The 56,968-nt window shown below is 56.9% G+C and carries 55 protein-coding genes (1 of these 55 cut by a window edge); 26 read left to right on the top strand and 29 right to left on the bottom strand.

Annotated elements, in window-relative coordinates; all coding sequences use genetic code 11:
* From nadB to AC13D2_RS16495, 5 genes are all read left to right on the top strand, one after another.
* Nucleotides 1–1,094: the 3' portion of an L-aspartate oxidase gene (nadB, locus tag AC13D2_RS16515; RefSeq protein WP_300493246.1), read on the top strand. 511 nt of this gene lie to the left of the window's left edge; the window shows 1,094 of its 1,605 coding nt (coding positions 512–1,605); its start codon lies off the left edge, out of view; it ends in the stop codon at nt 1,092–1,094.
* A 50-nt stretch (nt 1,095–1,144) separates the two neighbouring features.
* Nucleotides 1,145–1,399, top strand: a complete 255-nt coding sequence (locus AC13D2_RS16510; RefSeq protein WP_300493248.1) for an FAD assembly factor SdhE — start codon at nt 1,145–1,147, stop codon at nt 1,397–1,399.
* Nucleotides 1,383–1,871, top strand: coding sequence for a hypothetical protein (locus AC13D2_RS16505; RefSeq protein ID WP_292047998.1), 489 nt, complete (start codon nt 1,383–1,385; stop codon nt 1,869–1,871). Before AC13D2_RS16510 ends, AC13D2_RS16505 begins: the two co-directional genes overlap by 17 nt.
* Nucleotides 1,872–1,885: 14 nt before the next feature.
* Entirely contained in the window at nt 1,886–2,884 is a 999-nt protein-coding gene (gene ygfZ, locus AC13D2_RS16500; RefSeq protein ID WP_292047997.1) for a CAF17-like 4Fe-4S cluster assembly/insertion protein YgfZ, read from the top strand.
* Between the two features lie 115 nt (nt 2,885–2,999).
* Nucleotides 3,000–3,833, top strand: a complete 834-nt coding sequence (locus AC13D2_RS16495; RefSeq protein ID WP_292047995.1) for an HDOD domain-containing protein — start codon at nt 3,000–3,002, stop codon at nt 3,831–3,833.
* Between the two features lie 142 nt (nt 3,834–3,975).
* Here the strand turns inward: AC13D2_RS16495 and ung are convergent, their stop codons facing one another.
* The 13 genes from ung to ffh all read right to left on the bottom strand — a co-directional run bounded on the left by ung (nt 3,976) and on the right by ffh (nt 17,790).
* Entirely contained in the window at nt 3,976–4,722 is a 747-nt protein-coding gene (ung, locus tag AC13D2_RS16490) for a uracil-DNA glycosylase (RefSeq protein ID WP_292047994.1), read from the bottom strand.
* Between the two features lie 3 nt (nt 4,723–4,725).
* Nucleotides 4,726–6,258 (bottom strand): lysine--tRNA ligase, encoded by a 1,533-nt coding sequence (gene lysS, locus AC13D2_RS16485; protein ID WP_292047993.1) that lies wholly within the window; start codon nt 6,256–6,258, stop codon nt 4,726–4,728.
* 51 nt (nt 6,259–6,309) lie between these two features.
* Nucleotides 6,310–7,405 (bottom strand): peptide chain release factor 2 gene (gene prfB / locus AC13D2_RS16480; RefSeq protein WP_126810486.1). Its coding sequence is split into 2 segments (ribosomal slippage): nt 6,310–7,332 and nt 7,334–7,405, totalling 1,095 coding nucleotides; the frame shifts between segments, so codons are not numbered across the junction.
* Between the two features lie 392 nt (nt 7,406–7,797).
* Complete coding sequence (recJ, locus tag AC13D2_RS16475; protein ID WP_292047992.1) at nt 7,798–9,531, bottom strand: single-stranded-DNA-specific exonuclease RecJ; 1,734 nt, start codon at nt 9,529–9,531, stop codon at nt 7,798–7,800.
* Nucleotides 9,532–9,536: 5 nt separating this feature from the next.
* Nucleotides 9,537–10,940, bottom strand: coding sequence for a threonine synthase (thrC, locus tag AC13D2_RS16470; protein WP_292047991.1), 1,404 nt, complete (start codon nt 10,938–10,940; stop codon nt 9,537–9,539).
* 12 nt (nt 10,941–10,952) lie between these two features.
* A complete protein-coding gene (locus AC13D2_RS16465; protein WP_292047990.1) occupies nt 10,953–12,254 on the bottom strand; it encodes a homoserine dehydrogenase in 1,302 nt (433 codons plus the stop codon).
* A 112-nt stretch (nt 12,255–12,366) separates the two neighbouring features.
* Nucleotides 12,367–13,110, bottom strand: coding sequence for a DsbC family protein (locus AC13D2_RS16460; RefSeq protein ID WP_300493256.1), 744 nt, complete (start codon nt 13,108–13,110; stop codon nt 12,367–12,369).
* Between the two features lie 144 nt (nt 13,111–13,254).
* Nucleotides 13,255–14,187, bottom strand: a complete 933-nt coding sequence (gene xerD / locus AC13D2_RS16455; RefSeq protein WP_482938924.1) for a site-specific tyrosine recombinase XerD — start codon at nt 14,185–14,187, stop codon at nt 13,255–13,257.
* A gap of 110 nt (nt 14,188–14,297) precedes the next feature.
* Nucleotides 14,298–14,654 carry a 50S ribosomal protein L19 gene (gene rplS, locus AC13D2_RS16450; protein WP_292047987.1) on the bottom strand — a complete coding sequence of 119 codons (357 nt, stop codon included), beginning with the start codon at nt 14,652–14,654 and terminating at the stop codon, nt 14,298–14,300.
* A gap of 26 nt (nt 14,655–14,680) precedes the next feature.
* Nucleotides 14,681–15,439, bottom strand: coding sequence for a tRNA (guanosine(37)-N1)-methyltransferase TrmD (gene trmD, locus AC13D2_RS16445; protein ID WP_300493258.1), 759 nt, complete (start codon nt 15,437–15,439; stop codon nt 14,681–14,683).
* Between the two features lie 3 nt (nt 15,440–15,442).
* Complete coding sequence (gene rimM, locus AC13D2_RS16440; RefSeq protein WP_300493259.1) at nt 15,443–15,970, bottom strand: ribosome maturation factor RimM; 528 nt, start codon at nt 15,968–15,970, stop codon at nt 15,443–15,445.
* 32 nt (nt 15,971–16,002) lie between these two features.
* Complete coding sequence (gene rpsP, locus AC13D2_RS16435) at nt 16,003–16,248, bottom strand: 30S ribosomal protein S16 (RefSeq protein ID WP_007154391.1); 246 nt, start codon at nt 16,246–16,248, stop codon at nt 16,003–16,005.
* A 153-nt stretch (nt 16,249–16,401) separates the two neighbouring features.
* Nucleotides 16,402–17,790, bottom strand: a complete 1,389-nt coding sequence (gene ffh, locus AC13D2_RS16430; protein ID WP_007154392.1) for a signal recognition particle protein — start codon at nt 17,788–17,790, stop codon at nt 16,402–16,404.
* 182 nt (nt 17,791–17,972) lie between these two features.
* On the opposite strand from ffh, the gene AC13D2_RS16425 reads away from it, so the two are divergent.
* The 4 genes from AC13D2_RS16425 to AC13D2_RS16410 all read left to right on the top strand — a co-directional run bounded on the left by AC13D2_RS16425 (nt 17,973) and on the right by AC13D2_RS16410 (nt 23,442).
* Entirely contained in the window at nt 17,973–18,779 is an 807-nt protein-coding gene (locus tag AC13D2_RS16425; protein ID WP_292047982.1) for a cytochrome C assembly family protein, read from the top strand.
* A gap of 97 nt (nt 18,780–18,876) precedes the next feature.
* On the top strand, nt 18,877–20,154 hold the full coding sequence (locus AC13D2_RS16420) for an HlyC/CorC family transporter (RefSeq protein ID WP_292047981.1): 1,278 nt from the start codon (nt 18,877–18,879) through the stop codon (nt 20,152–20,154).
* Between the two features lie 283 nt (nt 20,155–20,437).
* Nucleotides 20,438–22,675 (top strand): DUF1631 domain-containing protein, encoded by a 2,238-nt coding sequence (locus tag AC13D2_RS16415; protein WP_300493262.1) that lies wholly within the window; start codon nt 20,438–20,440, stop codon nt 22,673–22,675.
* A gap of 23 nt (nt 22,676–22,698) precedes the next feature.
* Complete coding sequence (locus AC13D2_RS16410) at nt 22,699–23,442, top strand: TonB family protein (RefSeq protein WP_292047979.1); 744 nt, start codon at nt 22,699–22,701, stop codon at nt 23,440–23,442.
* An 11-nt stretch (nt 23,443–23,453) separates the two neighbouring features.
* Here the strand turns inward: AC13D2_RS16410 and grxD are convergent, their stop codons facing one another.
* Nucleotides 23,454–23,780 carry a Grx4 family monothiol glutaredoxin gene (grxD, locus tag AC13D2_RS16405; protein ID WP_300493264.1) on the bottom strand — a complete coding sequence of 109 codons (327 nt, stop codon included), beginning with the start codon at nt 23,778–23,780 and terminating at the stop codon, nt 23,454–23,456.
* Nucleotides 23,781–24,092: 312 nt separating this feature from the next.
* Between grxD and argF the strand changes: the two genes are divergently transcribed.
* Both argF and AC13D2_RS16395 read left to right on the top strand, forming a co-directional pair.
* Nucleotides 24,093–25,007, top strand: coding sequence for an ornithine carbamoyltransferase (gene argF / locus AC13D2_RS16400; RefSeq protein ID WP_300493267.1), 915 nt, complete (start codon nt 24,093–24,095; stop codon nt 25,005–25,007).
* Between the two features lie 4 nt (nt 25,008–25,011).
* Nucleotides 25,012–26,082, top strand: coding sequence for an ABC transporter ATP-binding protein (locus AC13D2_RS16395; protein WP_292047976.1), 1,071 nt, complete (start codon nt 25,012–25,014; stop codon nt 26,080–26,082).
* 11 nt (nt 26,083–26,093) lie between these two features.
* Here AC13D2_RS16395 and glpK read toward each other — a convergent pair whose 3' ends face one another.
* The 3 genes from glpK to AC13D2_RS16380 all read right to left on the bottom strand — a co-directional run bounded on the left by glpK (nt 26,094) and on the right by AC13D2_RS16380 (nt 30,223).
* Entirely contained in the window at nt 26,094–27,575 is a 1,482-nt protein-coding gene (gene glpK, locus AC13D2_RS16390; protein WP_300493270.1) for a glycerol kinase GlpK, read from the bottom strand.
* Nucleotides 27,576–27,852: 277 nt separating this feature from the next.
* Nucleotides 27,853–29,427: an ATP-binding protein gene (locus AC13D2_RS16385; RefSeq protein WP_421910349.1), complete on the bottom strand. Its 1,575-nt coding sequence runs from the start codon at nt 29,425–29,427 to the stop codon at nt 27,853–27,855.
* A gap of 58 nt (nt 29,428–29,485) precedes the next feature.
* Entirely contained in the window at nt 29,486–30,223 is a 738-nt protein-coding gene (locus tag AC13D2_RS16380; protein WP_292047973.1) for a response regulator, read from the bottom strand.
* Between the two features lie 299 nt (nt 30,224–30,522).
* On the opposite strand from AC13D2_RS16380, the gene AC13D2_RS16375 reads away from it, so the two are divergent.
* Both AC13D2_RS16375 and AC13D2_RS16370 read left to right on the top strand, forming a co-directional pair.
* Nucleotides 30,523–31,287 carry a GNAT family N-acetyltransferase gene (locus AC13D2_RS16375; RefSeq protein WP_300493276.1) on the top strand — a complete coding sequence of 255 codons (765 nt, stop codon included), beginning with the start codon at nt 30,523–30,525 and terminating at the stop codon, nt 31,285–31,287.
* 36 nt (nt 31,288–31,323) lie between these two features.
* Nucleotides 31,324–32,130 (top strand): lysophospholipid acyltransferase family protein, encoded by an 807-nt coding sequence (locus tag AC13D2_RS16370; protein WP_482938923.1) that lies wholly within the window; start codon nt 31,324–31,326, stop codon nt 32,128–32,130.
* A gap of 1 nt (nt 32,131) precedes the next feature.
* Here AC13D2_RS16370 and AC13D2_RS16365 read toward each other — a convergent pair whose 3' ends face one another.
* From AC13D2_RS16365 to AC13D2_RS16350, 4 genes are all read right to left on the bottom strand, one after another.
* Nucleotides 32,132–32,590 (bottom strand): FKBP-type peptidyl-prolyl cis-trans isomerase, encoded by a 459-nt coding sequence (locus AC13D2_RS16365; protein ID WP_292047970.1) that lies wholly within the window; start codon nt 32,588–32,590, stop codon nt 32,132–32,134.
* Nucleotides 32,590–34,800, bottom strand: a complete 2,211-nt coding sequence (locus tag AC13D2_RS16360; RefSeq protein WP_482938958.1) for an acetyl-CoA hydrolase/transferase C-terminal domain-containing protein — start codon at nt 34,798–34,800, stop codon at nt 32,590–32,592. Before AC13D2_RS16360 ends, AC13D2_RS16365 begins: the two co-directional genes overlap by 1 nt.
* Before the next feature lie 160 nt (nt 34,801–34,960).
* Nucleotides 34,961–35,275 (bottom strand): hypothetical protein, encoded by a 315-nt coding sequence (locus AC13D2_RS16355; RefSeq protein WP_300493283.1) that lies wholly within the window; start codon nt 35,273–35,275, stop codon nt 34,961–34,963.
* A 250-nt stretch (nt 35,276–35,525) separates the two neighbouring features.
* A complete protein-coding gene (locus tag AC13D2_RS16350; RefSeq protein ID WP_036204104.1) occupies nt 35,526–36,563 on the bottom strand; it encodes an NADP(H)-dependent aldo-keto reductase in 1,038 nt (345 codons plus the stop codon).
* A 90-nt stretch (nt 36,564–36,653) separates the two neighbouring features.
* Between AC13D2_RS16350 and AC13D2_RS16345 the strand changes: the two genes are divergently transcribed.
* The gene (locus AC13D2_RS16345; protein WP_300493340.1) at nt 36,654–37,901 is read left to right on the top strand and encodes a glycosyltransferase family 4 protein; all 1,248 of its coding nucleotides are present in this window, start codon (nt 36,654–36,656) and stop codon (nt 37,899–37,901) included.
* Nucleotides 37,867–38,442, top strand: coding sequence for a phosphatase PAP2 family protein (locus AC13D2_RS16340; protein ID WP_300493287.1), 576 nt, complete (start codon nt 37,867–37,869; stop codon nt 38,440–38,442). Before AC13D2_RS16345 ends, AC13D2_RS16340 begins: the two co-directional genes overlap by 35 nt.
* Here the strand turns inward: AC13D2_RS16340 and dinB are convergent.
* Nucleotides 38,417–39,481: a DNA polymerase IV gene (dinB, locus tag AC13D2_RS16335; RefSeq protein ID WP_300493289.1), complete on the bottom strand. Its 1,065-nt coding sequence runs from the start codon at nt 39,479–39,481 to the stop codon at nt 38,417–38,419. The genes AC13D2_RS16340 and dinB overlap by 26 nt on opposite strands.
* A 123-nt stretch (nt 39,482–39,604) precedes the next feature.
* On the opposite strand from dinB, the gene AC13D2_RS16330 reads away from it, so the two are divergent.
* The 5 genes from AC13D2_RS16330 (at nt 39,605) to minE (ending at nt 42,175) form a co-directional block, all read left to right on the top strand.
* Entirely contained in the window at nt 39,605–39,886 is a 282-nt protein-coding gene (locus AC13D2_RS16330) for a DUF1244 domain-containing protein (RefSeq protein WP_300493292.1), read from the top strand.
* Complete coding sequence (locus AC13D2_RS16325) at nt 39,883–40,272, top strand: HopJ type III effector protein (protein WP_292047964.1); 390 nt, start codon at nt 39,883–39,885, stop codon at nt 40,270–40,272. The genes AC13D2_RS16330 and AC13D2_RS16325 overlap by 4 nt, the downstream gene beginning before the upstream one ends.
* Nucleotides 40,269–41,039 carry a septum site-determining protein MinC gene (gene minC, locus AC13D2_RS16320; protein WP_292047963.1) on the top strand — a complete coding sequence of 257 codons (771 nt, stop codon included), beginning with the start codon at nt 40,269–40,271 and terminating at the stop codon, nt 41,037–41,039. The genes AC13D2_RS16325 and minC overlap by 4 nt, the downstream gene beginning before the upstream one ends.
* 65 nt (nt 41,040–41,104) lie before the next feature.
* Nucleotides 41,105–41,917 carry a septum site-determining protein MinD gene (gene minD / locus AC13D2_RS16315; RefSeq protein WP_292047962.1) on the top strand — a complete coding sequence of 271 codons (813 nt, stop codon included), beginning with the start codon at nt 41,105–41,107 and terminating at the stop codon, nt 41,915–41,917.
* A 3-nt stretch (nt 41,918–41,920) separates the two neighbouring features.
* On the top strand, nt 41,921–42,175 hold the full coding sequence (gene minE / locus AC13D2_RS16310) for a cell division topological specificity factor MinE (protein ID WP_292047961.1): 255 nt from the start codon (nt 41,921–41,923) through the stop codon (nt 42,173–42,175).
* Nucleotides 42,176–42,183: 8 nt separating this feature from the next.
* On the opposite strand, the gene AC13D2_RS16305 is transcribed toward minE, so the two are convergent.
* On the bottom strand, nt 42,184–43,197 hold the full coding sequence (locus AC13D2_RS16305) for a DUF2804 domain-containing protein (RefSeq protein ID WP_482938922.1): 1,014 nt from the start codon (nt 43,195–43,197) through the stop codon (nt 42,184–42,186).
* Nucleotides 43,198–43,328: 131 nt separating this feature from the next.
* Here AC13D2_RS16305 and AC13D2_RS16300 point away from each other — a divergent pair, with 131 nt between their 5' ends.
* From AC13D2_RS16300 to AC13D2_RS16290, 3 genes are read left to right on the top strand one after another with little or no spacing between them, the layout of a single operon-like run.
* Nucleotides 43,329–44,078: an START domain-containing protein gene (locus AC13D2_RS16300; protein WP_292047959.1), complete on the top strand. Its 750-nt coding sequence runs from the start codon at nt 43,329–43,331 to the stop codon at nt 44,076–44,078.
* Nucleotides 44,079–44,136: 58 nt separating this feature from the next.
* On the top strand, nt 44,137–44,628 hold the full coding sequence (locus AC13D2_RS16295) for a CBS domain-containing protein (RefSeq protein WP_292047958.1): 492 nt from the start codon (nt 44,137–44,139) through the stop codon (nt 44,626–44,628).
* A 20-nt stretch (nt 44,629–44,648) separates the two neighbouring features.
* Nucleotides 44,649–46,034: a PhoH family protein gene (locus AC13D2_RS16290; RefSeq protein WP_292047957.1), complete on the top strand. Its 1,386-nt coding sequence runs from the start codon at nt 44,649–44,651 to the stop codon at nt 46,032–46,034.
* A gap of 70 nt (nt 46,035–46,104) precedes the next feature.
* On the opposite strand, the gene AC13D2_RS16285 is transcribed toward AC13D2_RS16290, so the two are convergent.
* The 3 genes from AC13D2_RS16285 to AC13D2_RS16275 are packed head-to-tail and all read right to left on the bottom strand — an operon-like array spanning nt 46,105 to nt 49,051.
* Nucleotides 46,105–47,631, bottom strand: coding sequence for a tripartite tricarboxylate transporter permease (locus AC13D2_RS16285; protein ID WP_300493302.1), 1,527 nt, complete (start codon nt 47,629–47,631; stop codon nt 46,105–46,107).
* A complete protein-coding gene (locus AC13D2_RS16280) occupies nt 47,631–48,077 on the bottom strand; it encodes a tripartite tricarboxylate transporter TctB family protein (protein WP_292047955.1) in 447 nt (148 codons plus the stop codon). The genes AC13D2_RS16285 and AC13D2_RS16280 overlap by 1 nt, the downstream gene beginning before the upstream one ends.
* Entirely contained in the window at nt 48,074–49,051 is a 978-nt protein-coding gene (locus AC13D2_RS16275) for a Bug family tripartite tricarboxylate transporter substrate binding protein (RefSeq protein WP_482938921.1), read from the bottom strand. The genes AC13D2_RS16280 and AC13D2_RS16275 overlap by 4 nt, the downstream gene beginning before the upstream one ends.
* Before the next feature lie 374 nt (nt 49,052–49,425).
* On the opposite strand from AC13D2_RS16275, the gene AC13D2_RS16270 reads away from it, so the two are divergent.
* The 3 genes from AC13D2_RS16270 (at nt 49,426) to AC13D2_RS16260 (ending at nt 53,370) form a co-directional block, all read left to right on the top strand.
* On the top strand, nt 49,426–50,688 hold the full coding sequence (locus tag AC13D2_RS16270) for an OprO/OprP family phosphate-selective porin (protein ID WP_482938920.1): 1,263 nt from the start codon (nt 49,426–49,428) through the stop codon (nt 50,686–50,688).
* 412 nt (nt 50,689–51,100) lie between these two features.
* Complete coding sequence (locus tag AC13D2_RS16265) at nt 51,101–52,693, top strand: ATP-binding protein (RefSeq protein WP_482938919.1); 1,593 nt, start codon at nt 51,101–51,103, stop codon at nt 52,691–52,693.
* Complete coding sequence (locus AC13D2_RS16260; RefSeq protein WP_482938918.1) at nt 52,690–53,370, top strand: response regulator; 681 nt, start codon at nt 52,690–52,692, stop codon at nt 53,368–53,370. The genes AC13D2_RS16265 and AC13D2_RS16260 overlap by 4 nt, the downstream gene beginning before the upstream one ends.
* Before the next feature lie 44 nt (nt 53,371–53,414).
* Here the strand turns inward: AC13D2_RS16260 and AC13D2_RS16255 are convergent, their stop codons facing one another.
* The 3 genes from AC13D2_RS16255 to AC13D2_RS16245 form a co-directional block, all read right to left on the bottom strand.
* On the bottom strand, nt 53,415–54,032 hold the full coding sequence (locus AC13D2_RS16255; RefSeq protein WP_482938917.1) for a DUF2931 family protein: 618 nt from the start codon (nt 54,030–54,032) through the stop codon (nt 53,415–53,417).
* A 249-nt stretch (nt 54,033–54,281) separates the two neighbouring features.
* Nucleotides 54,282–54,899, bottom strand: a complete 618-nt coding sequence (locus AC13D2_RS16250; RefSeq protein ID WP_482938916.1) for a DUF2931 family protein — start codon at nt 54,897–54,899, stop codon at nt 54,282–54,284.
* Nucleotides 54,889–56,757 carry a phospholipase effector Tle1 domain-containing protein gene (locus AC13D2_RS16245; RefSeq protein ID WP_482938915.1) on the bottom strand — a complete coding sequence of 623 codons (1,869 nt, stop codon included), beginning with the start codon at nt 56,755–56,757 and terminating at the stop codon, nt 54,889–54,891. Before AC13D2_RS16245 ends, AC13D2_RS16250 begins: the two co-directional genes overlap by 11 nt.
* Between the last annotated feature and the right edge of the window lie 211 nt (nt 56,758–56,968).

The following is a 56,968-nucleotide window of genomic DNA, read 5'->3' as shown; positions in this document are numbered from 1 at the left end:
CGTGTGTAGGCGCCTACATACTGAACCTGGAAGACAACCATGTCGAACTGTTCCGGGCCCGCTTCACCATCCTCGCCACTGGCGGCGCCAGCAAGGCGTATCGCTATACCACCAATCCGGATGGAGCCTCTGGCGACGGTATTGCCATGGCCTGGCGCGCCGGCTGCCGTGTCGGCAACATGGAGTTCAACCAGTTCCACCCCACGTGCCTGTACCACCCACATGCCAAGTCGTTCCTGATTACCGAGGCGGTGAGGGGCGAAGGCGGTGTGCTGAAACTTCCGGACGGCTCCCGCTTTATGGATCGCTTCGATGAGCGGGGCGAACTGGCCCCTCGGGATATCGTCGCCCGCGCCATCGACCACGAAATGAAACGGCTGGGCGCGGATCACCTGTACCTCGATATCAGCCATAAACCGGCCGAGTTCATCAAACAGCATTTTCCAACCATTCGCGAAAAATGCCTGACGTTCGGGATCGATATCACCAAAGAGCCGATCCCGGTGGTACCTGCCGCACACTACACCTGTGGCGGAATACTCAGTGACGAGCGCGCCCGCACCGACATCAACCAGCTCTATGTTGTCGGCGAGGCGGCCTTTACCGGTCTTCATGGCGCCAATCGCATGGCCAGTAACTCCCTGCTTGAATGCCTGGTCTACGGCCGTGCCGCCGCTGCGGATATAGCACGGCGGGAATCGGACATTCCTGCACCGCCACAAGCACCGGACTGGGACGAAAGCCAGGTAAGGGATTCCGACGAAGACGTGGTAATCTCCCACAACTGGGACGAATTGCGGCATTTCATGTGGGACTATGTTGGCATCGTTCGTACCACCAAACGCCTGCAGAGAGCCAAGCACCGGATTGATCTGCTGGAGCGGGAAATTGGCGAGTTCTACAGCAACTACCGGGTCTCGAACGACCTGCTTGAACTGCGCAACCTGGTGACTGTGGCGGACCTGATTATCTGTTCCGCACTGCAGCGACGGGAAAGTCGCGGCCTGCACTACACACTGGATTTCCCCGGACTACTCCATGAGGCAAGGGATACCGTGCTGGTTCCCACCACTTACCGACGGTCGTCGCCCTGAAGGGAATGGCTCGCTCCACTCCAATGCCTACTGATTAACAGAGAGAATCAATGTCTGACAACACCGAATTCAATCGCCTCTACTGGCACAGCCGCCGCGGCATGCTTGAACTGGACGTTTTGTTGATACCGTTCCTTGAAAATGCCTATCGAGACCTTCCCGCCGAGGACCAGGCACGGTATCAGAAATTGATCAACTGCGAGGATACCGATATGTTCGAGTGGTTCATGCAACGCAGCCGCCCGGAAGATCCCGACCTGCAACGCATTGTTGACCTCATACTGAAACGTGTCCAGCCGGATTGAACTGACACTTATCCCATCCCACGCCGTCGGGTTATTGTGCGCCCTGCCCTGGATGGCGCTGACTCTGTTCGTAGCTGCCGTGGCCAGTGAGTTCGGCTCCCTCATTATGGTGCTGGTTATCCCCTCACTCGTGGGCGCGGTTTTCCAGTACCGTAGAACCGGCTTACTGCTCGGTCCGGCAGCCGTAACCGGACTACGGGTTGAGGGCGAGCAATTATACGTGGGCCTTGGCTCAGGCCAGACCCATGTTGTTCTGGTTGAGAGTGAAAGTCGTTTGGGTGCTCACTTTGCGATCTTGAAACTGCGGCATTCCGGCACCACATCGTATACATATCCTGTTGTCCTGGTTGCCGTTACGCCTCGGTTTCGCAACATCCCTTCCGACGCATTCCGCCGTTTTCGGGTCTGGCTTCGTCTGGGCCCGACCTCTGGCAGCAAGGCATCTGGTCGCCAAACGCAGGAAATCCACTGACTCTGGAGTGTTTCATGTCAGACATCGAAAGTTCGTTGGCCAACCATCCGCTTCCCCAACCCCGCTGCGTTTCCATCTCTGACCGTGTCATGGTTCGAATAGCCGGGCCAGGCACTGACAAGTTCCTGCAGGGGCAGTTCAGCCAGCAGATTGACGATGTCACCCAGAGTCATTCGCCAAGAGCGGCAGCCTGTACACCCAAGGGGCGCGCCTATTGCCTGACCCGATTAGTAAGAGATGGGGATGACGTATTGATGGAGCTGCCAGCGGCACTCTCCGAGGGTACGGTGACGCATTTACGCAAGTACCTAATGCTATTCCGTGGCACGTCGATGGAGATAGAGCCGGACGCGCGAATCGTCGGGCTGCTGGGCGAAGCAGCGGCGGAAAAGCTGTTGCCTGGAAACACCGGGGCACTCGCGGCCGCTGGAGACTCCGTGAAAATCAACGGAGGCCGACTGATACGCACAATGGACACAGCGGAAGGCATGGCCCGCTATGAACTCTGGCAAACAGGTGATCTGGACACGTCGCTGCAACAGGCTCTGGAGGACATTCCTGCAGCCCCTCTCGCCGATTGGCAGGCTTCCGAAATCGCCGCCGGCGTAGCATCGCTAACGACCGCCACCACGGAGAGCTTTGTGCCGCAAATGCTGAATTGGCAGCATGTTGGAGGCATTCACTTCAAGAAAGGCTGCTATACCGGGCAAGAGGTGATCGCCCGCATGCACTTCCTGGGGCAACTCAAGAAAAGCCTTTTCCGGTATACCTGCGGCGACGCCGGCACCCTTCCTGCTCCCGGTGAGGCGCTACTGGACGGAGAGCGGTCAGTGGGAAATGTCGTGAATTCTGTTCGCTTCTCCGACGGACACTCGGAGATTCTGGCCGTTGTACGCCACGATGCGGCGGAGAACTCATTGGTACCAGAGAGCACCCCAGGCGCGGTTCTGTCACTGCGCCCCTTGCCGTATTTCGTTCCGGAGCGTGAAAAAACCGACACGCCTGATACATAAGTTGACAGGAAGAGTCCCGATAATTTGCTATAAAGTACGTCATATACATGAACATGTTAGCCTTCCGGACCTTCTACCGGCCAGGTGACACTTAACAGGCGGATTCAAACTGACTATGTCCAACATTGTAGAAACCATAAAAACCGACCTGACCGACGCTATTGAAAACGACAAACTGGTACTTCCGACGCTTCCGGAAGTTGCGCTCCAGGTACGCGACATCGCAGAGAACGAGGATTCGGCCATTATTGATCTGGTGAAGGTCATCAGCAATGACACGGCCCTGTCAGCCCGCATCATCCGAGTCTGCAACAGCCCACTATTTCGCGGCAGCCGGGCGATTGAGAATTTGAATATGGCGGTCAGTCGCCTGGGTATGGCTTATACCAGCAACCTGGCGATGGGCCTTGCCATGGAGCAGATGTTCCAGGCCACGTCGGACATGATCGACAAGCGCCTGCGTGCCACCTGGCAGAAGAGCACTGAGGTGGCAGGGGTGTGCCACGTACTGGCACAGCACTACACCGATCTCAAGGCAGACCAGGCTACTCTGGCCGGGCTGGTACATCTGATCGGGGTGTTGCCGATTCTGCGTTATGTGGAAGACCGGGATATCCAGATCAGCAGCATCATGTTGGATAATGTGATCGATGAGCTTCATCCGCGTATCGGGGCTATGATTCTGCAGAAGTGGGATTTCCCGAAGGAGCTTCAGAATGTGCCCCTGGAATACGCAAACTTGCATCGTGAGGTGCCGGCGGCGGATTATGCGGATTTGGTGATGATTGCCAATCTGCAGTTGATTGCCGGGACGGATCATCCCTGGACGGAAGTGGACTGGAAGACGGTTTCGGCGTTCGATCGTCTTGGGCTGGATCCGGAGGTGGATATGAGCGAGGAAGAGGACCTGAACGCGCAGATGGAAGCTGCTATGGCTCTTTTGCAGTAATTCCTAGGGGGCTGGCCAGGGGGCTGGGATATTTTTTCTTTGGAAAAGAACTCGCTGCGCTCAGACACCTTTTCCTGGCAGAAAAAATATCCCAGCCCCCTGTCCGTTCCTAGCTATTGCGGGCCGCCCTTTGCGTTCCGCGCTATTCCTTCGACTGACTTTTCCCGTATTTTTCCAATAACTCCGATTTGTTTGGCAAAGACCAATCAACAGTCGGCAGCCCTTTCTGCTGTAACCACTCGTTCGCCCGGGAAAAATGCTTGCAACCGAAGAAGCCGCGGTAGGCGCTTAGCGGCGATGGATGTGGGCCGTCCAGTACCAGGTGTTTGCTGCGGTCGATGTGCTGGCCTTTTTTCTTGGCGTAGCTTCCCCAGAGTAGAAACACCACCCCCTCACGTTCGCGGTTGATGGTTTCGATGACGCGGTCGGTGAAGGTTTCCCAGCCTTTGCCCTGGTGGGCTCCAGCCTGGCCCTGGACCACGGTTAGGACGCTGTTGAGCAGAAGCACGCCCTGGTCAGCCCAGGGTTGGAGGCAGCCGTGGTCTGGGGGCTGGATTCCGAGGTCGGCGTGAATTTCCTTGAAGATATTAACCAGCGACGGCGGCGTGGCTACGTGCGGGCGTACGGAGAAGCACAGGCCGTGGGCCTGGCCGGGGCCGTGGTAGGGGTCCTGGCCGAGGATAACCACGCGCACCTGATCCAGCGGTGTACTGTTCAGGGCGTTGAAGCAATGGTGGCTGGCGGGGAACAGGGTTTTTCCGGCCTGTTCCTCCGCCGCCAGGAAGTCAGCCAGCTGTTGCATGTAGGGCTGGCTGAATTCGTTACCAAGGTGCTCAGTCCAGCCCCGGTTAGGCTTGAGCTGGCTTGCCAGTATCTCCACCGGCTGCATGGGTCAGCCCTCGTCTTTCTTCGTTTCGGCCTTGTGTTCCGGGCGCATGGCCGGGAACAGGATGACGTCGCGAATAGACGCGGAGTCGGTTAGCAACATAGCCAAACGGTCGATGCCGATACCTTCGCCTGCGGTCGGTGGCAAGCCGTATTCCAGCGCCATGACGTAGTCTTCGTCGTAGAACATGGCCTCGTCGTCGCCCGCATCTTTTTCGGCCACCTGATCCTGGAAGCGCTCGGCCTGGTCTTCGGCGTCGTTGAGCTCTGAGAATCCGTTGGCAATCTCGCGGCCACCCACGAAGAATTCGAAACGCTCGGTGACGAACGTGTCGTTGTCCTTGCAGCGGGCCAGCGGTGACACTTCTTTCGGGTAATCGGTAATGAATGTGGGCTGCATCAGGCGATGTTCAGCGGTCGCTTCAAAGATTTCGATCTGCACCTTGCCCAATCCCCAGCCTTCTTTGAGGTGAATGCCCAGATCCTTCGCCACCTGGCGGGCACTGGCTTCATCGGCCAACTGCTCAGCTTTGATATCGGGGTTGTATCGCAGGATGGCGTCCACCACGGTCAGGCGCTCGAAAGGCTTGCCGAAGTCGTACTCGATGGATTCTTCTTCGCCGTCGGACAGGGTACGGGTGTTCACCACCGTGGTGGTGCCGAGTACTTTCTGGGCGATGGTGCGCAGCATGTCTTCCGTCAGGTCCATCAGGTCGTTGTAGTCGGCATAGGCCTGATAAAACTCCACCATGGTGAATTCCGGGTTATGACGGGTGGAAAGCCCTTCATTACGGAAGTTGCGGTTGATCTCGAATACCCGCTCGAAACCACCGACCACCAGGCGCTTGAGGAACAATTCCGGAGCAATACGCAGGTACATGTCGATACCGAGGGCGTTGTGGTGGGTCACAAACGGGCGCGCCGTGGCACCGCCAGGGATCACCTGCAGCATCGGGGTTTCGACTTCCATGAAGTCCCGGTCAGTGAAGTACTGGCGCATGACGCTGATAATCTTCGAGCGCGCGTAGAACACCCGGCGACTGTCTTCGTTCACCATCAGGTCAACGTAGCGATGACGATACCGGGCTTCGGTGTCGGTCAGGCCCTTGTGCTTCTCCGGCAACGGTCGAAGCGACTTGGTGAGCAGCACATACTCGTCCATGCTGACATAGAGGTCACCCTTGCCAGACTTGCACAGGATGCCCCGCACACCCACGATATCGCCAAGGTCCCAGTGCTTGGTGTCTTTCTGGACATCCTTCGAGGCATAGATCTGAATGCGGCCCGTCATGTCCTGAACCACTTTGAACGCTTTACGATCAAGCATCATGCGGCCGGCAACGGCTACCTGAATGCCCATCTCAGCCAGCTCTTCCTTGCTCTTGTCGCCATATTTGGCCAGGAGCTCGGCCGCAGTGGCGTCGCGACGGAAGTTGTTGGGAAAGGCATTGCCCTGATCACGCATCTCCGCCAGCTTGGCGCGGCGCTCGGCAATCAGCTTGTTGTCCTCTGGCTGTGCATTCGGGGTGTGTTCAGTCATGTTGGCTCGCAAAATCGGGAATTGTCCGGGTTAGCATGGCGAAGGCGCTGTTTACAGCGCCATCTTCAAACTGGCTTCGATGAACTTGTCGATGTCACCGTCCAGCACCGACTGGGTATTGCTGGTTTCCACCTTGGTGCGCAAGTCCTTGATACGGCTGTCGTCCAGCACGTAGGAGCGAATCTGGCTGCCCCAGCCAATATCCGCCTTGGCGTCCTCCGCCTTCTGTTTCTCGGCGTTACGCTCCTGCATCTCGCGCTCAAACAGCTTGGCCTTCAGCTGTTTCATGGCCTGGTCTTTGTTTTGATGCTGGCTTCGGCCAGCCTGACAGGCCACGACAATGCCGGTAGGATTGTGAGTCAGACGCACAGCAGACTCTGTCCGGTTAACGTGCTGACCACCCGCGCCCGAGGCACGGTAGACGTCCACGCGGAGATCCGCCGGATTGATTTCAATCTCGAAGCTGTCGTCCACTTCCGGCGATACAAAGACAGATGAGAACGATGTATGACGGCGGTTGCCGGAATCAAACGGCGATTTTCGCACCAACCGATGCACGCCGGTTTCCGTGCGCAACCAGCCAAACGCATAGTCGCCCTGAATATGGATGGTGGCACTCTTGATGCCAGCGACATCGCCTTCCTGCAATTCGACGATCTCAGCCTTGAAACCACGGCGCTCTGCCCAACGCAGGTACATGCGCAGCAGCATATTGCCCCAGTCCTGAGCCTCGGTGCCACCTGAGCCCGCCTGGATATCCAGATAAGCATTGTTGGCATCCATCTCGCCGGAGAACATGCGGCGGAATTCGAGCTTCTCGAGCTCTTTATCGAGCCCGGCCAGATCAGCTTCGATCTCCGCAGCCGTGCCCTCGTCCTCTTCCTCGTCGGCGATTTCGAGCAGCCCCTCGGCGTCTTCAAGGCCGGAGGTGAGGTTGTCGATGGTCCGTACAATCAATTCAAGATCGGAGCGTTCCTTGCCCAGCGCCTGCGCCCGTTCGGGATCTTCCCATACGGAAGGCACTTCCAGCTCACGCTCTACTTCGGTCAGTCTTTCACTACGTTGATCGTAGTCAAAGATACCCCCTGAGCGCTTCAGTGCGCTCACGAAGGTCTTTTATCTTCGTAACAATGGGATTGATTTCCATGAAATCCTTACTCACGCTCAGAAAATGGATGCGTTCAAAATCAGAGGCGAGATTCTACCGGAAATCTGTTTTTAAATCAGCCGGTGGTAACCGCGACTTCCGGAAAGCACCAGGCAGGGACGTTGTCCCGGGAGCCGCTGTGAATACATCCATGTACGCTTGACGAAAACATCCATGTTTTCGACACTCCCGGGACAACGTCCCTGCCTGGCGCCCAGAATCAGGCGTGAGATTCGAACAAAGTCAGATCGGACCTGGGGTGGGGGTATCTTTTCTGCCAGAAAAAGGTGTCTGAGCGCAGCGAGTTCTTTTTCAAAAGAAAAGATACCCCCACCCCGGGGCCAGCCCGCCAAGCCCGAAGCGCCAATAGCCAGGCTCCTGGATCTCCGTACTCAGCCCAGCGGCTCCAGATAATCCACCAAAAGCTGCAGGTTAGTACGCCCACGAAAGGTATTGGCATCAGGTTTGTAAACCACCCGCGCACCCGTCTTGGTGTAGTCGGGCACTTCCGGCCCGGTGTTGAAGGCGATGCCGTCAATGATGGCGCCGCCCTCTTCAAGCTGGAGCACCAGTTTCAGGTGATTTTCGCCGACAATGCGCTGGCTGACTACACGGAAGTTTCCGTCAAACAGGGGTTCCGGGAAATGCTGACCCCAGGGACCGGCACGCTTTAACAGGGTGGCGGTTTCCAAGTGAAGCTCATCCGGGCTCAGAGGGCCATCCGTGGTGATGGCCGCCTCAAGGTCTTCCGCCCGCAAGGTATCGCGGACCGCCCGGTCGAACGCGTCACTGAACGCGTCCAGATCACCGCGGGACAGGGTCATGCCTGCCGCCATGGCGTGGCCGCCGAATTTTTTCATCATACCCGGGTGTCTGGCATCAACGACGGCCAGCACGTCGCGGATATGCAAGCCCGGGATGGAACGAGCAGAACCCTTGATGTCCTCGCCATTGTCGTCGGGAGCGAAAGCAATCGTCGGGCGGTGGGTCTGTTCGCGAATCCTGGCTGCCAGTATGCCAATCACCCCCTGGTGCCAGTCGGTGTCGAACAGGGCCAGCCCCCAGGGTAAGCCCTCAATATCCAGCGACATGGACGCCAGCAGGTCCTGGGCCTGGGTTTTCATGTCCTTTTCGATGGTACGCCGCTCGCGGTTGAAGGTATCCAGTTCGCGGGCCAGGCGCTGGGCTTCGTCACGGCTGTCCGCCAGCAGACAGGCAATGCCCACGCTCATATCGTCCAGGCGACCAGCTGCGTTCAGTCTTGGGCCAACCACAAAACCAAGGTCCGTGGAGCTGATTTCAGTGTGGTCTCGGCCTGCCACTTCCAGCAGCGCCAGAATACCGGGGCGGGCCTCCCCCTGGCGGATGCGACGCAGGCCCTGCTCCACGAAGATGCGGTTGTTATGGTCCAGAGGAACAACGTCCGCCACGGTGCCGAGCGCCACAAGGTCCAGAAGGTTACCGAGATTAGGTTGCGGTTCTGGCAACAGGCCTTGCTCCCGCAGGTGCTTTCGAAGGGCCGTCAGCACATAGAACATCACACCCACGCCTGCTGCGTTCTTGCTCAGGAAGGGGCAGCCGGGCTGGTTGGGATTCACGATGGCGTCCGCGTCGGGCAAGGTTTCACCGGCCAGGTGATGATCGGTTACAACCACCCGGATGCCCAGTTCTCGGGCAGCCCGAACACCCTCTACTGCGGAAATACCGTTGTCCACGGTCACTAGCAGGTCCGGCAGCGCACCCTCATCTCTCAGCCGGTGGATAATGCCTGGCGTCAAACCGTAACCGTCGGAAAACCGACTGGGCACGCGGAAGTCAATATTGTTCAGCCCCAGCATCCCCAGCCCCAGCATGGCAACCGCCGTGCTGGTGGCACCGTCGGCGTCGAAGTCTCCCAGCACCAACACCCGTTGCTGGTCAGTGATGGCCTCCGCCAACAAAGCAACGGCACGGTCGACACCTCTCAGATCCATAGGCGACGCGAGGTGTTTCAGTGTGTAGCTGAGCTGATCATCGGAAGTCACGCCACGGGCGGCGTAAAGACGGCGAAGCAGTGGGGGCAGATTCTGACCCCAGTCCGGAGTGGTTTCCGGACCAGGGCGACGCAGGATTTTTTTCGGTGTCATACCGATCAGGTATTCTTCCAGTGTTTGGCAATAAAGTCCTGCACAGCCGGCAGATCATTGTCCAGAACAGTGTATTGTTCGTCCCGTTCGAACAGGTCCGACATATGCGCTGGCAGCGAAGGTTCAGCTTTAGCTCCTGAACGCAACACCGCATCCGGGAACTTGGCCGGATGGGCAGTGCCGAGAGTGATCATTGGTACCGCGGGATCACGACGACAGTTGCGGGCCGCGCGCACACCGATGGCGGTATGCGGGTCGAGCAGGTATTCGTTCTGCTCGAACACTTCACGGATGGTGTCCGTGGTACCTTCATCATCCACTGCGTCACTGTCGAACAACTTGCGGGCATGCTTCCAGCGGTAGTCTTCAATACTGACCGGCCCTTCGGACGCTTTCTCCAGCATCTCTTTCACAGCCAGCCCATCACGTCCGTGCAAATCAAACAGCAGACGTTCGAAATTGCTGGACACCATGATATCCATGCTGGGTGACAGGGTATGCTCAAGCTGAAGCTGTTCGTAACGGTTGCCGCTCATAAAGCGATGCAGGATGTCGTTGCGGTTGGTGGCGATTACCAACTGGGAGATCGGCAGCCCCATTTTTTTGGCCAGGTAGCCAGCAAAGATATCGCCGAAGTTACCCGTCGGTACCGAGAACGCCATGCTGCGGTCCGGTCCGCCAAGCGCCAGGGACGCATGAAAGTAGTAGACGATCTGGGCCATGATACGAGCCCAGTTAATGGAATTCACCGCCGCAAGCTGTGTTTGGCCGCCAAGAAACGACTGGTCACCAAAACTCGCCTTCACCATGCGCTGACAGTCATCAAAGTTGCCGCGCACCGCGATATTGTGGATGTTATCACCCTTCACGGTGGTCATCTGGCGACGCTGCACCTCGGACACACGCTCATGGGGATGCAGGATGAAAATATCCACATGTTCGCACCGGCGGCAGCCCTCAATGGCAGCGGAGCCGGTATCACCGGACGTTGCCCCCATGATCACAACATGCTGCTTGCGCTTCTCCAGCACGTAATCCAACAGGCGCCCCAACAGCTGCAGGGCAAAATCCTTGAACGCCAGTGTGGGACCACGGAACAGCTCCATGACCCACTCATTAGTGTCCAACTGAACCAAGGGCGCCACCGCTTTATGGGCAAATACGTCGCCGTAGGTGTCGTCCAGCATCCTGCGGAAATCCTCCGCCGGAATCGCATCGTCGACAAAGGGGTGCATTACCTTGAAAGCAAGCTCGCTGTAGGAAAGCCCACGCCAGCTACGGATTTCCTCCAGGCTGAAATGAGGTAGTGATTCCGGGACATACAGGCCACCGTCGGTGGCCAGGCCTGTTAGCAGGACGTCTTCAAAGCCCAGGGCGGGCGCTTCGCCCCGTGTACTGATGTATCTCACCTTGCGTTCCTGTCAGTTAAAGTTTTCGGCGCGGATACGGACGACTTTTCCGTCGATATCGCTCAAGGCTTCCAGTTCTTCAATGGCGCGGTTTATCTGCCGCTCCTGAACCGTATGGGTCAGGATGATCACCGGGATACGGCCATCTTTCAGCTCCGATTCCTTCTGCATGATGGATTCGATATTGATGCCGTGCTCACTGAGAATGGAGGCAACTTTTGCCAGCACGCCAGGGCGGTCCAGAGCCTGTATACGCAGGTAATAGGCGGACTGGACATCCTCCATCGGCAGCACTGGCAGGTCTTCCATTGCCGCAGGCTCGAAGCCGAGGTAAGGCACCCGCTGGTTGCTCTTGGCGGCCACGGAACGGGCAGCGTCGATGATATCGGCGATGACCGCAGATGCCGTGGCTTCGTCGCCAGCACCGGGGCCGTAATACATGGTCTGGCCGACGGCATCGCCGTCCACCAGGACTGCATTCAGCACGCCATCAACCTGCGCAATGAGGTGACTGCGGGGAACCAGCGTGGGATGCACTCGCAACTCGATGCCTTCATCACGGCGACGTGCGATTCCCAAATGTTTGATGCGATAGCCAAGAATCTCCGCGTGAGCGATATCGTAGGGGGTGATTTCTGAAATCCCCTCGGTGTAGGCCTTTTCAAACTGAAGCGGAACACCAAAGCCAGCCGAAGCGAGAATGGTCAGTTTGTGGGCGGCGTCGATACCTTCCACGTCGAACGTTGGGTCCGCCTCGGCGTAGCCCAGATCTTGGGCTTCTTTCAGCACTTCGGCGAACTCACGACCGGCACGCATCTCGGTAAGGATATAGTTACCGGTGCCGTTGATTATGCCCGCAATCCAGTCAACACGATTTGCAGCCATACCCTCGCGCACGGCCTTGATGACTGGGATGCCGCCAGCAACGCCGGCCTCATAGGAAACGATGACATTCTGCTTGGCCGCCGCCTCGAAAATTTCGTTGCCATGGACTGCAATCAGTGCTTTGTTGGCGGTGACGACATGCTTGCCGTTCCTGATGGCAGCCAGCACCAGTTCCCGCGCGGTGTCATAACCGCCAATCAGCTCCACGACAACATCAACAGACGGGTCATTCACCACGTCAAAAATGTCGGTACTGAACGGGATACCTCCCAGATCAATATCGTTGCGCGGGGTACGTGTCGCCACCCGGGCAATTCGGAGATTGAAACCTGTCCGGCCTGTGATCAGGCTGGCGTTCCGGGTCAGTACGTTAAACGTACCACCACCGACTGTTCCCAGTCCGCAGATTCCGACATTGACGTCTTTCAAGCTTTCACCTCTGTTCCCGATGGGTTGCTGTGGGGCGCAGTAGTATAACGGTTTAAGGCCGCCCGAATAAGCCCTGCCTGACGAACAGACAAAGCTGGCAAACAGTAGCCTATCAGAGCAGCCCCAGGCCTTCAGCCAGTTTTTCAGACGGCACGTAACCACGCACCATATTACCGTCTTCCAGCACAATTGCCGGGGTGCCTGTCACACCAACGCGTCCACCCAACTCGAACTGCTCCCTGACCGGGTTCTCACAGCTCTGCTCATCCACAGGTCGACCCTGTTTGGCCGCGTTCATGGCTGCTTGCGGATCGTCGGAACACCACACGGAAACGTATTTTCGAAAAGAGGGTGTATTGGGCCCGGAACGGGGAAAGCCATAGTAATTGACCGTGATACCCAATTCGTTCAGGCGCGGAACCTCGTCATGCAGCTTGCGACAGTACGGACAATCGATATCGGTGAACACCGCAATAGATGCCTTTTCGGTGCCTTTGGCCGGGAAACTGATCAGCCCCTCATCACCGAACTCGTCCATGGTTTGAGCACGCTGGGACGCCCTGCCCTGTTCAGAGATGTTGGCAATACCGTTCGCGGTTACCTTCAGCAGGTCGCCAGTCAGGAGGTACTGACCATCGGCCGTAGTGAAAATGGTATCGCCGTTATTGCTGTATACCTCGTACAAACCCTCAGCCTCAGACTTGCGAACATCCGAAATTTTCAATCCCGGAATCGCTGCTGCGAGTTTATCGGCAATCGCATCCTCAGCCTCACCCGCATGAGCAGTGTGAGCGCCAGCCGCCAGGACCGCGAGCGCTAGTGGCAACAGGGATTTAAACAGGTTTTTGATCAGCATATTGGTTTCCAGTTTTCCAGAATCACGAAGGTTTGTAGCCCGTCAGACGGCAAGTTCCGCCGAACTTGTGCGACACCACTGCCCGCAAAAAGTTCAGTGTACCAAGCGCCATGCCCGCCGACTAACCCTGGATGTTACGACATCCTAACCTCGCGGATGGTGAGCCTGATGCAGCGATTGCAATCGCTGACGTGCCACATGGGTGTAAATCTGGGTTGTCGACAAATCCGAATGCCCAAGCAGCATCTGGACCACACGCAAGTCAGCGCCATGATTCAACAGATGCGTGGCAAAGGCATGCCGAAGAGTATGAGGTGACAGGTGCTTGTGAACCCCGACCCGGAGCGCGTAATGCTTTATTCGGTGCCAGAAGGTCTGCCGGGTCATCGCGGCGGGGCGATTACCCGGAAACAGGGCATTGCTGGCCCGCCCCTTGAGAAGCTCGCCCCGTCCTTCCCTCATGTACCGCACCAGCCAATCAACCGCTTCCTCGCCAAGCGGAACCAGGCGTTCCTTGTTGCCCTTGCCAACAATCCGGATCACCCCCTGGCGCAGGTTCACCTCATCCACCGTTAACGCCACAAGCTCCGAAACCCGCAAACCGCAGCCGTACAGGATTTCCATCATCGCCTTGTCGCGAAGCTCGATAGGCACCTCGGGGTCAGGTTCCATCAACAGATTCTCCACATCCTCCTCCGACAGGGAATCTGGCAATCGTCGGGGAAGGCGGGGGCTGTCTATTCGTAGCGTAGGGTCTTCTGCAATTACGCCTTCCCGCAAAAGGTAGCGGAAGAAACGACGCAGACCGGAGAGTCGACGCGCAGCCGTGGAAGTCTTGAAGCCATCAGACAATCCACGAGATATCCAGCCCAGCAAATCGGTACGGCTTACCTCCGTCAACAGGGGCTTTCCCGGCTGATCCTGCAACCAGGCGGCCAACCGCTCAAGGTCACTCCGGTAGGCCTGACGAGTTTTTTCGCCCAACCCGTCTTCAAGCCAGATGGCGTCGGTAAAGCGCGCAACAACCGATTCATCCTGCGACCGAAGCTCAACTCTGGAGGTGGATTTCCGGGGCATGGCAGCCTTCTCGAAACGAAACGGACACGGGAGATTCCGGTAACCGGATACGAAAAAGGCAGCCTTGGGCTGCCTTTTCCTGACGAACTGTAATCAGCAACTCGTGCTGATCAGCCCAGCTTTTCCTTGATACGAGCCGCCTTACCGGACAGCTCACGCAGGTAGTAAAGCTTGGCCTGGCGAACATCACCACGACGCTTCACGCTGATGCTGTCGATCAGTTTGGAGAAGGTCTGGAAGGTACGCTCAACACCCACACCGTAAGAAACTTTCCGTACAGTGAAGGAAGAGTTCATGCCACGGTTGCGCTTGCCAATCACAACGCCTTCGAACGCCTGAAGACGCTCACGGTTGCCCTCGGTAACGCGAACCTGGATAACCACGGTATCACCCGGCGCGAACGCAGGGATTTCCTTGGTCATCTGCTCTGATTCAATCTGACTGATGATGTTGTTCTTGCCGCTCATCGTATGTGCTCCTGATACCCAATCTTTTAATGCCCTGATGATTCAGAGGCACCCGGTTCGTTCAAAATCTCTTCCAGCAGCTCACGCTCTTCGTCCGTAAATACCCGCTTCTCCAGCAGGTCGGGGCGTCGCTCCCGGGTTCGCCTCAACGACTGTTTCAGCCGCCAACGCCGGATCTGATCATGGTGACCGCCTAACAATACATCCGGCACAGCCTGACCTTCGTAAACCTCCGGCCGGGTGTAGTGCGGACAATCCAGCAAACCGTCAGCAAAGGAATCCTGCTCTGCCGACTGCGCATGACCCAGCGCTCCGGGGATGAGGCGTGTAACCGCATCAATGACAGCCATGGCCGCCAATTCGCCACCGGACAGTACGAAATCTCCCAGTGACACCTCCCGATCGACCTCCGCCGATATCAGGCGCTCATCGACACCCTCATATCGCCCGGCGACGAGAATAAGGTTCTCTTCCGCTGCCAACGATTCAACCACGCCCTGATTCATCGGTTCTCCCTGAGGAGACAGATAAACCACGCAAGCGCGTCCGGGAGCAGACTCTCTCGCCGCATGAATGGCATCCCGCAATGGCTGAATTTTCATCAGCATACCGGGGCCACCACCGTAGGGCCGGTCGTCTACTGTACGATGACGATCATGAGTGAATTCCCGAGGATTCCAGGCCGTGAACGTCAACAGACCATCACGAACGGCTCTTCCGGTAATCCCATAATCCGTCACCGCAGCGTACATTTCCGGGAACAGACTGACTGCACCAATCCACACCCGTCAGAACTCCGGATCCCAATCGGCCACCAAACGCGACCCGGCCAGATCCACACTCCGGATTACCTGGTCCGGAAGATAGGGAATCAGCCGCTCGCGCTGGTCAATGGAGGCGTCGGTTGCCCGCACCACCAGGACGTCGTTGGAGCCTGTTTCTATCAGATGATGCACCTTTCCCAGGCACTCATCTTCTGTCGTGAAAACGTCAAGGCCTTCCAGTTGATGCCAGTAGTACTCCCCTTCGGGAAGCTGCGGCAATTCCTCGGTAGACACAATAACGTCGGCACCACAGTAACTGCGGGCCACTTCACGATCATCAATACCTTTTAACCTGACGACGATCCCCTGGCCTTGCCGGCGACCTTCCTCAAGCTTGGCCGGGATACGCTTGCCGTTGTGGACCAAGGTCCAGTCCCGGTAGTTCAGTATTCCGTCCTTGGGGTCAGTGTAGGAATAGACTTTAAGCCACCCTTTAACCCCAAACACCGAGGTAACCTGACCAATCACAGTTTCCTGCGAGTGTTGAGCCATACCCTAACCCCGGTGGTGAAACGTTCTTTCAATTACTCTGCCGCAGCGCCTTTCAGCAGCTGTGCAACGCGCTCGCTGGTCTGGGCGCCTTGACCCAGCCAATGATCGATACGATCACGATCAATACGCAGACGCTCTTCCTGGCCACGGGCAACCGGGTTGAAGAAACCGACGCGCTCGATAAAACGACCGTCACGGGATTTGCGGCTGTCTGTCACTGTCAGATGGTAGAACGGGCGCTTCTTGGAGCCACCACGAGCCAAACGGATTATTACCATTTCGACCAATATCCTGTTCTGTTGTACGAACTTTGTACGATTCACACCCGCCAAGCTTCAGAAAACACTGGCTGGCGCGAAGACCCATACTCGAAAGGGGCGCTATTCTATGCTAAATGAACGCCAAAGAAAACAGGGAAAACATCCCGGTTTCTACATACGCCCACGCGGGGGCATACCACCGCCTGCGCCACCCGGCGGCATCATACCGCCTAGACCACGCATCATGTTAGCCATTCCGCCCTTCTTACCGAATTTCTTCATCATTTTCTGCATTTGCTTGTGCTGCTTCAGCAAACGGTTTACATCCTGGATTTGCGTGCCTGACCCCGTCGCAATGCGGCGCTTGCGAGAGTTGTTGATTACATCCGGGTAGCGACGCTCTTTAGCCGTCATCGAGCAGATGATGGCCTCCATCTGCCCCATGGACTTGTCATTGACCTGTTGCTGGGCCATCTGTGCCATCTGCCCCATGCCGGGCAGTTTATCCATCAGACCGCCGATACCGCCCATGCTCTTCATTTGCTGAAGCTGATCACGGAAGTCTTCAAGATCAAAGCTCTTACCTTTCTTGATCTTCTTTGTCAGTTTCTGGGCTTTCTTCTGATCAATCTTGCGCTCAGCTTCCTCTATAAGAGAGAGAACATCCCCCATACCCAGAATCCGGGACGCCACCCTGTCAGGGTGGAACGGCTCCAAAGCATCGGACTTCTCACCCACACCCAGGAACTTGATCGGCTTGCCGGTAATGTGACGCACAGACAGCGCGGCACCACCACGGGCGTCGCCATCGGTCTTGGTCAAGACAACGCCGGTCAGCGGCAGGGCATCGTTAAAGGCCTTGGCCGTATTGGCGGCATCCTGCCCCGTCATGGCGTCGACCACAAACAGGGTTTCAACCGGATTGACCGCTTTATGGAGGCGACCGATCTCGCCCATCATCTGCTCATCAACGTGCAGGCGGCCGGCGGTATCCAGGATCACCACATCGATATGCTTCTTGCGGGCTGCATCCATGGCGCCGTTGGCGATATCAACCGGATCCTGGTCCTCAGAGCTCGGGAAGAACTCCACACCCACTTCACCAGCCAGCGTTTCCAGCTGACGAATGGCCGCGGGGCGATACACGTCGGCGCTTACTACCAGAACAGACTTTTTCTGCCTTTCCTTGAGGAAGCGGGACAGCTTGGCCACCGTGGTGGTCTTACCGGCGCCCTGCAAACCGGCCATCATAATTACTGCCGGTGGCTGTACTGCCAGATTGAGGGATTCGTTGCCATCCCCCATAACGCGCTCCAGCTCCTGCTGGACAACCTTCACAAATACCTGGCCAGGACTCAGGCTGCGCTGAACCTCCTGCCCGACTGCTCGCTGACGCACGCCCTCAATGAATGCCTTGACCACAGGCAGGGCAACGTCCGCCTCCAACAGCGCCATGCGCACTTCACGCAGCGTTTCCTTTATATTGTCGTCGGTCAGCCGCGCCTGCCCAGATATCTTGCGCAGACTGCCGGAAAGTCGGTCCTGGAGGTTTTCAAACATGTTGCTCTTCCGTACCCGGATAAATTGGTTGCATGAAACACCGGAACCCGATCAGGCTCCTTGATTCCTGTTGCATAATCGCGACATTATAACCAGACTATCGCCCTGAAACGACCAGCCCGGTCAAATCGGTGTGGAACCCCGCCGATCTCGAGTCAGAAAGTGGTTATAAAAAGGACGTCATGGGAACGCTGATCCTCGCGGTCACTTCGTTATTGCTTTACAGCGTAGGTACCGCCCTGCAGGCACTCAGCTTCCGCGGACGGGTACACACCAGCATCGCCATCACCACCCTTATTGGCTTGTTGGCCCTGACAGCACATGGTCTGTTGATTGCCCAGACCATCCACCGTGAAGGCGGTTTCGATTTCGGTTTCTTCCAGAGTTCCGTCCTTATTTCCTGGCTGATTGCTTTTTTGCTGCTTGCCCTCAACCTTCGAAAACCGGTACAAAGCCTTTTCCTCGGTGTTTACCCGCTGGCCGCACTGACAATCATTATGGGCCTGATCACACACTCCCCTTCCCGACTGGTGCCGGAAGACAGCTACGGCATGCTCTCCCATATCGCATTGTCGGTGACAGCCTACAGCCTGTTTACGCTGGCCGCCATTCAGGCGGTACTGCTCTACCTGCAGAATCGCCAGCTCAAACAGAACTATAACAGCATCCTTATCCGCAACCTGCCACCGCTACAGACCATGGAGTCATTGCTGTTCGAGTTGGTGTGGGCAGGCGTGGTCATGCTGATTCTGGCCATCGTGACCGGCGCCCTGTTCATCGACGACCTGTTCGCTCAGGACCTGGCCCACAAAACACTGTTCTCGCTGCTGTCACTCATCGTCTTCATCGCACTGCTGATCGGACGCTACACGAAAGGCTGGCGCGGCATTACCGCCAGCCGCTGGACACTGGCAGGGTGCGCCCTGTTAATGCTCGCCTTCTATGGAAGCAAGTTCGTGCTGGAACTGATTTTTCACCGGGGCGGCTGACGCTACCATGAATTCCCCCGGGACAGACACCAACTTGACACCCCGACTTTCAACCACCTATTTTCCCAACTTGTCGGCAACATAAGGACACTCAGTCTTGAACGAAACATCGCTTACTGCGCTGTTCATCATCCTGGCAGGGCTTATCCTGCTTTCCGCCTTCTTCTCCAGCTCTGAAACCGGGATGATGTCACTGAACCGGTACCGGCTGAAGCACATGGCCAAGACCGGCCATAGAGGCGCCCGGAGAGCCCAGTCTCTCCTCAATCGCACCGATCAGCTGATCGGCGTCATCCTGATTGGCAACAACTTCGTCAACATCTTTGCCTCAGCCATCGCCACGGTAATTGCCATCCGTATATGGGGTGACGCCGGGATTGCCATCGCCACCGTTCTGTTGACCATCGTTATACTGATCTTTGCCGAAGTCACACCCAAAACCCTCGCTGCGCTGTTTCCCGAAAAGATTGCCTTTCCAGCCAGCCACGTACTCGGGCCGCTACTCAAATTACTCTATCCGGTGGTTTGGGCGGTCAATCTGTTTACCGGCGCCATCCTGAAAATCATCGGCGTGTCCGCCGACGATGCCGCCAACGAACACCTCAGCCGCGAAGAGCTGAGAACCCTTGTAAATGAGGCAGGCGCACTGATCCCAGCCAAACACAAGGACATGCTGGTCAGCATCCTGGACCTTGAAAAAGTGACCGTAAACGACATCATGGTGCCACGTAACGAGGTGGTCGGCATCGACCTGGATGATGACCTGGACACTATCCTGCGTCAGCTACGAAGCAGCCAGCATACTCGTCTGCCGGTGTTCAAGGGCGACATCAACAACATTCAGGGCGTACTTCACTTACGCAATGCGTCAAAACTCCTGCTTCACGATGAAATCAACAAGGCTATGCTGATGCAGCTGTGCCGTGAACCCTATTTCATTCCGGAAAGCACGCCCCTCAATACCCAACTGATCAACTTCCAGAAGGAGAAACGACGCTTCGGCATCGTTGTTGACGAGTACGGAGAGGTGCTCGGTCTGGCGACACTGGAAGACATCCTTGAGGAAATCGTTGGGGAATTCACCACCGATTACGCCGCTACCAGCCCCGACATCATCCCCCAGGATGATGGCACCTACATCATCGACGGTACGTCCGCTGTTCGAACCATTAACAAGACCCTTGGCTGGAAACTGCCCATTGATGGCCCCAAAACACTCAACGGCCTCATCACCGAAACTCTGGAAAACATCCCGGACACCAACGTGTGCCTGAAGGTGGGCGGACATCGTGTTGAGGTCCTCCAGATCAAGGACAACGTGGTCAAGGCTGCGATCGTTCATCCGAAAAAAAAGAAAAAGCGCGCTGCGGGTTAGATCATCTGGCTATAACACCTGACCATTTAGAAAGATCAAAATTTAACCTTTCTCTTGACCGAAATGCGGTTCCATCCAAGACTGGGGTCACGCGAAAATTAGTAAAGACATGCCGGACGGATTATTATCCACCGCTCCTGGGGGTGCTCGGGAACATTCGCGGGTTTTGTTAGCACTTGGTCATGTTACCGTGTGTTAAAATGCGGTAGATTTAACGTATAAAGAAAAAATACAGCTGTAAGCTCGGTCATGTATCCGGTTGAGGCGTACAAAGGAGTCGGCCATGAATAAGCAGTCCGGCATACATTATCTCCGCGAGCACCGGGAGGCAGGGAGTTCAAATCCCGTACCTGCGCAGGTGGTCCGCATCCGCGACACTGTCGTTGCTGGGCTGGGAGATTTGTTGCAGGGTGCATTTGACGCAGTTGATGACTCGTTGTTCGAACTGGCAAACAATGCCAGGAGCAACAACGAGCAGAACCGCTATTTTGAGGCTATGCGCGAAATTCGCATCAAGCGGAAGGGTGTAGAGCGCCATTTCCAGAATGCGGTTGCACAACTGTTTGCCAGTCCTCCCCAAAGCGGCAGCGTGGCGGCCGATGAAAGCCTTGCCAGCCAGGCCAACCCAGACAGTCTATCGCTGGTTGGTGATGATGACCTGGAAGAGCAGGTTGCCCTGAATGCCATGATCACCAAGTCCAGGGTGCACTTTCAGGGCCCTCTGTTACAACTGCAGACACGCTTCAGCGTGGTCTACTCGGGGGCCAGTGACGAAGCACCGGTCAATCCCATGGCGCCTGAGCATCTTTGCGGTGCCTTTGTGGAAGCCATCCAGGCCCTGGAAATCCAGATTCGCGAACGCCTGATCCTGCTCAAGCAATTTGATCGTTACGTTGTTTCCAACCTTGGCATGTTGCTGGACGAAGCCAACCGAATTCTCATCCAGGCCGGCGTAATTCCAAATTTCCGCTACCACGGCAAGGCTGGTAAACAGCAGAGCAAGACAGCATCAGGCACTCACGCTGACGAAACAGGCGGAAACGCCCGAGCGACGACGGAACCCGCTGCCGCAGAAAGTCAGCAAGGGCACCATGAAGGTGCCATGTTCGACCAGATCCGGCAGATGCTGGCTCTCCAGCGCGCCAACGCAGGCATTCCGCCGCGGGCATCCGACCCCAACATTCATGTCGTTGGGGGAGCGGAACTGGCAAGCCTGCTCAGCTCACTTCCCCAGCACCCCTCTGGTGAACAGATCAGCGGCAACCTGAGTGCCGGCGAGCCGGTAATGGTTGACCTGCATCAGGTTGTCCAACAGTTGCTGGCACAGGCAGGAACGACCAGCGATGGCAAAAAGCCGGCTCTGGCGGAAATGGACGAGGACCTGATCAACCTCGTATCCATGCTGTTTGAATTCATTCTCGACGATTACAACCTGTCGGCACCTGTGCAGGTCCTGATCAGCCGATTGCAGATTCCCATCCTCAAGGTGGTTATCAAGGACAAATCATTCTTCAGTAAAGCAACTCACCCCGCCCGCCGCCTGTTGAACTCCCTGGCACGGGCCGGCATCGGCTGGAGCGAGAGTGACGAGAAAACCCGCGACAAGCTATACGAACAGATCCACGCCATTGTCGTTCGTATCCTGAACGAATTCGATGGTGACGTAGCACTCTTTGAAACCCTGGGCGAGGAATTCGAGCAGTTTCTGGCGAGGGAAAACCGCAAGTCCTCCCTGGTGGAGCAGCGCACCAGGGAATCCGAACGCGGCCGCATCAAGTCGCAGAAGGCTCAGGAAACCGTTGATCAGCTGCTACAGAAAAAGCTGGCTCGTTACAAACTCCAGGAACCGGTACGGAACATCCTGATCAACGGCTGGAGCCGGGTGATGTTTCTGGCCTACCTGAGGGACGACGTGGAACACCGCTGGTTGCAGACGGTCCGCGTCGTTGACGACCTGATCTGGTGCTTGCACCCACATCAGGAAGACGAAGATCGTGACCAATGGGTTCGCGTGGTTCCCGGCCTGTTGAAGTCACTACGGGCAGGGCTCGAGGAGGTTTCCTACAACTCATCCAAACTGGATGAGATGATGGCGGACCTCAAGCACGAGTTAACGGAAGCTTTCCGGGCCAACGCGCTGGCCGAGGCCATGGAAGACTCTTCCGAGCCGGAACCCGAAGAAGACATACCCACACACCAGACCGCCATCGAGCGTCAACAGGAGCTCGAGGATGCCGCCATCGCCGAATACGTGGCACAGATTGATGCCATTGAAATCGGCAATTGGGTGGAATTCAACCTGGTCAACGGGGCGAGCTTCCGCTGCAAACTGTCCGCCATTATTGAGGAAGCGGACTGCTTTGTGTTCGTGAACCGCATGGGGCTCAAGGTGATCGAGAAAACCCGCACTGACCTGGCCCACGAAATGCGGCGTGGACGCCTGACCGTCCTTGAACAGGGAGCACTGATTGACCGGGCTTTGGATGCCGTTGTGGGTAGTTTGCGGAGCAAAGCGGGATAGGCACCGGGAGCACCTGAGCGTCAATGCTGGAGTACGGCAGTGTTACCGGCCTTCCGGACAAATACCGGATCACCCTGGCGATATCGGTTGCCCTGCTGCTCCATACCCTGGTAATGGCCGCCCTTCCCTTTGCGAGTCCAAACCTGGAAAGCCATCGTCAGACCGTGAAGGTGGAGCTGGTCCGCCCTGGCGATATTCCTTTGCCGGAATCCGCCGCCAACGCGACATCGCCCAGCAGTAACCAGCGCGAGTCCGTTGCTGTGGAATCGCCTCAAATCGACGCCAGTCAGCCCCGAAAAAGGGAACAAACCGAAAATTCGACACCACCACCGCCAACAGCCGTGGTGGAGCCCCAACCTGAAGCACAGACAACGCCCTCGCGGAACTCAGGCGCCACTACCGCAGGTAACCCGAAGCAGCCAGTGGAAAACTCGCCGGAAAGGATCACTCGGATTACCTCGTCCCCACGAGATGTGGATCCCTATACAACAAGCCTGGCCGTACACATTGGTAAGGAACTCGGCAAACGACCGGTTCCTTCAAGCCGCAGCGTTACAAAGCCGGTGACCAGTCAAATCGAGCTGAAATTACTGCCAAGCGGTGCACTCACCAATGCGAAAGTCACCAGATCAACAGGTTTCAACGAAATAGATCGAGCGATTTACCAGGCAGCCTTACTAGCCAGCCCCTATCCAGAACCACCGGAAGAATACTCAGGAAGGAAGCAATTCCGGGTCGAACTCATTTTCGCCCCGGAACGACTTTAAACGCGGTTAATTCAGGCTTCTGCCTGTTTCGCAGCGGCCTTGACCTGCTCGGCCAGTTCACCACTTTCCGACATTTCAAGAATGATGTCGCAGCCGCCCACCAGCTCACCGCTGATATAAAGCTGCGGGTAGGTTGGCCAGCTTGAATAGACCTTCAGGCCTTCACGCAATTCCTGATTATCAAGAATGTTCACGAATGCGAACCGCTCGCCACATGCCATCAGCGCCTGGACGGTCTTCGCTGAGAAACCGCACTGCGGAGCCTGTGGAGTGCCTTTCATATAGAGGATAATGGCGTTTTCCTCAAGCTGGCTCTTGATGGTTTCGTTAATGTCCATGAACTCTCACCTCTCATTGGAAACGGGGTCGCCCGGTTGCGACATGCCTGACACTATTGTACACGTCCCGTGACGCTCACCAAACACCACCTGATACCCGCGCATGTCCTGGCGTTGTCTTCAGCCCCCTGACGGGCTAGACTTGGGCCCCTGCCTTTCAGGCAACCTCCGTTTCCGTATTTCCCGCCAGTGCGGCTCTCACCGCGTGCTGGCGTATTGCCGTTTCAGGACAATGATCACCACGGGCCGGTTGTAACCACGAATGGATCCGGATCTGCTGGATAGGGTTATCGATTAATTAAGGGCCATCCCATGGCAGTAAGACATTTTCTCACACTCAATGACTTAAGCTCCGACGAGCTAGAAAGTCTGGTCGACCACGGCACTAGACTCCGCAACGATTGGCGCCAGGGCGCCGTGCGCGAAACTCTGAAAAATCGTGTCCTGGCAATGATCTTCGAGAAATCGTCCACCCGCACCCGAGTCTCCTTCGAGGCGGGTATGACCCAGCTCGGTGGCGCCGCGCTGTTTCTCTCTCCCCGCGACACCCAGCTCGGGCGCGGGGAGCCCATTGAAGACTCTGCCATCGTGATTTCCAGCATGGTGGACGCTGTCATGATCCGGACGTTTTCTCACGATACGGTCGACGCATTTGCAGCGGCGTCCAGGGTGCCCGTCATCAACGCTCTGACCGATGATTTCCATCCTTGCCAACTGCTGGCCGACATGCAGACGTACCGGGAACATCGCGGCAGCATTCGCGGCGGCACCGTGGCCTGGGTTGGCGATGGCAACAACATGTGCCAGTCCTACATCAATGCAGCCAGCCAGTTCGGCTTTAACCTGCGCGTTGCCTGCCCGGAAGGTTACGAACCTGACAGTGAACTGCTGAAAGCCCACCAGGATCGGGTGTCAGTGGTTCATGATCCGGCTGAAGCCGCCAGGGGCGCCGATCTCCTGGTCACGGATGTCTGGGCTTCCATGGGGCAGGAAGATGAACAGAAAGCCCGTCAAAGAGCCTTCCAGAACTACCAGATCAATCCCTCGCTGATGAAGATGGCGGACAAGGACGCCCTCTTCATGCACTGCCTGCCGGCGCACCGTGGCGAGGAGATATCCGCGGACATGATGGAGCACCCGCGCTCGGTGGTCTGGGACGAAGCCGAAAACCGCTTACACGCCCAGAAAGCGCTGCTGGAATTCCTGATCCTCAATCGACTGGACTGACCGAATGACCGATAGCCTGGTTCAGCCTGCTGACTGGCTGCTGGAAGTAAACAACCTGTCCTGCGGGTATGGCGATGGCTCAGTGGTCAGAAACGTCAACTTTGCCCTCAGCCACGGCGATATCGGCTGCCTGCTGGGTCCCAGTGGGTGCGGAAAAAGCACCATCCTGCGGGCACTGGCGGGATTTCTCCCCATCAATACCGGTGAAATCTGCCTGCAGTCCAGCTCCATCAGCCTGCCCGGCCGCACTCTCGCCCCCGAGAAGCGCCGGATCGGCATGGTGTTTCAGGATTACGCCCTGTTCCCACACCTGACAATTGCCGAAAACGTCGGCTTCGGCTTGCGTAGAGAGGATCGCGAGGAAAAACATCAGAAAGTCACCGAGTTGCTCAAGGTGGTTCATCTGCAGGATCTGGCCGAAAACTACCCCCATGAGCTGTCGGGAGGGCAACAACAAAGGGTGGCGCTTGCCCGTGCCCTGGCACCGGAACCCACGTTGATACTGCTGGACGAACCGTTCTCGAATCTCGACGCAGACCTGCGCCGCCGACTCAGCCTGGATGTGCGGGAGATCCTCAAGACACTTGGCATCAGTGCCATCCTGGTCACTCACGATCAACAGGAAGCCTTCGCCATGTGTGACCAGGTGGCGGTTCTGAAAGACGGTGGGATACAGCAATGGGACGTGCCGTACAACCTCTACCACGAACCCGCGAATCGCTTTGTTGCGGGCTTCGTAGGCCAGGGAGGCTTCGTTCCGGGAAAAGCGCTGGGGCCGGACACGATTGAGTCCGAGCTGGGGGTCATCCGCGGCAACCGCGCCTACACCTGGCAACCCGGAACACTGGTCGACGTACTGATCCGGCCGGACGACATCGTCTACGATGCCAGCTCTGAGCTTAAGCCAAAGGTGGTGGAAAAGACCTTTGCCGGGACCTCGACGCTCTATCGCTTTCGCTGCTCGGAAGATACCGAGTTCGAGGCCCTGTTCCGGAGCCATCTGGACTTTCACCTGGGCGAACACGTGCCAGTCCGGGTGGAGGCGGACCATCTGATCGCCTTCGAGAGAACCTGAGAGCCAGAACCTCAGTTGTTACAAACCCGTTCCACGGAGTCCAGCCAGCCGGCATACAAGGTTTCCCGCAATGCCGGCTTCATGGCGGGCTCGAAGCGATACTCCCGTTCCCAAAGTTGCGCTATCTCGTCAAGCCCCTGGTAAACACCGGTCTGCAAACCAGCCAGATAGGCAGCACCCAGTGCCGTGGTCTCCGTCACTCGTGGGCGGTCCACCGGCACATTGAGGATATCCGCCAGAAATTGCATCACCCAGTCGTTGACCACCATGCCACCATCCACCCGCAGTGCCTGCAGGGACGCACCATCGTTCTGGATGGCACGGATCAGGTCCTTGGTCTGATAACACACGGATTGCAGGCCGGCGGTGACGATCTCGCCGATTCCGGTGTCCCGGGTAAGGCCGAGAATCGCCCCGCGGGCATGGGGATCCCAGTGTGGCGCGCCCAGGCCGGTAAAGGCCGGAACCAGATACACAGGGTTGTCCGCACCCACCTTCGACGCGTAACCAGACGATTCACTGGCGTGGCTGATAAGTTTCAATCCATCCCTGAGCCATTGCATGGCGGCGCCGGCAACAAAGATGCTGCCTTCCATGGCGTAGCACGGTTTGCCATTCAAACGATAAGCCATGGTTGTCAGCAACCGGTTTTCGGAACGTAGCGCCTTTTCGCCGGTATTCAGCATCAGGAAACAACCGGTGCCATAAGTGCTTTTCGCCATACCGGGCTCGAAACAGGCCTGTCCGATCAGCGCTGCGTGCTGGTCGCCCGCGATGCCGGCAATCTGTACCGGGGCTCCCAGCCACTGCTTGTCGGTGGTACCGAAGTCGGCTGCGGAATCGAGCACCTCCGGCAACAGCGCCCGAGGAACCCGGAAGAGCGCCAGCAACTCGTCGTCCCATTGCTGATTATGGATATTGAATAACGCCGTGCGCGAGGCGTTGGTGGCATCGGTCTTGTGGGAGCGCCCGTCGGTCAGATTCCACAGCAACCAGCAGTCCACAGTACCGAAGGCAAGCTCGCCGGCTTCCGCCCTCTGGCGGGCACCGTCGACATGATCGAGTATCCAGGCAATCTTGGTGGCGGAGAAATACGGGTCAATCAAGAGGCCGGTGCGTTCAACCACCGTACCTTCATGACCGTCGGATTTGAGTTTGGTGCAGACAGACGCCGTGCGCCGGTCCTGCCAGACAATCGCGCGGTGAATAGGTTCTCCGGTTTTCCGGTCCCAGATCACCGTGGTTTCCCGCTGGTTGGTAATGCCGATACCCGCCAGGGTTGAAGCATCCAGCCCTGACGATTCAAGCACTTCCCGGCACACTGCCAATGTACTTTTCCAGATTTCCCCAGCTTCGTGTTCCACCTGGCCATCTTTTGGAAAGTACTGGTGAAATTCCTGTTGCGCCGTGGCGATGGCTTGGCCGGAGGCATTGAAAATGATCGCGCGGGAACTCGTGGTCCCCTGATCGATGGCGAGCAGGTGCTGGGTCATGGGGCGTCCTTTCAGGTGCTTCAGCATTGTTCTGGTCAATGCTGCAATCTTCTCAAAGGATTGATAAGAACGCTATGGCTAAAGCCGGGCATAAAAAAAGGGCCGGAAAACCGGCCCTCAAATGACGAATGAAACAAGGAAAGTTCGTAAGAACTACAACCTCAAAAGTCATCCCTTACACACTTAGTATCGGCTCGGATTGCCCAGCCTTCAGTTGAGGTTGTGTTGCGCCTTTGTTACATCAGGTTAGGGGCTGTGAGGCGCATCACAAAACGGCTTAGAGGGTGTGCTCCACCGGCTTCTTGCGAGGCCAGACCAGACTGAAGCGGGCTCCACCCAACTCGGCGCTGCGACTGACAAACGCCTGCCCGCCATGCCAGTAGAGAATTCTCCTGACAATGGAGAGGCCAAGACCATAACCGCCCGAAGTGCGGGTACGGCTGTCATCGAGACGGGCAAATGCAGTGAACACTTTTTCCCAATCCTCTTCGGGAATACCGGGGCCGTCGTCCTCCACATCAATGCGGCAATTATCCTCATCAAACTGACAGTGGACTTTCACGCGGCCGGCCGCGTAGCGGGCTGCATTTCCGACCAGATTCTGAACCGCCCGGTGCAGATACCGCGGCTCCACGTCAGACAGCGACCAGCGCTCGGATTCATCGTCAATGTCTGCCTCGATGGTGTGGTCCGGGCGGATCATCTGCTGCTCGCTCACCACCTGGCGAACGATATCACTCACCGACTGCTCCTGAAGCGCAAATACGGGGCCACCCTGCTCCAACCGGGCGTAGGTCAGGATTTCATCGATCAGCTCATCAAGCTCCTGGATGTCGCCGTCAATGCCGTCAAGCTGCTTCTGGAGCGCCTCTGGAGAGTTGGCGCTTTCGATCATCTGGACACCGAATCGAATACGGGCAACCGGTGTTCTCAGTTCATGAGAAACCGCGTGGATCATTTCCCGCTGAACCCCTACCAGCCGCTGGATATGCTCCGCCATACTATTGAAGGCAGCGGCCAGCCGGGACACAAGGCGACTGTCGCCGGCATCCACCCGTGCCCCCATCTCACCCCGGGCAATACGGATTGCCACCGACTCCACGGCCCGGAGATTGCTGTCCACATCCCGTAGCGCCAGATAGAGAGCAAGTGCGAGAACACTTCCCGCCACTGCAAGCAATAGCAGCATTACCGGCCACGCCCAGGGATTGAAGGGCGCGGGCATGGCCATGTCCACGAGGGCGCCGTCTTTCAGGCGAATCAACACCTGGGCGCGTCCTCGCGACGGGTGATGGTACAGCGAAATGCCTCGTTCGGAGACTCGCTCCAGAACCTCGGAATCCGGGAGTGCGGCCTGATCACGAACCGGCAGTAGTTCTACCCCGAACGTATCGGATAGCTGCGACATGGCACCTTCCCGTCCGTCCGCAGACATGTCATCAAGGTGGAGGCGCGCGATGAGAGCGGTTGCCTCGGCAATGTCACTGTAGATGTCCCGGAATCGCAGGTCGATGATCCTATCGCTATCGTTCCGGACCATGACCTGCTGGCCAATACTGGTGTCCATCGCCACCACCTGACCGTAGGAAAGGCGCTCCATGATGACATCGGATACCGACAGGTTACCCGGCGGCGTCACCCGGAAATCGTAGAAGGACTCAAGCCATGGGTACTGTTGCTGAGGATGAGGTGTCGCGACAAGCCAGCGCAACAGAGGCTCTGAAAAACGCTCCTGCCAGTACTGCTCCCTGACGGAGTTCACGCCCAGGAACAAGGCGGCACAAAACAGGAGAACCAGAAAGGTAAGACCAATCAGCCGGGCATAAAGCTTGAGAAAAAACTTGAGGGGCATTGCAATAACCCTGGCAATGAACGCCGGCCTCGCCGGGCCAGCGCCAGAGACTGAACAGTCAGGCTTCCTTTACGAACAGGTAGCCTTTGCTGCGTACGGTTTTAATGCGCCTCGGGTGGATGGGATCGTCGCCAATTTTGGGGCGTATCCTCGAAACCCGGACATCAATCGAACGGTCCTGGCCGTCGTATTCGATGCCTCTCAGGGCGGTGAAGATTTCCTCCCGGCTGAGCACGCGACCGGCATTGCTTGCCAACAGCCAGAGCAGGTCGAATTCAGCGCTGGTGAGATCAATGCTGTCTTCGCTCAACCACGCCTCGCGCATCGACCGGTCCACCACCAGGTTGTTGAACTGCAGCCTGACCGGCTCTTCACCACTACCCTCTTCGGCGGCCACCGAACCAGTCTCGGTAACCCGCCTCAGCAAGGCACGGATTCTCGCCAGCAGCACCCTTGGCTGGACCGGCTTGCCGATGTAATCGTCGGCCCCCATTTCCAGGCCGAGCACCTGGTCCAGATCGTCCGTGCGGGCGGTGAGCATGATAATCGGGCCTGGATAAAAAGGCCGCGCACGCCTGCATATGGATAGCCCATCCTCGCCCGGCAACATCAGGTCAAGCACGACCAGATCCGGCTGCTCCTTGCGGATGCGCTCCACCGCGTTCCCACCGTGAGTTTCGAGGGCGACAGTCAACCCGTTACTCTCCAGATACTCCCTGGTAAGCTCTGCCAGCCTCTCATCATCTTCGACTATAAGAATCCGCCAACTTTCGTTCGTCTGTTCCACGACATCCATCTCTGATTTTGTTTTTCCGGTTTCTGAAACGTCCGGCCAACGTCACCCCACATGGCCGGACCAGAGCTGCCTGTCAGAAGATCAGCTACCCAACTGACAATACAGGCTACCTCCTGTAACAGCAATTATACATGCTATTCAGAAATATACATGGAACCGTCTGTTCGTTACAGCCCGTGACAAAGGTCACAGTGCCACACCGGCAACGGGACTTGTCACAAAGTCGTCATCCCCCGTTCATTCCGATGTCACACCGGATTCATAGCCTTGTCGAAAAGTGGAAACAAAGAGGCATTGCCATGAACGCCCAGACTGCCCGCCTGTCACGCTCGGCCCGACGGCTTAAAACTGTCATCACCCAACAGCCGGATCTCGTTGAATACGCCCAGAAACTGCGCTATCAGGTTTTCTCGGAAGAGTATGGTTCTGACCTGGGAGCTACCGTCCCTGGCATTGACGCGGACGAATTTGACCGATTCTGCGATCATCTGATTGTCACCGATGAGAGCACCGGTGAGCTGGTGGCCACAACACGGGTGCTTCACCACAGTCAGGCCGTGGAAGCCGGAGGCTTCTATTCCGAAGGCGAGTTTGAACTTTCTTCCCTTTACCAACTCCCGGGAACTGTCGCCGAGCTTGGGAGAACCTGTGTGCATCCGGACTATCGTAACGGTGCGACCATCAGCCTGTTGTGGGCGTCCGTTGCGGAATACCTGGTATCGCGAAACGTGGACTACCTGATTGGCTGCGCCAGCATCGGTATGTCGGATGGCGGCCTGAAAGCCTGGCGCATAGCCCGCTACCTGCAACGGGAATTCCTGGCCGGCGAAGAATACCGGGTAACCCCGTTACGGGCACTGCCGCACCTGACCCACGCCGTCAGCGAAGATCGCCCGGTGGACGTTCCCGCACTGATCAAGGCCTACATGCGCCTCGGCGCCCGCGTCTGCGGGGAGCCCTGCTGGGACCCGGAGTTCCGCTGCGCTGATCTGCTGGTGGTCCTGGACGTTAATAATCTGGCCAGCCGCTACAGCCGCCATTTCATGCGTAAACAGGCCCAGTAAGCGGTCAAGACCCACCTGGCAACCCGAGGATTGGCTATGGAACTGATACGCCTGACCACGAGACTGACGCTCTTTGCCGGCTTCCTGGGCCTGACGGCAACGCTTGCCTGTACACTGTTACTGGTTGAGACCCTGTTCCGCTGCCAAATCGACCGCGCGCCCTTCGCCCGCATCTGCTTTAACAGGGTCAGTCGATGCCTTGGTTTTCGCATGTCCACGCAGGGGGCCTTTAGCGAAAGGCCCGTACTTTATGTAAGCAACCACATCTCCTGGTCGGACATTCCTGTACTTGGCGGACAGGTGCCCCTGCGCTTTCTGTCCAAAGCGGAAGTCGGCCGCTGGCCGGTGATCGGTTGGCTGGCCACGCAGGCGGGCACGCTGTTCATTCAACGCGGCAGCGGCAAAGCCGGTCAGGCCCGCCACGAAATTACCAGCACCTTATCGAGCGGACAGTCGGTGCTGGTATTTCCGGAAGGCACCACCACAGCCGGAGTGACGGTCCTGCCCTTTCATAGCCGCCTGCTGCATGCCGCGGCGGATGCGGGCGTGGATATACAACCTCTCAGTATCGGTTACCTGCGAAACGGCCATCCCGACCATTTGGCGCCATTTATCGGCGACGATGAGTTTCAGCATCACTTAATTCGCATGCTTCGCAAGCCGGCGGTCGAGGTCGGCGTTATCGCCCACCCGGTGGTGACTATCGACAACACCACGGACCTGGCCGATGTAACGCGGGATTTGCGACAGACAGTGCACGACGGGTTGCGGCAGATTCAGGCGGGACGACTTTCAGACCAGGCATCAGGCGGGCCGACAGCGGTTGCCGGCCCGGAGCTGTAATTCAACTCAGCGGATGGCCGGCGTTGATTTCCTCTTCCGTGGCTTCACGCTTACCGATGATCTCCAGATCAAAGTACAGGGTAAAACCCGCCAACGGATGATTGGCGTCCACCCGCACCAGATTGCCATCAATACTCACCACCTGGACCACCTGGGCCGTGTCGCCGGTATTGGTCTGGAACTTCATCCCCACGTGCAGATTCTCCACCCCCTCGAACATGGAACGGGGCACTTTGCGGATCAGTTCCGGATCATGTTCTCCGTACGCCATGGCCGGCGGCACGGTCACTTCCAGACAATCGCCGACATTACGGTCTTTCACCGCTTTCTGGATGCCTTCGATGATTTCCGGGCTGCCCTCCAGGAAATGAAGCGGCTCACTGCCCTCGGAGGTGTCAACGAGCTCACCGAGCTTGTTCTTGAGGACATAATGGACGGTTAATACAGCAGGTTTTTGCATCAGGCGTTTGTGTTTCCTGTATTCGGAGGTGTATCAGTCAGCTTCAGGCCATGGATAACCAGGCGCCGGTCCAGTCTCGCCTTCAGGCTCCGGGGCTTATCCAGGCTCATGCGCTCCAGCAACGACTGGTAACGATTTTCGTCGTCGTTGGCCTTAACGGCACGCCACAAGGTCAACAGTTTACCACGGCGAGTCGCCGTTGCGGCCTTCAGGGTTTGTAAAGCCTTGCCCAGCCGGAGCTCTTCATCGGTAAAGTCCCGCCCGAACGGGAATGCCGGAAACATCTCTGTGTCTCCGGCGATCTTTACGGCCTCTTCAACCGCCTCCGGCGTGTTATTGCACCAGTGCTCAGGCAGACGAAACGAAGCATCCACTTTTCCCGCTTTCTGGGCCTGCTTCAGCAAGTCGGCCTGGAAACGGGAATCTGCAATGCGGATCAGTTGCAGGTATACCTGCTCGTCGGACTGGCCCCTCAGATCCGCAATACCGTACTCGGTGATGACTATGTCGCGAAGATGACGGGGGATGGTGCAGTGCCCGTAACTGAAGACAATATTGGACAGTGTTTTCTCACCGGATGTGCGGGTGCTGCGCAGGCTCAGGATGGACCGAGCACCCGGCAGCTCGTGGGCCATGGCCACAAAATTGTATTGGCCGCCAACACCGCTGACCACACGTCCGTCTTCCAGCCCGTCGGACACGGCCGCACCGCTGAGCGTATGCATCATTGCCGAGTTGATAAACCGGCCATGCACCCTCTGTGCAGCTTTCAGACGTTGGTTGCCGAACGCGTGGTCATACAAGTGGTTGATATAGTTGACGCTGGTCATGCAGATGCGTTGGCGATCGTGCGGTGACAGGTCCCGCAACCGCTGGTAGAACGCTTCGGGGCCGACGAAGAAGCCACCATGCACCACAATCCCTCCAGTCAGTGACTTTCCCAGGGCCAACGACTCAATAGCGCTTCTCGCCTCTTCACTGTCCAGATCCGGGTCCAGGGATTGCTCGCCCATACACAGCCGCCCGCCCTTGAACTCAACCTCCGGGTTCAGGATGCCGTATCGACACAACCACTGCACGTCCCTGGCCCGTAACGGCGAATCAATCAACTGTTCCCGCCGCAGAACATCCAGTGTGTCCAGGGAAACACTAACGGTAAGGTCACCCCGGTTTATCAATGTTTGCAAGCCGGCATGATCAAACACTTCGCGAGTCAGGACACCCGCCTCCATGAGGTAAATAAAACCATCCACCATCATTTCACTGCAGCCGTAGAGTCCCGCCTCAAAGGCATCAACGCCACCGCATTCAGAAACCACCGGAAAGCGGTCCGCCACCTTGAGGTGATCGAACACCTTCTTCCAATGTCCGTTGTGGCGATGCCGAAGAATGGCACTGTGAACCAGCGCCGCACCCAGCGAGCCGATCCCCACCTGCAGGGTTCCTCCATCCCGGAGCAACGCACTGGCGTAGAACCCGATGAGGTGATCCTCCGGGCTGACCGCCATTTGCGGTGCCGAGAACAGCGGGTAGTCGGAGGCGGGGTGCTCCAGGACGATGTCAAACTGGCCCGTCTCGACCGCAGCATCATGGCCCAGGAATGGCAAATAGCTGTTGGTCTCTGCCACCAACGCCACAGGTGTTCCGGCCGCTCCCCGCGCCCGCAACAGGGGTAGCAGGTCCAGGCTCAGATCCGGGTTGCAGCTCAGGCTAACGTAGCCTTCCTGGTCCGGCTCAATCGCCGGAGCCACCATCTGGGCCACGACGTTGACGCCCAGCGCCATAAGGTCGCGCACTGCGTGGGTGTAATTAGTGCAGACATAATTGCGTTGCTGGTCCTTGTTATTCAGGAAGGACCCGGCCTTGAAGAAAAACTCGGATACCCGCACGTTCTTGGGCAAACGCTGACTAATCACGTCCCGTGCGTAGTCAAGTTCCGGAATCCGCCCGTACAGGCGTTCGGCGAACGGGCCCATGAAGCGCTCTTCCAGCGATGAACTGCCATCGGGCGCGGTCAGGGATAGCGCCGTAACAATGTGAAGCTCTATGGACGGATCGTCCTTGGCGCGCTGGTAGAGAGCGTTGGCAAAACGTATGGGTTTACCAAGCCCCAGTGGCAGGCCCAGTGTGATGCGCTTACCCACCCGGCGAATCAGCTCGTCCACACAGGCGCTGCTGTCTGCGAGCGTTACCGGTTGCTCCTCCACCATCGCGGCCATAGTGTTACTCCCTTAGTTGCCGTCAGAATGCTTACCGATACGGATAATCACATGTGACATTGTGACAGGCAATGCGTGGAGACAGATAAACGGTGGCGCGGATTCGTGGGAGGTCAGTCAGGGTTCAAAGGGAGAAAACGTCGGTGGGAGTTCAGAAGTTCCAGCGAAGGTTGAGGCAGGCGCCCTCTTCAAGCAATGCAATACCGTGGTCCGGCTTGGCACGATCAGACGCGTAGGACTTCTTTTCTGAATCTGAGCCGCTGAGACTGAGACTCAGAAGGCGCGAACCAATGGTCGCATACATATCGGACTCTTCACGCTCGAAGTCGCCAGACATCTCTTCCTGAAGCTGATACACGTTCTCGGCCGGGACTTCGTCTGCAAACACACGCTCACTCGCTTCAGCGCGAACGACGAAGGCGATCATGTTGAGTGCAAGAAGTGCGACAAAGATACGGATAATCATAATTATTCTGGCGACCTGTAATCGAAACGGAATTCTACTGTCATGTAATGCTTAAGTCTAATGATTAAAGGTCAGAAAGATGTGATTTTGCACACAAAAGTGCCGCTTTTTTGTCACGGGATTACCGAGTTTTTGTCAAGAAAACAGCAATCTTTGTTGCAAAGTGTAAGCAGCCCCACTCTGCCGCCCGTAACGGTCAGAGTGGTTGCTTCACGGTGGGATTTGTTAAAAAACCGTAACGCTTTCAGGACTAAGGGCAGGGGTAGGTGTACACCTGGTTAAGGTTCTCTATCTCCCCAAGCACCTCTTCGCTCAGGGACACCGACGCGGACCCCAGGTTCTCACGAAGCTGCTCAAGCGTCGTGGCCCCAATAATGTTGCTGGTAACGAAATCACGGCTGGTCACGTACGCCAGCGCCATCTGTACCGGCGACAGTCCGTGGCTGGCCGCCAGGTCTACGTAGGCTCGGGTCGCCTCGGCACCACGACCGCTGGTGTAACGGGTGAAGCGCTCAAACAAGGTCATCCTGGCGCCTTCCGGGCGCTTGCCATCAAGATATTTGCCAGAGAGCATGCCGAAGGCCAGCGGGGAGTACGCGAGCAGACCAACCTGTTCACGGCAGGCAATTTCCGCCATTCCCACCTCAAACGTGCGGTTGAGCAGGTTATAGGGGTTCTGGACGCTGACCACCCTGGGCCAGTCATGCTCCCGGGCCAGCCTGAGGTATTCGTTCGTTCCCCATGGGGTTTCGTTGGAGATTCCTACGTGGCGAACTTTGCCTTCCTTGACCAGCTCCGCCAGTGTGCCCAGTGTCTCTTCAATGGGGGTAGCCTGCTCGTCCACACTGTGCCTGTATCCCAGCTTGCCAAAGAAATTGGCGTTACGATCCGGCCAGTGCACCTGATAGAGGTCAATATAATCGGTCTTGAGCCGGCGCAGGCTGTCTTCACAGGCCTGACGAATATGGTCCCGGGTCAGGCGCGGGCCATCCCGGAGGTAACCCAGTCCATTACCCGGCCCCGCCACTTTGGAAGCAATCACCAGGTCGTCGCGACGGCCCCGCTTCGCCAGCCAGTTGCCCAGATAGCTTTCCGTGAGGCCCTGGGTTTCAGCCCGCGGGGGCACCGGGTACATCTCCGCGGCGTCAATGAAATTAATGCCCTCGGAGGTGGCCAGGTCCAGCTGCTCAAACGCTTGCTGTTCGGTATTTTGCTCGCCCCAGGTCATGGTGCCCAGGCAAATCTCGCTTACATCAATGTCGGTCCTGCCGAGCTTGCGGGTTTTCATGCGTACTCCCGAATCTGATTGCTGAAAAAGGTAAAGGGATTGTCACGGGATTGTCCCGGAACTGTCATGCCAGGTTTCCATAGTGGAGGCATGAAAGAGGAAACCACAGGTAACACTGCGATGAGCGTCACCCAGGCTTCAGGGCGCAAGCACCACATTACCATTGTTTCGGAGACCTTTCCTCCGGAAATCAATGGCGTGGCGAACACCCTCAGGCACCTATGCCTGGGCCTGATGCAGCGTGGCCACAAGGTAACGGTCATCCGTCCACGCCAGCGCCATGAATCAAAAGGACGATTCGAAGGTGCCGGGGAATGCCTGTTTTCCGACGAGCAAGTGGTGACCGGCTTGCCGCTGCCGGGCTACAGTGACTTGAGGTTCGGAATGACCCGGCCGGGCTTCCTGGCCTCACTCTGGAAGCTTCAATGCCCGGATGCCGTTTACGTTGCCACCCAGGGCCCCCTCGGCGTAGCGGCTGTTGCGGCCGCCAGAAGGGCCGGCATTCCGGTCAGTTCCGGCTTCCACACCAACTTCCATGCCTACAGCCGCTATTACGGCGCAGGATTCCTGGAAAAACTGTTGTGCAGCTACGGGCGCTGGTTTCACAACAGGACAGCCATAACCCTGGTGCCAACCCGGAAAATCGCACAGACCACCCATGACATGGGCATTCACCCGACATCGGTCTGGAGTCGCGGCGTTGACTGCACCCGTTTTTCGCCCCACAAACGGGACGCGGCGCTCCGGCAGCAATGGGGGCTGCAAGCCAATGACCGCGCGGTACTCTATGTTGGTCGCCTCGCTGCGGAAAAAAACCTTCAGATGGCAGTGTCATGCTTCGAGCGTATCCGCGGACTGCACCCCTGCGCGAAATTCATACTCGTGGGTGATGGGCCGATGCGCAAGCGCCTTGCCGAACGCCATCCGGATTACGTTTTTGCCGGAACCCGCCGTGGTGAAGATCTGGCCCGGCACTATGCCTCCGGTGACATTTTCCTGTTCCCCAGCAAAACCGACACCTTCGGCAACGTGGTTACTGAAGCCATGGCCAGTGGCCTGGCGGTGGTTGCTTTTGACGATGCCGCCGCCAGCGAACATATCCGCCACGAAGACAACGGCATGAAGGCTCAACTCAGCAACGACGAAGGCTTTGTCGACCATGCCCTGCGCCTGGCCGACCAGCCAACCCTGATGAACAGGATACGGGCACAGGCACGCCTGGACGCACTGGACCTGAATTGGGCCGCGCAAGTTGAACAGTTCGAACACCTGATACTGAACCAACCACTGAGGAACAGCTACCATGCCCTCCACAAGCAAGGCATCTCGCTTCTTTAACGTGGTGGATCAGAGGGAGTTCGCCCTCTGCCAGTCCATCAATCGGTCTCTGCGGTTTCGCCCGGTGCAGGGGTACTTCAAGGTTGTCAGCCGGCTGGGTGATGGCTGGTTATGGTATCTGGTCATCCTGTCGATGCCAGTGCTCATGCCCCAGATCGGGCTCGCCATCGCGCTGCTGATGGTGACCACCGGCCTGACCTGCACCATCACCTACAAGCTGCTGAAGCGTTGGCTGATCCGCGAGCGCCCGTTTATATCGTTTCCGTCGATCAACTGCGGCACACCGCCCCTGGACCGTTACAGCTTTCCGTCCGGTCACACCTTACATGCCGTCTGCTTCAATACAGTGCTCGCCATGACGGCGCCTGAGATGGCCTGGCTGTTGTTGCCATTCACCTTGAGTGTTGCCGCCTCCCGGGTCGTGCTCGGCCTTCATTACCCCAGCGATGTGGCGGCAGGCGCCTTGATCGGTGGCTGCCTGGGCCTGGCTTCGGTTAACGGCCTGTACGACCTGTTTATTCAAATAGTCGCAGTTGCATAACCGGCGACTCGTCGCTGCGAAAGCGCACGCCCAGCCCCAGCAGGCGCACCGGGCGCCCCGTATCGGTCACCAGCTCATCCAGCAGTGGCTGATAATCTTCCAGCTCAGGCTCCTGAATCCGGTCACGCACGCGCTCCAGGGTGTGTGTGGAGAAGTCGCTGTAACGAATCTTGACAAACAGCTTGTGAATGGGCTTGCGGCCGGCCTTGCGGCTGAGCCGGAGGTTCAGGTCGGCCACCAGCGAGGCCATCACCGACTCGCAGGCGCGCTTGTCCGGCAGGTCCTGGGAAAAGGTTCGTTCCACGCTGACAGACTTGGCAATGCGCGACACCACCACATCCCGGTCATCGCGGCCGAACGCCATTTCCCGAAGCCGGTAACCCTGCTTGCCGAATTTCTCCAGCAGGGCATCAGCGGGTAACATCTGAATGTCGCCACAGGTGGCAACGCCCATCGCATGAAGTTTGCCAGCGGTCACTTGCCCCACGCCAAAAAGTTTTTCGACCTTCAGCTCCTGAACGAATCCCTCGACGTCCTCCGGGCGGATCACGAACAGGCCGTCAGGCTTTTTCCAGTCACTGGCAATCTTCGCCAGGAACTTGTTGGGGGCCACGCCGGCGGAAATGGTGATACCTACCTCGTCTTTCACTCGCTTGCGCAGGTACTGCGCCATCAGCGTGGCACTGCCCTTATGCTCGGTTACTTCGCTGACATCCAGGAAGGCTTCGTCCAGCGACAGCGGCTCCACCAGATCGGTCAACTCCCTCAGGATGGCCATCACCTGTTTTGACACCGCCCGGTAGCGGGCCATGTCCGGCGGCACGGTCACCAGGCCGGGGCACAGTCGCCGGGCTTCACCGCCGGGCATGGCGGACCGCACGCCAAAGGCCCTCGCTTTATAGTTGCAGGTGGTAACCACTCCACGGCCACCTTCGCCACCCACTGCCAACGGAACCTCTCTTAATGAGGGATCATCCCGCATTTCCACGGCGGCGTAGAAGCAGTCGCAATCTACATGGATAATCTTGCGCTGGGCCATGACTCTTCAGTTCAGTAAATGATCTGTACATATGTACAGCCTTGTATCTTACGGTAACATGCTGAGAATGTCAGGAGCTCCGAGTAGCAACTCCCAACGACGAAGAGACAGGTGTGAGCAATCATGACAACCCCGATCCCAGAACAATCGCAGACGGAAATCGAAGCTGCCGCGTTTCGAAAGCTGGTTAACCATCTGCGCGAGCACACCGAGGTACAGAATCTTGACCTGATGAACCTTGCAGGGTTCTGTCGCAATTGCCTCTCCAAATGGTATCGCGCCGAGGCCGCCGAAAGAGGCTTCGAGCTGTCTGACCCGGACGCCCGGGAGATCATCTACGGCATGCCTTATGAAGAGTGGAAAACCCGCTATCAACAAGGCCCCAAACAGGATCACAAGGCATGAACGTCAATGACGCGGTTCGTATCCACCTGGCATCGGTTGAGGCCGGCCATGGCGACTTTGACGACACCCTGGCACTGATTGACCGATTCTTCGATTATCAGCCCACCGGGTTTCACAACGGACCGCTGTACAATGGCACCGGCGAGAATGCCGGTTCATGCCGGGTATTTTCCCTGGCCCAATACTGCAACCTGACCGAATCCGACACTTTGCAACTGTTTGCCCAACACTACCAGCAGGTGCTGGATGAACCAGCAGGTGAAAGCCATGGCAATATCCGCCAGTTCATGGGCACCGGCTGGTCCGGTATCCGCTTTGACGGCCCTGCGCTCCGCAAGCGCCCGGGCACCACTCAGGACGACACCACGGAAGAGACCCATCCATGAGCGAAACTGCCGTATCCGGGGTAAAGCAGTGTTTCCAACTGAAAAGTGCGAACGTTTCCATGACCGCACTGGAGCTGTACTTTTTTGACAATGACGACTTCGAAAGCACGCTCAGGGACAAAGTCAGCCAGGCACCCGGATTCTTCAAGGACATCCCCCTGATCATCAGCCTGGAAAAGTACGAGGGGCTGAGCAGCGAACTGGATTTTTTCAAGATCATCGGCGCCTGCCGCCGCCACAATATCCATGTCATCGGCGTACGCGGTGGCAACGATGATCAGCGTCGCCTGGCCCGTGGTGCGTCACTGGCGCTGCTTCCCGGTGGCAACCAGCGCGACCGGGAAATCGATACTGCGCCGGCAACGAAATCGGGCGCCACTGAACCGACCGAAAATCCGACGCCCGCCAGGGTCGAAAATCCGGGTGAGCCGGCGCCCGCGAAAATCATCAACCAGCCGGTTCGTTCCGGCCAGCAGGTTTACGCGCCCGAGGGCGACCTGATCATTCTCGCGCCGGTTCAGGCCGGCGCAGAAGTGCTGGCGGCCGGCAACGTTCATGTCTATGGACCTTTGCGCGGGCGGGCCCTCGCAGGTATTCACGGTGCGGAACATACACGGGTATTCTGCCAGTCTCTTGAAGCAGAGCTTGTGTCCATCGCCGGACACTATAAAATCTCCGAAGATCTTCAGGACAACGGCTGGAAAACCGCCGTACAGATCCAGCTCAGGGATGATCTGCTGGTGGTAACGCCACTGGAGAAGGCCTGAAAAGAACGTAACTACCCGCACAGACGGGGAAAGCGACGAATCCACCGCGAAACAGGAATGCAACCTTGGCTAGAATCATTGTCGTTACCTCAGGAAAAGGTGGCGTAGGCAAAACCACAACCAGCGCCTCTATCAGCACCGGCCTGGCGAAGCGGGGCCACAAGACCGTGGTGATCGATTTCGACGTGGGCCTGCGCAACCTGGATCTCATCATGAACTGCGAACGCAGGGTGGTGTACGACTTCGTGAATGTGATCCAGGGCGAAGCCACCCTTAACCAGGCCCTGATCCGGGACAAGCGGGTTGATACTCTGTATATCCTGCCGGCCTCCCAGACCCGGGAAAAGGAAGCCCTGACCAAGGATGGCGTTGAAAAGGTGATCAACGAGCTGTCCGAACGTTTTGATTACATCGTCTGCGATTCACCTGCCGGCATTGAGCATGGCGCCCTGATGGCACTGTACTACGCCGACGAAGCCGTGGTGGTCACCAACCCGGAGGTGTCTTCGGTGCGGGATTCTGATCGCATTCTCGGTATTCTGCAGAGCAAATCGCGTCGCGCCGAAATGGGCCAGGACCCCGTAAAGGAACACCTTCTGCTGTCCCGATACAACCCGGACCGGGTGGAGAAAGGTGAAATGCTTTCCGTGGCTGACGTGGAAGAAATTCTCGCCATTTCCCTGCTGGGGGTGATTCCCGAGTCCCAGATAGTACTGAACGCCTCCAACCAGGGTGTTCCGGTAATTCTCGAGGAAGAAAGCGACGCGGGGCAGGCCTATGATGATGCTGTCGCCCGTCTGTTGGGTGAGGAACGCGAGTACCGCTTTATGACGTCCCAGAAAAAGGGTTTCTTCTCACGGATGTTCAAGGGGGGCTGACGGATGAGTTTCCTCGATTATTTCAAGAGCAAGAAGAACAACCGGACTGCCAGCGTTGCCAAGGAACGCCTACAGATCATTGTTGCCCATGAACGGGGCCAGCGTGAACAACCCGACTACCTGCCAGAGTTGCAGAGAGAGCTGCTTGCGGTGATCCGCAAGTACGTTCAGATCAGCGATGACCAGGTCCAGGTGGAAGTGGACCGCAACGACAGCTGCTCAGTACTGGAACTGAACGTTACCCTGCCGGAACACTGACAGGTACGCTACCAGCGGGCAAAGTGATCCTCCATCAGTCCCCGTAGGCCGTCTACGGGGACTGGCTCGCCCCTCTCATCGCAGACAGTCCCGGTAAAGGTGCCGATGTACTGGCGAAAATTGGACGCGATCAACAAAGCATTGAGTCGTTCCCGACGAACTCCCGATGGCTCAAACCAGAGATCGATCCTGCCATCGTCCGTGGTGACCTGCCAGGGTGCGGTTTCATCGTAGCGATCAAACACGAAACGAGCCTGCCCGAGTTCGATGCAGCGCCCGTCCAGCCAGAGCGCATTTTCAGTCATGCCGGTTTCATTCACGCCCGCCGCCAGATTGAGACCAACGGCACGACCGTCTGCCAGCACACCAGCCAGGCTCGCCCAGTTCCAGGCGGTTTCGCGCCTCATAAAGCCGCAACTCCAATCAACGGCTGCGCGTGACAGGGAGTCGCATTGCCAGCTCTGACCCTGCCAGTGAATGTCTCCGGACACCGGCAGACCCGCTGATTTACGAGTAAACACCCAACCGCTGTAACCGGCTGGGCACACCAGGCGCAGAGGATGAGTGTCCGCTTCGATATTCAGGGCTATCTGGAGGTCACCGGGCCCGGAAACCGACACACCACGCGAGCGGCCGTCCGACGTAATGCGAACGCATGTTTTCCCTTTGCGAAACTCCGTCACCCCGGTTTCAGGCCTGGGTTCAATGTGGGTCCCCATCGCCAATGGCTGCGTCAGGGACTGCTCCAGCATCTGTCCGGTCTTGAAATCGTAAAGATAGAAAAACGCCGTACTGACCAGTTTCAGATCCACCACTGCCAGCCCGAACACCCATCCCGGCGCCATCGCACTGATGAACTGGAACTGGTTAAAACGGGCTTTACGGGCCAGGGCCGAGCGCGGTTTGTCCATCACCGTACGGAGGTCAAAGTCCCGGTAGTTAATGACATCCACCGGAGTCTCCAAGACGCCGTAGGGAATCCGCCCCCGGTCATCGATCAGTCGCTTGTTCGCTTTTTTCATCGTCAATTCGGGCCAAATGTTAACGTCAGGAATTCAGTCAGTTACCCAGTTCACAAACCCCCGATCGTAGCAGGTTGGCACCAGATCAGTCGTGCTAGACTCGCGCGACCATGTTCAAGGAAGTGTACCTCATGCAAAACCTGAGAGCCCGTGGCAACCAACGCCTGGCCAATGGACGCGTCAACTGGCTTGCAGCCACCACGGTTTTCCTGCTGACCTCAGGTTTGGCCTTCGCCGGGCTACCGGCCGAAGACTCGGAAAACTGGAGCCTCCGCAAGGAAACCGATCATATCCGGGTCTATACCACTGACCAGCCGGGCTCCAGCTTCCAGGCCTTCAAGGCCGTGGCGGTGCTCGACGTACCAATCGAGAACCTGATGGCGGTCATGATCAACCCCAAGTCCTGCGTTCAGTGGGTTCACAACTGCTCGAAATCCTATGCGTTCGGCTCGGGTGATTTCTATGAGCGCTACGCCTACTCGGTCAACGATATGCCCTGGCCGGTCACTGACCGGGATTACGTGCTACTGATTCGCACCCGAGGCCAGCAGGCCAATGGCGAAATCGTGATGGACCTCAATGCCGTACCTGATCGCCGGGACGAGGAAGACGAATACATCCGCGTCGACAAGTCCGATACCCATTACCGTTTTATACCCGAAGACGACCAGACCCGAATGATCTGGGTTCAACACACTGAGCCAAACGGTTCAATACCCGGCTGGCTGGTCAACACCCTGCTCGTGGACATTCCTATCCGTTCCATGGAGCAGCTGGAACGAGTTGCCCAGTGGGACCGTTACCGGAACTACGAACTAATCTATGACTCGCAGGGCCAGCTGAAAGATGTGGTCCCCAAAGCTGAATCAGGGGATGACTAGAACATCAGTAACAGCTAAGCTCTTTTACAAAGGACCTGCTAACGGAGCCGATTCGTCAATGACCGTTCTCGCCTACGAGATCATGACCCCGAGCATCAAGGCCGTACCCCAATCCTGGACGATGGACCGTCTGGCCAGGTTCCTCACCGACAACGAAATCACCGGCAGCCCCGTTACCGACGAAACGGGCGAGATCGTCGGCATTGCCACGCTGAAGGACATCACCGAATTCCGCTGGAACGCCAGCCGTTCCGAATCCGATGCCCGCATGACCCCGGAAGAAGAACAGGAAGCCCGTCGCCTGCGCATGGCCATTTTTGAGGAAATGGGCAAGGTGCCGGTGGAAGTGCGTGACATCATGACCCCTATCGTTTTATCGGTTGACGAGCAAACGCCGGTGCGCGACATTGCCGATATTATGATGCGTGAACACCTGCACCGGATTTTCATCACCAAAGACGAAAAGATCACCGGTATTGTGACCACGTATGACATGCTCAAACTGATCTCCGACCAGGAGCTCACCAACCGCTGTGCCGGGAACGGCTGACCAGAGAGGTATCACACCCTATGCCAAGAGCATCGCAGGCTCGCAGAAAGATGTATGTCCTCGACACCAACGTCCTCATCCACGACCCGAACGCCCTCCTGAACTTTGAAGAACACGACGTCATCATCCCGATGACGGTCCTCGAAGAACTCGACAGTCTCAAATCCGGCAAACAGGCCGTTGCTGCCGATTGCCGACAGGCCATCCGCAACATCGACAAGTTGCTGGGTGACGCCAGTCCCGGAGAAATCGAGAAAGGCGTACCCATCGTGCGCGGCAAGAAGGCAGAACCGCTCGGCGCGTTATCGATACTGATGAGCACGGACTACCAGGGCAACCATGGCCTGCCCGAGCACCTGAACGACAACAAGATCATCAATACCCTGGCGGCCCTGCAAACCCGCCACACATCGCGGGACATCATCCTTGTCAGCAAGGACATCAACATGCGGCTGAAGGCCCGGGGCTTCGGCGTGGAGGCCCAGGACTACCACAACGACATGCTGCTGGACGATATCGACCTGCTGCCGAAAGGGTACAAAGAGTTCTCAAACTCATTCTGGGACACGATCGAGAAAGTCGAAACCATCCAGCGGGAGGGTATTACCGAACACATCCTTCGTCGTGAGGGCGACCTGGCCAGGCTGACCATCAACGAGTTCGTGATTGACGAGCAGGGATTTGTCGGCAAGGTGTCTGATGTCGGCGAAGACCAGATTGTCATTCGGGATCTGCACCAGCACGACCTGATGCACGAGGAAGTCTGGGGCCTGGTACCACGGGATATCTACCAGGCCATTGCCCTGAACCTGCTGCTGGACCCGGATATCCACCTGGTGAACCTGACCGGTTCCGCCGGTTCCGGCAAGACCATCCTGGCCCTGGCGGCCTGCATCGAAATGACGGTTGCCAGTAAGCTGTACAAACGCATCATTGCCACCCGCAGCACCCAGGGGCTGGATGAAGATATCGGCTTCCTGCCTGGCACCGAGGCTGAGAAGATGGAACCCTGGTTGGGAGCCATCGTCGACAACCTCGAGGCCCTTCACGAAGATGATGAGAACATGACCGCCAGCGTGGACTACATACTCAGCAAGGTGCCCCTGCACTTCAAGTCGATGAACTACATTCGTGGCCGTAGCTTCCAGCACAGCCTGATCATCATTGATGAGTCCCAGAACCTCACGCCACACCAGATCAAGACCATCATCACCCGTGCCGGCAATGGCTCCAAGGTGATCTGCCTGGGCAACCTGGCCCAGATCGACACCCCTTACCTCAGCGCGCTGAGCTCAGGCCTGACCTACATGACCGAGCGCTTCAAGAGTTTCAGTCATGGCGGGCATATCCACCTTCAGGGGGTTCCTCGCTCGGTACTCGCGGAATACGCAGAAGCAAATCTCTGATCAGCCCTACGAAAAAAGCCGCACCGGTTATCCGGTGCGGCAAAGCGGAGGTTAGCGACCGGGAACCGGCTCAGTCGCTGGCCGGGCTTTCCTTCATGGCCGCGTTCATGCGGCGACGCAGCACCGGACCCACCACATAAGGCAATACCAGACTCAGGCCGGCCACAAGCCAGAAGCACTTCGCCAGCGTGCTGGCCCAGAGAATGCTCCAGTCACCGTCCGACAGCACCAACGCATGCCCGAGGTTCTTTTCCATTTCCGGCCCCAGCAACAGCCCGAGAATGATCGGCACCACCGGAATCTCCAGCTTGCGCAGGAAATAGCCCGCCACACCAAAAGCCACCATGAAGTACAGATCGAAGGCACTGTTGCTGATGGAATAAATACCCACGAAGGCAACCATGGTCACAATCGGCAGCAGGTACATGGGAGGCACCGACAGCAGGCGCACAAAGAAGCCGACCAGCGGTATGTTGAGCACCAGCAGAAGTACGTTGCCAATCAGCAGGGCGGCAATCACACCCCAGACAATATCGGCGTTCTGGGTAAACATCAGCGGGCCCGGCGTGATGTTCAGTGAAATCAGCATCGCCAGCAGCACCGCAGTGGTACCACTACCTGGCACGCCCAGCGTCAACATGGGAACAAGTGCGCCCGATGAAGCACCGTTATTGCCTGCTTCCGGCGCTACCACACCACGGATATCGCCCTCACCAAACGTGCCCTTCTTGCCGATCACGCTCTTTTCGAGGGTGTAGCTGATAAAACTGCCCAGGGACGCACCGGCGCCAGGCAGCACGCCGGAAATAAATCCAAGCACGCCGCCACGCAACTGAGTGGGAACCGTGGAGACCAACTCCTTGAAGGTCAGCGTCAGCTTGCCCACGTTCATCTTCTTGCGACCGCCACCCATGCGCGACTCGACGAAGAACAACAACTCAGAGATGGCGAACAGGCCAACAATCGCGAGGATGAAATCGATCCCCTCGTACAGCTCCAGCACACCGAAGGTGTAGCGCTGGGTGCCGGTGGAGATATCGATGCCCACGGTGGAGATCATGATCCCCAGGGTCGCGGCGATCACCGTCTTCATCGGATTCTTGCCGGTAATACCACCCAGGGTGGCGAAGGCCAGCAGGAACAGCGCGAAATACTCCGCCGGGCCGAAACTCAAGGCAAACCTTGCCAGCACCGGGGCAAGCATGATTAGCCCTATGGTGCCGATCAGCCCACCCGCAAAGGACGCAATGGCCGAGATCGCCAGTGCATCCGCAGCCCGTCCCTTTTGGGCCATGGGGTAGCCATCCAGGCAGGTCATCATCGCCGGTTCGTCACCAGGAATGTTGAGCAGGATGGAGGAGATACGACCGCCATACATCGCACCTGCGTAAACCGACGTCAGCAGGATCATCGCGGTTTCCGGCGGCAAGCCAAGGGTGAACGCCAACGGGATGAGGATCGCCACACCGTTTGCCGGCCCCAGGCCGGGCAAACAACCAATCAAGGTGCCGACAAAAGCGCCGAAGAGCGCAAACATCAGGTTATACGGCGTCAGGGCGACCGCAAAGCCGTCCATCAGAAAACCGAGCGTTTCCATCAGTTCACCTCCAGGATGCCACCGGGCAAACTCAACGCCAGGCCATAGTTGAACAGGACGAACACCACCACGGCGCTGATCAGGCCGGTTAAAAAGGCATTCCTGGCGGGCGCGCCCATGCGCCAGCTAAGGGTGCCAACCGCCAGGGTTGTCGAGATGACAAACCCCAGGGGCTCGAGCAGCATCGCGTAGACCACCAGCACGACCAGCGACACCACAAGCTCGACTGCGGACCGCCCCAGCGGCCACTGGGCGTCGGGGTCTGGCTTGACCATCAGATAGATGCTGCCGGCGACCAGAACCACCGCAAGGATGGTTGGGAAGGTTTCCGGGCCCACGGTTTCGGCGCCACCAAACGGCTCGGGCCACTGCTGTGCAACCCAGCCGTAGGCCACCGCCAGAACCAACAGGCCCAGACCAAGAAGTCGATCACCCAGGCCTGTCATTTCAGCAGTCCTATTTCGCGGGACAGAGTCTCGATGTCCTGTACCTGTTGTTCGACAAAGCTGTCGAACTCATCTGCAGGCGGATGGAACGGGATGAGGCCATTGGCTTTCATTACCTTTTTCCACTGCTCACTGGCATAGAGCGTATCGACGGCCTCGACCCAGAATGCCTTGGAGTCACTGGAAGCGCCTTTGGGCATGTAGAATCCGCGCCAGTTCGGGCCAACGGCGTCAACGCCCTGCTCTTTTGCGGTCGGGATATCGGAAAATTCACCCGGCAGGCGCTCGTCGGCCAGCACAGCCAGCACACGAAGGTCGCCCGACGACAGGAAGCCGGTAACTTCCGAGATATCACCAGTGAAGGCATCAACCTGGCCGCCGACCACCTGGGTCATGGCCTCACCGCCGTTGTTGTAGGAAAGGTACGGAATGGCGGGCAGTTTATCTGCGCCGGCAGCCTTCGCGGTGATCAGGACCTTCAGGTGATCCCAGCCTCCACGGGCACTACCACCGGCGAACTTGACCGATTTCGGGTTCTGTTTGATGGCATCGAGCAGTTGATTCAGGTTCTCATACTGCGAGTCCTTGCCTACGGCAATAACGCCGTAATCCGCGCCCAGTGCGCCGACCCAGGTCACCATATCGGCATCCAGTCCGGGGAACTGTTTCTGGGCGAGACGGGTGGTGGTTGCCGTCGACGCGGCGACGATCAGCTTGTCGTCTTCCGCACGTTTGCTGACCGTGTGAGCATAGGCAACGCCGCCGCCGGCACCTGCCATGTTGATGGTCTGCACGGTGCCCTCAATCAGGCCAAGATCCCGCATCACATTGCCGGCGCTGCGACAGGTAAAGTCCCAGCCGCCACCCGGGTCTGACGGGGCGATGCATTCCACTTTTCCGGAGGGTTGCCATGCGAGGGCCGAAAAACTGAGTGTGGCTATAGCCACGAATATAAAACATCGTTTAGCAAGCATCTTATAACCTCTGTTTTGTTGTTGTGTCCCTCGACGACGATCGCGTTCTGAGATGGCATTTTACGTTGCCACTAATGGCGATAACGGAGGACTCGGTTGGGAGTATAAGTAAACTAATAGCTTTCCCGAAGTTTGTGGGCGTAAAGCTTTTTTACATCTTAAAACACGTTCTGCTCATAATGTTCACATAAAACGCCTACTGCCTCGAAATATTTTCTTGATCGTGGTTTTTATGACCGAAAAACCCTAAATAGAAAAAAAGAATCTTATCTTTTAAAGATTAATTAAACATGAAGCCATATGTTATTTTTACCGCGTTGTCGCGACAGCAACTGACGTTCTAAGCAATTAATTACAAAAGAGGCTTTACGAACATGAAAACAAATAAAACCGGAGCTGCATTCACTCTTTTCGCTGCATTAACTAGCGCTACTGTACTTGCGGCTCCTGATGAACAAAAATTAGAAAAACAAATGTATGAACTCAAACGAGAAGTCGACGACCTGAAAAACTCAAAAATTTTTGACCTTGAGTTTGGCGGGCGAGTCCAGGCAGATTTCAACTACTTTCAAGGCGCTTACAATGCCGGCAGGGCTGGTGATCCAGGAAGTGATTTTTTTCCTCGTCGCATTCGTACCTATGTAGAGAGTGTGCATGGAGACTGGGACCATAAAATACTACTCGACTTCGCTGATGGTGGCGGCGAGATTGTTCTGGCGCGAGTACGTTACAAAGGTTTTGGCAATGGCCTGGAAATACAGGCTGGCAAGCTATGGGAAGAAATTTCACTAAACGCACGAACTAGCAGCAAACATATTGCCACTATATCACGTAGCTCTTTGGCAAATACCATGTCGCCATATTTTTCATGGGGCGCATCGGCCAACCAATACCTCGAAGACTCAGGTATTCGTTATGCGTTTGGAGTTTATAGAAACGAAGCATTCGGTGCCGTTGGCCAGAATGTTGATGCCAATGGCGTTGACAATGGCGTTTTGGCGCTCGCATTAACAGGTCGACTCACTTGGCAAAAAGATTTGCAAGACGGCGTTCTGCACCTTGGTGGCTGGTATTCAAACCGTGATATGGGAGGCCGGAATTTAGGAGCACGCTTCGCACGTGGAGAAGTACGCAGCACCAATACTCGTTTGGTGGACTATGTCGCAGGAGGTAGCCCGGTAGCGCTGAACAGCCTGCAACAGGCCGGTTTAGAGGCTGCATATCAACTTAGAGGACTGACCGTAGAGGCAGAGTATGCAGCCCGCGAATTAAACGCTTCAGACCAAGCCTCACCGCTGGATGGTGAAGTTTTCGATGGCTACAGCCTGACCGCCAGTTATTTCCCAGGAGGCCTTCAAAAGCAGTATTCTAAAAGCTCTGCCGTATTCAAACAACCCAAGGGCGTTAAAGATGCGTGGGAACTTGTCGCTCGTTTAAGTAATATGGACGCGACATCTGATACGCAGGGTACAGAAACAACAAGCTATACCCTGGGAACTAACTACTATTACTCATCAAAGGTGAAATTTATGGCAAACGCCATTTATTCGGAGGTGAGCGGCCCAGGTGCAGCTTCCTTGGTAGGCAATGAAGACAACGGTCTTGGCTTTACAGGACGTGTCCAATACTTATTCTAAGTAATAGCCACCATCGGCCTGCGACAAAACGGGCATCCTCAGTTGCATGAGGTTCAAAGCAGCCTGTCGGACTTAAGCGGTTGTTTCCGGCATTATAGAAGTTGAGTGGAATTCCCTGGATTTTGAGGCCCATAGTCGATGTATCCAACCACAAATCCGGGGAATTTGCGCCGATTTTCAATGAAGCCATTGATCAGCCGTTAGCCAAACAGGCGGCTCTCTTGTGAACCAGCATGTTTACCACTACCCCGCTTGAACCCGCCAATTCGAGCGAATCATCGTAACAGGACGTTATGGTCATTAAATTTACGGGTAATCGTACGATGAGTGCTTTAGCCTTGTCGTATTCTATAATGATAAAAAACGGCGCTTTAGTGATATTGTGTTCCGAAAATTTAAACTGAAAACCCGAATGATTCTCACGCTCGGATTTGTCAGCGCAGCGCAGACAATCCTGATTGGCGTTTTTGCAGGCTATTACCTCAGTGATTCCCTGTTCGATGAAATCGGTCAACGGGCCCTCATGGTTTCAAAGACAGTCGCGGCTGCGCCCTCGGTGATCAAGGGCGTACGCCAACGTGATATAGAGGGGCTGAACCGGTTGGCGAAGCGGTTGACTCGAACCAACGAAGCTCTGTTCATCGTGATCGGTGACCACCAGGGCATGCGCCTGGCACACCCCTCCCCTGACCGCATCGGGCGTTCCATGGCCGACGACGATGGCGACCAGGGCCGGCGTGCCCTGGTTGATGGCAAGGCCTATGTGGCAAGGGCCGCAGGCAGCCTCGGCGAATCCATGCGCGGCAAGGCCCCCGTGATCGAGCCAGAGACTGGCGAGATCATCGGAATTGTCTCCGTGGGATACGGAGTTGACCAGGTGGATGCCACCATCAAACGCTACAGTTTCGTACTGTATACCGTGGTTGCCCTCACCCTGCTGGTCAGCATACTCATCGCCATGGTGATCGCCAGTCGGTTCAAACGCGCCATATTCGGCCTGGAGCCCGAGGAAATCGCACGCCTGTTCCAGGAGCGGGACGCCACCCTGCAATCCGTCCGGGAGGGCATCATCGCCATCAACCGCGACGGTGTGATCACAACCTTCAACCGCACGGCCCTGGAAACCCTTGGCATTGATCCCGACACGCCACTCTCCGGCCGCCCCATTCTTGACGTTCTTCCCGAAAGTGATCTGCTGTCGGTACTCGAGTCCGGCATGCCGGACTTTGATCGGGAGGCCTGGCTGCGCAACCGACAGATGATCGTAAACCGTCTTCCCGTTCGCCAGGGCGCTGAGATTACCGGTGTTGTGGCCAGTTTCAGGCTGAAGGACGAGGTGGATCAGGTCAGCCGGCAACTGACCCGCATACAACAATACGCAGATACCTTGCGAAGCCAGACTCACGAATACTCGAACAAGCTCCATACCATCGCGGGGCTGATCCAGATTGAAGCCTATGACGACGCCCTGAACCTGATTGGCAGCGAAGTCAGCGACCACCAGGCACTGATCCACCTGCTTCTGGAAGCCGTCCCCGACCCGGTTATCGCCGGTTGCCTTATGGGCAAGTACAATCGCGCCCGGGAGATGGGGCTGGGCTTACAGATCGATGCCGAAAGCCGCATGGTGGACATACCCGCCGACATGCCACGGGATCAGCTGGTGAGTGTCCTCGGCAACCTCATCGACAATGCCCTGGAAGCCACCCGCCATCAGACCGGCGAAGGAGGACGGGTTCAGCTATCCATGACAGACTTGGGGCATGAACTGATCTTTGAAGTGGAAGACCAGGGGCCCGGTATCCCGGAAGACTCGCAACAGAAGATCTTCGAGAAAGGCGTGACCACCAAGCAGGGCGCTGAAGAACACGGTTATGGCCTGCATCTGGTGCGTCAGTTCCTGAATCGCTGGGGCGGCTCCATCACAGTGGAGAATCTACCGGGTGTAGGCTCCCGATTTACCCTTTACCTTCCGAAAACCAGTCAGGGGAGTGACCGTCATTGAATACCCTTCGAATCCTGATTGTTGAGGACGACCAGCAGATCGCCGAAATCCAGCGGCGGTTTGTCGAGCGACTCCAGAACGTGGAGCTTTGCGGCATTGCCCACACTCTGGGGGATGCCCGCGACCTTATTGACGTTATGGCCCCCCAACTGATCCTGCTGGATATCTATTTTCCCGACGGCAATGGGCTGGATCTGCTGCGGGAACTCCGGGCACGGGATAGCAGCAGTGACGTTATTCTTATCACCGCCGCCAAAGAAGTGGAACCGCTCAAAAGCGCCCTGCGCGGCGGCGTCTTCGACTACATTCTCAAGCCCCTGGTTTTCGAACGCCTTGAGGAAGCCGTCAACCGTTACCGCGACCACTTGCGGCAACTGTCCGGCCTGGTGCAAATCGCCCAGAAAGAAGTCGATGCGCTGCTGCCCAGAGGGTCAAGCGAACCCAGCCAACCCGTGTGCAAAGATAGACTGCCCAAGGGCATCGACAGCATCACGCTGGATAAAATTCGCGAGGTGGTTTCATCCGGCCAGTGGAGCGCCGAGGAAGTCGGCCATGCCATGGGGGCATCCCGGACCACGGCACGGCGCTATCTTGAGTTTCTCGTTGGCCGGGGGGAGCTGACCGCGGAAGTGAATTATGGCAGCGTTGGACGGCCGGAGCGGCGGTATCACGTTTGAATGCTGTTGACCGAAATTGTGCTGGCGCTCATTCCCGGCAACGTTTACCACCCATCTACCTTAATCCCGTTCTCTTTAAGATACTCGCCCTCTTTCTCCAAGTATTCATCTACCCATTGCGAGTAATCCGACTTTTCGTTGTTGAATGGCCTGGCTTTGTACCTCCCAACCTCAATCGCATTTTCCGCACGGTTCATAATCCAAAGCACCACCGTTCCGCCCGGAGCCAGCCCAAATACCAAGGCGCCTCGTGGGCGCTCGACTATCTCGCCATAGTTATCAAAGGGTGCGACCTCCTTCATTTGCTCTGCAATTCCGTCAGGGTCTTCCAACTGGATTATGGCCTCATAGGATTGCTGCTCCGCAAACGAGAACCAGCGGATAAGAAATAATTCGGGGGTTGTCTGCCATTCAGCTCCCGATAACGGTGGACTTTTCCAGCAACAAGAAACGATTCCAAAGGGGCGACGCCAGCCTACATCTTCCGACAACGATTCGATAAAGAACTTATCGACCCATACATCATAATGCCTGGGCGCCACAACACCGATACTCCGATAGATGGAATTCGAGCCATGCGTCCGTCCTTCCGATTCTGTCTGCTCCGAACAACCCAGAAGCATCAAGACACACAAGCCGAGTGCCAGATTTTTAATACTCACGATACTCCCCCTCTACCCACTGGCGCTTATTCGGATGGATGGCCCGGCGGCCGTTCTTGGCTGGTTTGAAGGGGTAAAACAGCCCAATCTCCACATAATGATCAGACTGGTGGATGTACCGTTGCTTTAATAGAGCTTTGGACTCCGGCGCCATCACCGGTGGCAAAACCGGCGCGAAGCAGAGGTTTTGGCATCCGGTACATGGCATGGTCATGTGGTGGCTGACCCTCAAACTATCAGGATATGCTCCTACCAGCCATCCAGTGGTATACCGTGTTTATCGAGATACTCCCGACTGTCACGATTATAACCTTCGGTGATTTCACGGTAGTGCTCGGGATGCGTTTCTATTTTCTGCGCCTCATACCGCCCCACCTCAATCGCATTTTCCGCCCCGTTCATGACCCAGACAACCACTGTTCCTCCAGGTGCCAGGCCAAATACAAGGTTGTAACGCGGTACCTCAAGAATCTTGCCATACCGCTCAAGTTTGGTGATTATTTTCATTTTCTCTTCGATTTTTTGAGCATTCTCTAGTTTGATCAACGCGCGGTATGACTGCTGCTCAGCGAACGAAAACCACTTGATGAGCACCAGCCCGGGCATTGCCTGCCATTCCGCATTTTTTCCAGACGGATGTTTCCAACAGCAGGTGATTATGCCGATGGGTGCCCGCCAGCCAATTTCTCCAGACACCGATTCCAGGATAAAAGTCTCGACCCATGCATCGTAGTGTTTGGGCACCACAACGGAAATACTTCGGTAGGTAGGGTCCGGGCCATACGTTAGTTCTTCTGGCTCACTGTGATCCGAACACCCCAGAAGCAACAGAACGCAAAGGCCGGCGACGAACATTTTAATACTCATGGTATTCCCCTTCTATCCATTGCCCTTTATTCGGATGGACGGTTCGGCGGCCATACTTACCGGGCTTGAAAGGATACAGCAGACCGAGCTTCAGGTAATGATCGGAATGGTGGATATATCGCTGTTTCAGTAACGCTTCGGATTCCGGAGTCATCAATAGTTGGCTGCCATGCCAGACGTGGGCGGCGAGATTTCTGGCAATGGTCATTAATTCTGGCGGCAATACCAGCTGAGGGTTTTCCGTGGGTATAGGATCGAATGGAACACCAGCATCCACCGCCAACTTGTGCATCAGATACAGCGAAATAAGGGAGTATTCACCGCGAACTTCGCGATCCAGCCAAAGCCAAAGCGTGATGTCGCCACCCGGCAAACCGGGTGGACGCTCCTGCTCGATATCCAATGTAGCGAGCGGGTTCAGTGGCCCGATCCAGCCTTCATTTTTGATCAGCGCCCGTTCCTGCAGCATGCGCGAAAATTCGAAGCTCGCTTCGGGATTACGGCGATCTTTTCCTTTGACAACCAAGGGCGGACGAACTTCAATCCGTTCTCGAAAGCGATCCGGGTAACCGCCGCCAATATCGGAGTGAACACCCGGAAGTACCCATTCACTGAAGTGGCCCGGCAAGTTGCCGGACTCACCCCGAAGACTGTTGAGTGAAAAGTTGTGGCGGCGCTCATCCCGTGCCGCAAACTGAACAACCCTTTCGGCATCCTCCGGCCTCAGGTTGACGTTGATGCGTCCGGTTTCTGCATTGTGTGCTGAAAAGTCGAGATTGCCGAGATCGGCAATCCCCGCAACGGTATCGAACAGACCTACAAAGCGAACGGTAATCTTCTTCGGCCATGGAATACCCTGCCGTTTGAACGCCTTAGCCAAGGCCCCGCTTTCATTACGGACTTCCCGACTGATGAAGTGGCGGGCGGTCGCCGCACCACGGCTGAAACCAAAAACGTCAAGAATCAGTTCATCTATGGGTTCGCTGACATAATCAAGAACGTCAATCGCTAGATTGGCGCAGCCTTGATCGATTTTCTTGAGTATCCCTTGTTCGCCTAGGCCGAGCCCCATGCTGGGGCCATCGTCAGTTTCTCCAGACTTCGTACCTACACCGGAAAGGTAGGATGAAATGCGGTGAACTTGGTCGCGGTCGCCACTCTCGGCTTGACCCTGCTGATACATTCGCTCCAACTTGGAGACATTGGTTTCGGCATTCAGATAACTGCCTTCCATGATCTGAGACAGCTCGCTGCTGCACTCTTCTTCGGAGATGACCCCGGCTGCATTAGCTGTGAGGCATTCATCCGTTTGCCGCTGATAGGTTTGGGTATTATCGCGGTTATTGCCGGTGCCATCGAAAAAGATGCCAGCCTCTACCCGGACCTTCGGACAGTTCTCTCCTTCGGGCGAGTCATCCGGGGATTCGTCCGGCAAACCTTCGTCAATCAATGCGCCTTCCTGGGCCGCTTTGCGCACAAATTCCTGCGGATCTTTGTCCAGTAACTCTTTGGCGGCCGGGGTAAGCCGGCCTTTGTCATCCAGCGCACCAGCCATGGCGAAATCCACAACCGGTGCTGTGGTTGTCGCAACACCAAGTATTACTCTCTGATTACCGCTGACAATGGAACCACCATGACTGGTGGGGCTGCCAAGATACGCGACGGGCATACCATCAGCCAACGCCAACGGGTAGCCTTGGGTAATAACCGCACCGCAGCCAGTGACATCGCCTACCCGGGCAATGGGTTTGCCTTCAACAAGGATGCTGGAGCCGTTTGGCATGATGGGGGAAGAACCATGTCCTGGGATCGGGCAAACATGCATATCGCCTACACAGGCGGTGATGAGATTACTCATGGTGAGAGTTCCTTTCTGCTTTTAGGTAGCATCCTGGCTACACAATGGTGAAACAGGGCCAAATATCCATGGCTAGTGTTCCGTGCGGTTAATTCGCTGACTGATATCGGTTACAATGTAAGCCTATCGATCAACAAGAATAGGTTTCCACTGTGCCCAAACCTGCAGCGCCCTTTAACCTGACGGTACACGATCAACTGGAGCTCGAAGG

The organism is Marinobacter sp. B-12 (assembly GCF_056857915.1).
This window is presented reverse-complemented; position numbering and strand designations above follow the sequence as displayed.

What these genes read in the sequence shown, in the direction of transcription:
- xerD (WP_482938924.1), bottom strand. Translation starts at nt 14,187, where the DNA reads ATGCCCCGGAAATCCACCTCCAGAGTTGAGCTTCGGTCGCAGGATGAA.
- argF (WP_300493267.1), top strand. Translation starts at nt 24,093, where the DNA reads ATGGCAGTAAGACATTTTCTCACACTCAATGACTTAAGCTCCGACGAG.
- AC13D2_RS16270 (WP_482938920.1), top strand. Translation starts at nt 49,426, where the DNA reads ATGAAAACAAATAAAACCGGAGCTGCATTCACTCTTTTCGCTGCATTA.
- ung (WP_292047994.1), bottom strand. Translation starts at nt 4,722, where the DNA reads ATGCAGCCGGTGGAGATACTGGCAAGCCAGCTCAAGCCTAACCGGGGC.
- lysS (WP_292047993.1), bottom strand. Translation starts at nt 6,258, where the DNA reads ATGACTGAACACACCCCGAATGCACAGCCAGAGGACAACAAGCTGATT.
- AC13D2_RS16380 (WP_292047973.1), bottom strand. Translation starts at nt 30,223, where the DNA reads ATGGATGTCGTGGAACAGACGAACGAAAGTTGGCGGATTCTTATAGTC.
- AC13D2_RS16295 (WP_292047958.1), top strand. Translation starts at nt 44,137, where the DNA reads ATGACCGTTCTCGCCTACGAGATCATGACCCCGAGCATCAAGGCCGTA.
- AC13D2_RS16425 (WP_292047982.1), top strand. Translation starts at nt 17,973, where the DNA reads ATGGGAACGCTGATCCTCGCGGTCACTTCGTTATTGCTTTACAGCGTA.
- rimM (WP_300493259.1), bottom strand. Translation starts at nt 15,970, where the DNA reads ATGGCTCAACACTCGCAGGAAACTGTGATTGGTCAGGTTACCTCGGTG.
- AC13D2_RS16460 (WP_300493256.1), bottom strand. Translation starts at nt 13,110, where the DNA reads ATGCTGATCAAAAACCTGTTTAAATCCCTGTTGCCACTAGCGCTCGCG.
- AC13D2_RS16370 (WP_482938923.1), top strand. Translation starts at nt 31,324, where the DNA reads ATGGAACTGATACGCCTGACCACGAGACTGACGCTCTTTGCCGGCTTC.
- AC13D2_RS16290 (WP_292047957.1), top strand. Translation starts at nt 44,649, where the DNA reads ATGCCAAGAGCATCGCAGGCTCGCAGAAAGATGTATGTCCTCGACACC.
- minC (WP_292047963.1), top strand. Translation starts at nt 40,269, where the DNA reads ATGAGCGAAACTGCCGTATCCGGGGTAAAGCAGTGTTTCCAACTGAAA.
- AC13D2_RS16385 (WP_421910349.1), bottom strand. Translation starts at nt 29,427, where the DNA reads ATGCCCCTCAAGTTTTTTCTCAAGCTTTATGCCCGGCTGATTGGTCTT.
- AC13D2_RS16250 (WP_482938916.1), bottom strand. Translation starts at nt 54,899, where the DNA reads ATGAGTATTAAAATGTTCGTCGCCGGCCTTTGCGTTCTGTTGCTTCTG.
- AC13D2_RS16280 (WP_292047955.1), bottom strand. Translation starts at nt 48,077, where the DNA reads ATGACAGGCCTGGGTGATCGACTTCTTGGTCTGGGCCTGTTGGTTCTG.
- AC13D2_RS16365 (WP_292047970.1), bottom strand. Translation starts at nt 32,590, where the DNA reads ATGCAAAAACCTGCTGTATTAACCGTCCATTATGTCCTCAAGAACAAG.
- AC13D2_RS16265 (WP_482938919.1), top strand. Translation starts at nt 51,101, where the DNA reads ATGATTCTCACGCTCGGATTTGTCAGCGCAGCGCAGACAATCCTGATT.
- AC13D2_RS16415 (WP_300493262.1), top strand. Translation starts at nt 20,438, where the DNA reads ATGAATAAGCAGTCCGGCATACATTATCTCCGCGAGCACCGGGAGGCA.
- glpK (WP_300493270.1), bottom strand. Translation starts at nt 27,575, where the DNA reads ATGACCCAGCACCTGCTCGCCATCGATCAGGGGACCACGAGTTCCCGC.
- ygfZ (WP_292047997.1), top strand. Translation starts at nt 1,886, where the DNA reads ATGTCAGACATCGAAAGTTCGTTGGCCAACCATCCGCTTCCCCAACCC.
- AC13D2_RS16495 (WP_292047995.1), top strand. Translation starts at nt 3,000, where the DNA reads ATGTCCAACATTGTAGAAACCATAAAAACCGACCTGACCGACGCTATT.
- AC13D2_RS16275 (WP_482938921.1), bottom strand. Translation starts at nt 49,051, where the DNA reads ATGCTTGCTAAACGATGTTTTATATTCGTGGCTATAGCCACACTCAGT.
- grxD (WP_300493264.1), bottom strand. Translation starts at nt 23,780, where the DNA reads ATGGACATTAACGAAACCATCAAGAGCCAGCTTGAGGAAAACGCCATT.
- AC13D2_RS16350 (WP_036204104.1), bottom strand. Translation starts at nt 36,563, where the DNA reads ATGAAAACCCGCAAGCTCGGCAGGACCGACATTGATGTAAGCGAGATT.
- AC13D2_RS16410 (WP_292047979.1), top strand. Translation starts at nt 22,699, where the DNA reads ATGCTGGAGTACGGCAGTGTTACCGGCCTTCCGGACAAATACCGGATC.
- AC13D2_RS16305 (WP_482938922.1), bottom strand. Translation starts at nt 43,197, where the DNA reads ATGAAAAAAGCGAACAAGCGACTGATCGATGACCGGGGGCGGATTCCC.
- dinB (WP_300493289.1), bottom strand. Translation starts at nt 39,481, where the DNA reads ATGGCCCAGCGCAAGATTATCCATGTAGATTGCGACTGCTTCTACGCC.
- AC13D2_RS16245 (WP_482938915.1), bottom strand. Translation starts at nt 56,757, where the DNA reads ATGAGTAATCTCATCACCGCCTGTGTAGGCGATATGCATGTTTGCCCG.
- AC13D2_RS16325 (WP_292047964.1), top strand. Translation starts at nt 39,883, where the DNA reads ATGAACGTCAATGACGCGGTTCGTATCCACCTGGCATCGGTTGAGGCC.
- AC13D2_RS16395 (WP_292047976.1), top strand. Translation starts at nt 25,012, where the DNA reads ATGACCGATAGCCTGGTTCAGCCTGCTGACTGGCTGCTGGAAGTAAAC.
- AC13D2_RS16300 (WP_292047959.1), top strand. Translation starts at nt 43,329, where the DNA reads ATGCAAAACCTGAGAGCCCGTGGCAACCAACGCCTGGCCAATGGACGC.
- AC13D2_RS16330 (WP_300493292.1), top strand. Translation starts at nt 39,605, where the DNA reads ATGACAACCCCGATCCCAGAACAATCGCAGACGGAAATCGAAGCTGCC.
- AC13D2_RS16345 (WP_300493340.1), top strand. Translation starts at nt 36,654, where the DNA reads ATGAAAGAGGAAACCACAGGTAACACTGCGATGAGCGTCACCCAGGCT.
- AC13D2_RS16340 (WP_300493287.1), top strand. Translation starts at nt 37,867, where the DNA reads ATGCCCTCCACAAGCAAGGCATCTCGCTTCTTTAACGTGGTGGATCAG.
- recJ (WP_292047992.1), bottom strand. Translation starts at nt 9,531, where the DNA reads ATGACACCGAAAAAAATCCTGCGTCGCCCTGGTCCGGAAACCACTCCG.
- AC13D2_RS16510 (WP_300493248.1), top strand. Translation starts at nt 1,145, where the DNA reads ATGTCTGACAACACCGAATTCAATCGCCTCTACTGGCACAGCCGCCGC.
- AC13D2_RS16360 (WP_482938958.1), bottom strand. Translation starts at nt 34,800, where the DNA reads ATGGTGGAGGAGCAACCGGTAACGCTCGCAGACAGCAGCGCCTGTGTG.
- rplS (WP_292047987.1), bottom strand. Translation starts at nt 14,654, where the DNA reads ATGAGCGGCAAGAACAACATCATCAGTCAGATTGAATCAGAGCAGATG.
- AC13D2_RS16375 (WP_300493276.1), top strand. Translation starts at nt 30,523, where the DNA reads ATGAACGCCCAGACTGCCCGCCTGTCACGCTCGGCCCGACGGCTTAAA.
- rpsP (WP_007154391.1), bottom strand. Translation starts at nt 16,248, where the DNA reads ATGGTAATAATCCGTTTGGCTCGTGGTGGCTCCAAGAAGCGCCCGTTC.
- AC13D2_RS16285 (WP_300493302.1), bottom strand. Translation starts at nt 47,631, where the DNA reads ATGGAAACGCTCGGTTTTCTGATGGACGGCTTTGCGGTCGCCCTGACG.
- AC13D2_RS16355 (WP_300493283.1), bottom strand. Translation starts at nt 35,275, where the DNA reads ATGATTATCCGTATCTTTGTCGCACTTCTTGCACTCAACATGATCGCC.
- minE (WP_292047961.1), top strand. Translation starts at nt 41,921, where the DNA reads ATGAGTTTCCTCGATTATTTCAAGAGCAAGAAGAACAACCGGACTGCC.
- ffh (WP_007154392.1), bottom strand. Translation starts at nt 17,790, where the DNA reads ATGTTTGAAAACCTCCAGGACCGACTTTCCGGCAGTCTGCGCAAGATA.